The following is a 57,671-nucleotide window of genomic DNA, read 5'->3' as shown; positions in this document are numbered from 1 at the left end:
AGAATACATGTTGCTTACGTACAGAAATACGTATAAATCACTGGACGATTTAAACCAAGAAGAACTGCGCTTGGGTGGATTGCGGATTAATCCAATTACAAATATTTCCAGTACTGTTACATACGTGAACAACCTGAAATTACGCAAAATAAAAGACAAAAATGAAGTACAGGTTACAGGTTTGCCTACGAATCCTCGTATCAGTACTATCGGTTGGTCTCCAAATGATACAAAAATCTCATTTTCGCACACCACAGCTTCCGGAGTAGAACTTTGGGTTATCGATGTTACTTCGGCGAAAGCCACCAAATTAACGGAAGCAACAGTGAATGCTAATATTGGAAGTCCGTTCAGCTGGATGAATGACAACGAAACTATTTTGGTAAAAATGTTACCAAAAAACAGAGCAGCTCTTTTGGATGCCAAAAAAGATTTGCCAACCGGTCCGATAATTTCAAACGCCGATGGTGTAAAATCGCAGAACAGAACTTATCCGGATATGTTGAAAAACAAGAATGATGAAATCAATTTTGAGAATATCATGACTTCTGAATTGTACAAAGTAAACCTGAACGGAATAGCAACTTTATTCAAAAATGCAGCTATGTATGCGGGAGAAAGTTTTTCCCCTGACGGCAATTATCTAATGCTGACTACGATTCAAAAACCATTTTCATACATTGTCCCGTTGAGTCGTTTTCCTTCAAAATCAGTAATCTATGACAAAGCTGGAAACGAAGTAAAAGTAGTCAATGAAGTGCCGCTGACGGAGATTATTCCTAAAGGATTTATGGCCGTTCGAAAAGGAAAAAGAAACATGAGCTGGAGAACCGACAAACCCGCAACATTAGCTTATGCTGAAGCTTTAGACGGTGGCGATCCTGCAAACAAAGTGGAATTCAGAGATGAAGTTTTTCTTTGGAACGCACCTTTTAATCTTTCCGCTACTTCATTGGTAAAAACACCACAACGCTACGACCGAATAATTTGGGGAAATGATACCGTGGCTATAATTACAGATGAATGGTACGATACCCGTAATACCAAAACGTATGCAATAAATCCCTCGAATCCAAGTCAGGCTCCAAAAGTAATTTTCGACAGAAATTCACAGGATGTATATTCTGATCCTGGAAATTTTGAAACCAGAAAAAACCAATACAACAGGTATGTTTTGGCTATCGAAAATGACAATGCATATCTTATTGGTAATGGATTTACTAAAAACGGGCAATTCCCGTTTATAAGTGAATTTAATCTGAAAACGTTGCAAGCAAAACGGTTGTATACTTCGACTTACACCGATAAAAAAGAAGACGTTTTGGAGATTGAAGACTTCAAAAAAGGAACGGTTTTAGTCCAAATCCAGTCTAAAAATGAATACCCTAATTATTACCTTAGAAATATTAAACAAAAAAACAAACTAACACCAATTACCGCATTCAAAAATCCTTTTGAAAGTATCAAAAACGTGAGTAAAGAAGTGATTAAATACAAGCGTAAAGATGGTGTTGAATTATCCGGAACGTTATATTTACCTGTTGGTTATGACAAAATCAAAAAAGAGAAAATGCCATTGTTGATTTGGGCTTATCCAGCTGAATATAAAGACAAAAATTCAGCAGGACAAAGCACACAAAACCCGAACGAATTTACATTTCCTAGTTATGGATCGTTCGTATATTGGGTAACCAAAGGCTATGTAGTTCTTGATGACGCAGCTTTCCCCATAATTGGCGAAGGAACAACGGAGCCCAATGATAATTTCATGACGCAATTAGTTGACAATGCTGAAGCGGCCATCAATGCCGTGGATGCTTTAGGATACATCAACAGAAAAAAAGTAGCTGTGGGCGGTCATTCCTATGGTGCTTTTATGACCGCTAATTTACTAACGCATTCTAATCTTTTTGCGTGTGGAATCGCTCGAAGTGGTGCTTACAACAGAACGCTAACACCTTTTGGTTTCCAGACCGAACAACGCAACTACTGGGAAACTCCTGAAGTGTATAACACGATGTCACCATTTATGAATGCTGATAAAATGAAAACGCCCATGCTTTTGGTACACGGTGAAGCAGATAATAATCCGGGTACTTTCACTTTGCAAACCGAACGTTATTTTCAAGCTTTGAAAGGGTTAGGTGCTCCGGCAAGAATGGTAATTCTGCCAAAAGAAGCACACGGTTATGTAGCCAAAGAAAATATTTTGCATTTGCTTTGGGAACAAGACCAGTTTTTAGAAAAGTATTTAAAGAATTAATTCTAAAAAGGGTTCAGTGATCAGTTATTGAGTGATCAGTAAGTTGTACAAAAAAATTAACATAGTACAAAACCCCAAATTCACTTTGACTTTGGGGTTTTTGTTTATTACTACTTTTATAAAAGTTGAAAACGACTTCTACTTTCGATAGTTATCAGAACTGAAAATCACTGAATACTGAGCACTGTTTACTGAATACTAATCATCAGGATAACATCAAATATACTTCCTGATTTAATGCTAATTCCGAATCATGTTCAAAAAAAATCGCTCTTCTTTCAAAAGCTGCTTTGACTAAATAATGACTTCCTTTAAAATAACATTGTTTTACGACTACTTTCATAATGGCGTTGTCCACCACTTTTAATTGATGCGGATACAATAAAAGCGGCTGATCCGCTTCATCCACAAGTTCAATTAATTGAGACAATTTTAACTCATTGACTTCTCCAAAAAGAGAAGCAATATATTTGTTAGCGGGGTTTTCATACAAGGATTTAGAATCTCCTTTTGCCACTACTTTTCCGTTTTGAACCACAATTGTTTCATCAGAGAAAGACAACGCATCAGTACTGTCATGTGTGGCAATAATACAGGTAATCTCTTTGTCTTTTAAATACCTAAATAAATTTCGACGCAACGAATTTTTCCGAAAAGAATCAATTTGACTAAACGGTTCATCGAGCAAAATAATTTCGGGTTCTAATGCTAAAACTCTTGCCAAGGCTACTCGCTGCTGCTGTCCACCGCTTAGGAACTTCGCTTTTACTTTTGCGAAAGCAGTCATTTCGACCATTTCTAACAGCTCTTGGACTCGAGCTTGCTTTTGTTCCGGATGCATATTTGACAAGAACTTGCCTACATTTTCTTCAACAGTGGTGTAAGGCATCAAGTCAAAATCCTGCGCTAAATATTTTATGTAATCCTCACCCGGGACAAGATTGTGCTTAGGTCCCAGAATTGGTTTTTCATCATTTAAAATGATACCGTGATCAAGATCGTATAAACCGTAAATGAGTTTTAGTAACGTACTTTTACCGCAGCCGCTTTCGCCAATAACGGCTATATTTTGCCCTTTGGCAATCGTAAAACTAACATTCTTTATAACCGGATTTTCAATATAAGTAAAAGAAATGTTTTTAATTTCAAGCATCATCGTGATTTAATAGCGCAAATTTACACTGTTTAATTTAAATAAAAAGCCAAAAAAAAAGCTGTTTCATTACGAAACAGCTTTTCTTTTTTGTATATTATAACGTTAGTTTTTCACCTCCGATTTTGCTTCTTGAATCATTTTTTCATTTGCGGTAATAGCAAACTCCACACGACGGTTTTGACTTCTACCATCAACTGTCTCATTTGATGCAATTGGGTCAGCAATTCCTAAACCAGTTGTTTGAAATCTAGCAGAAGAAACTCCTTTGCTAGCTAAATAACTTTTAACTGATGCCGCTCTTGAAGCAGAAAGTTTTAAATTATAAGCAGCGGCACCCGTATTATCAGTATATCCGTAAATAATTATATCAGTATCAGGATACTCTTTAAAAACTGGAACTATTTTATCTAAATTAGCTTTTGCTACAGCAGTCAAGGTCGCTTTGTTTGTATCAAAACGCACTGCATTCTCATTCAAAACTAATTTGATCCCTTCTCCTACACGAACCACTTCAGCTCCAGGAAGCGCAGCATCGATTTCTCTTGCTTGTTTGTCCATTTTATTACCAATAACACTACCTGCAACTCCACCAACAACACCACCTAAAACAGCACCGAGTGCTCCTTTCCCACCTTTCCCAAGGTTATTTCCTAAAATTCCTCCTATAACCGCTCCACCAACAGCCCCTATTCCAGCTCCTTTTTGTGCGTTATTCGTGTTTTTTAATGCTTCACAACTTGTAAACATTGAACCCATTATCATTAATGTTGCTAGTGCAACTATCGAAATCTTTTTCATATCTATCTTTTTAATTAATTAGTTTTTTTGAAATTGGTAAACTACATCAGTCATTTTACCAGCCACATCAATTTTATCAATTAATTGAAATGATGTTGAAGTTTGGTTTGCTAACATAAGAATGTATCCTTCTTTAACTTTTTTTGCTTTCAAACCTGCATTTAAAACTTTTAATACAAATTGTTTATCTTTATTTACAAACCAAGTTATTGGTGAACTAAATGAAGTACAACCTGCCTTTGTCAAAGCCATCGTACCTTTATTATTGTTTGAAACAAACTTCCAAGTACTCCCAACAAAACATTCAGAATCAGCAATTTGAAATGAATTCACTTTTACATATTGAGAACCAGGATAGCTAACTGAACCGATTACCCAATTTCCTTTCATACCAATTTGTGCTTTCGAATCTATATTTGTACTTGTTGCTGATGTTGACTTGCAAGCGAACATCAAAACAGACAAAGCATATAATAAAATAATTTTTTTCATCTTTTTAAATATTTGATATTAATATTACTACAAAGATACAAAGGATAAAAAATAAAATAGTTTCAAAATTAAATCATTTTGTATCAAAATTAACAGTTGCGCCAATTTGTCACATCATTTACAATTGGTATTCTATTTGAAAGAATAAATCAATCAGATTAAACTTAAATATTTACAAATATGACAACAGGTAAAATTAATGTTTCAGTAGAAAACATCTTTCCTTTAATCAAGAAATTCTTATACAGCGATCACGAAATTTTCTTGCGAGAATTAATTTCTAACGGAACAGATGCAACACTTAAATTAAAGCATTTAACCAGCATTGGCGAAGCCAAAGTAGAATATGGCAATCCTATTATCGAGATCAAAATTGATAAAGAAGGAAAAAAATTATACATTATCGACCAAGGTTTAGGGATGACGGCTGATGAAGTGGAGAAATACATCAACCAAGTTGCTTTCTCTGGTGCGGAAGAATTTCTAGACAAATACAAGGATTCTGCTAAAGATTCTGGAATTATTGGTCATTTTGGTCTTGGTTTCTATTCTGCTTTTATGGTTGCTGAAAAAGTGGAAATCATCACTAAATCTTTTAAAGATGAACCTGCTGCACACTGGACTTGTGATGGTAGTCCGGAATTTACTTTAGAGCCTGCTGACAAAACTACGCGCGGAACAGAAATTATCTTGCATATTGCTGAAGATTCTCTGGAATTCTTAGAAGATTCAAAAATCAATCAGCTTCTTAATAAGTACAATAAGTTCATGCCTATTCCAATTAAATTTGGAACCAAAACGGAGAAAATTGAACAAAAAAAGGGTGAAGAAGTTGCTGCGGAAGATAAAGACAAAACTTTTACTGAAGTAGAAATTGATAACATCATCAACAACCCAAACCCGGCTTGGACGAAACAACCAACGGAGTTGTCAGATGAGGACTATAAAAATTTCTACAGAGAAGTATATCCAATGCAATTTGAAGAACCGTTATTCCACATTCATTTAAATGTAGATTATCCGTTTAATTTAACCGGTATTTTATATTTCCCAAAATTAGGTTCTGATTTACAAATTCAGAAAGACAAAATCCAATTGTACCAAAATCAGGTATACGTTACGGATAATGTAGAAGGAATTGTTCCTGAATTTTTAACGATGCTTAAAGGGGTTATCGACTCACCGGATATTCCTTTAAATGTATCTCGTTCTGGATTGCAAGCAGATGCCGCGGTGAAGAAAATCTCCAATTACATCACCCGTAAAGTAGCCGATAAATTAAAATCCTTATTTACTGAAAACCGTGAAGATTTTGAGCAAAAATGGAACGACATCAAAATAGTTTTAGAATACGGAATGCTTTCTGAAGATAAATTCTACGAAAAAGCAGGAGCATTTGTATTGTATCCAACAGTTGATGGAAAATATTACACGCTGGAAGAATTAAAAGAAAACCTTGCGGCAAATCAAACGGATAAAGATGGGAAATTAGTGGTTTTATATGCTGGAAATAAAGAAGCACAACACTCTTATATCGAAATTGCAAAAGAGAAAGGGTATGAAGTATTAGTGCTTGATTCTCCAATTATCTCGCATTTAATTCAAAAAATTGAAGGCGACAACAGCAACATGACTTTTGTACGTGTGGATTCAGATCATATTGATAATATAATCAAGAAAGAGGAAACTACTATTTCTAAATTATCGGAAGAAGAACAAACCAACTTAAAAACTGTTCTGGAAGCTATTGTTCCTAAGCAAACGTATTCGGTACAACTGGAAGCAATGGACAGTCAAGCGGCTCCATTCATTATTACGCAACCAGAATTCATGCGTAGAATGAAAGAAATGAGTCAGTCTGGCGGCGGTGGCGGAATGTTCGGAATGGGAAATATGCCGGAAATGTACAATTTAGTGGTCAACACCAATTCTGAATTGGCAACAAGCATTCTTAACAACAAAGACAAATCAGCTCAGGAAAGTTTGGTAAAACAAGCCTTAGACTTAGCTAAATTATCACAAAACCTATTAAAAGGCGAAGCATTAACGGCTTTCGTGAAAAGAAGTTTTGAGATGATAAAATAAGCAGAGAACCCATTTTATGAAGTAAAATGGTGTGAATCGCTTATTCCGAACTTGTTTCGGAATATCCAAAATAGTAAAGCTGTCCAATCGGGCAGCTTTTTTTTGTTTAGAACCAGAATGATTGGTTTTCATAAGAACGCCTCGTCCTGCTGTCCATTACAATCCACGCAGATTGCTTCGTCCCTCGCAAAGGCGCGGGATTTTCATTGCCATCAGGGCGATTTAGGATGTTTTTATTTTCAAAATAATGTTTCTCAAAACCGCTCAAACCAGTTCTTTCGTTAAATAATCCTTTTAACTATTTGTAAAGAATTATTTATATATTTGAATTATATCAAAGCATGACGTTTGTCATAAATATCTACCCAGAAAGGGCGGGTTTGTATGATTTGGTCATACATATAAACGAGTTACCTGCAAGCACAGAACTACATGCCGTAAACAAAGAACTGACACGATTATGAAATTTATATTAACAGTAATGACTTTTTCTCTACTTTCATTTGGTTGTATTGGACAGAAAGTAAATAATCTAAAAATTGAAAAGGCTTACCTTGACAATGCTGACACAACAAAAAACCATTATACTATAATTTATCCACCCAATTTACCATGGAAAGGATATATGTTTTTAATCCCAGGACTTGGACAAACAGCCGAAAATGTTTTACAACAAACTGAACTGCCGAAAAAATTAGCTTTGAATGGAATTTTGACAATTATACCAACTTTTCAGGATGGAGAATTATCTTTTGGCGTGGATAGTTTAAGTCAACAATCTTTTAATAGAATTTTAATAGACGTGACTTCTAAACATAAACTTATTGACCAAAGATTTTATGTTGGTGGATTTTCAATTGGTGGAAGTTGTGCGATTAAATATGCAGAAAACCCAACTATAAAACCAACCGCAATTTTTGCGATTGATCCACCACTTGATTTTGAACGAGTTTATAATTCAAGTAAAAGAGAGATACGATTATCCGTAAACAAAAGTCCAGATGAAGAGAGAGTTTATACGATTGAGAAACTAGAAAAAGAAATGGGAGGTTCACCAAAAACTGCATTAAAAAATTATTATAGAATATCACCTTATTCATTTAACGACACAACTCAAACAGCTATTAAAAATATAATAAAACTTCCTTTGAGAATTTACTCTGAACCTGATATTAATTGGTGGTTGAAAGAAAATTCAGAGGATTTCACAGGGATGAATGTTACGGAATGTTCGGCAATGATTAATGAATTGAATAGACTCGGAAATACTAAAGCAGAATTGATAATTACGCAAAATAAAGGGTATAGAAAACCTGACAATAGTAAGCATCCGCATTCTTGGAGCATTGTGGACAATAATGAATTAATCGAATGGTTGTTAAAACAGAAATAAAGCCAGCAGGTAACAGCTACACCTATGTAAAGCCCCAGCTAGAGCGAGCGTCTCGCTCGTGAACATTCTCAAGAGTAAATAAATATAAATTACAATAGGCTCCTACAGGAATTAACCATATTATACTAAAAACAAATAAATTATGTCAAGAATTGTAATGGTAGTAGGTTTAGTAATCGTTTTTATAGGTTGGATTTTATACCGACTAATAATTAAAAAAGACTTAAATAAAAATTTAAATAATGTATACCTTGGACTATTTTTTATTATAATATGGGCAGTGTTTTATTTTTTTATTGTTGAATATTTTTAAAAATCGTGTACAAATGGCTATGCAACCTCAGAAGCCCGATAGCGCGGATATCCTTTTTTTCAGACAACGATCACGCGGATTTGTAACTCGTGCACACATAGTAAAGCGACAAAAGAAATCCGCAATTTAAAAATTTCAATAAGAATCGTAAAACATATTTGATTGACCATTGGAATATCCACGGATTGCAAATCCGCACTAACGGGGGAATGAAAATAAAACGATATTAAAATGAGAAAAATAATTTTATTTCTATTTATTGCAACATTTATCGCTTGTAACTCTTTTTTTGAGTTAAGCTTTGATGAAGTTTTAACTTCTAAAATAAATTTACAATATTTAAAACAAAAAAAGCCAATTGATTTAACTAAAATAACTGATTTTGAATGGGATAATTACATTATTATTGGTCCTTATTCTGTTCCAGAAGAAGTTGGAAAAGAATATAATATAGATTTGTCAAATATATCTGAATATGTTACTGCAGATGATTCCAAATCTCTTTTAGTTTTTATTAAGAATAAAAAATCAATTAAAATTTGTCAAATAAAAGGTCAAGTAGAAATTAGAGAAAACAAACTATTAAAAATTGAATAAAACCCGATCGCGCCGATATACCACAATCGTTAGCGCAGTTTTGCAAACTGTGCCCACAATAGTGAGCAAACAATACAAATAACACAAAAAATGTCTACAAAGTATAAAGCCACAACGACCGAAGATGCTTATTTTATTACGATAACTACAATGGGTTGGGTAGATATTTTTACACGATTAAATCAAAAACAAATTATTATACAAGCGTTACACTATTGTCAAGATCAAAAGGGCTTAGAAATTTATGGATATTGTACTATGCACAGCCATATTCATCTGCTTTGCAAAGCAACAAACGGTTTTATATTATCCGTTGTGATGCGTGATTTTAAAAAATATACATTTAAAAAAATTATTCAGACTATTATTGAAGAACCGGAAAGCAGGAGAGAATGGATGTTGGATTATTTTAAAAAAGCTTGTCAGCATTTAAAACAAGAACAACAATACAAAGTTTGGCAAAACGGCTATCATGCAGAACATATTTACAGCAATAAATTTATAAAACAAAAAATGGAATACATACACAACAATCCTGTAAACGAAAAAATTGTAACGATGCCGGAAGATTATTATTTTAGTTCTGCAAGAAATTATGCTGCATTAGAAAATGAATTAGAGGTAGTTTTATTAGATTTATTTTAGTTGCCAATTGTAGTGGGCACAGTTTGCAAAACTGCGCTAACGATTATCGGTAAATAAACGATCTGACAAAGAAAATTCGCAATTTAAAAATTTCAAAAAAAAGGATCGTAAAACATATTTGATTGATCACTGGAATCAGGTATTGCGTCTCCGATTTAACGAAAGTTTCGATATGGTTAGATAAAATTTCACCTTAAACTCTGGGAAGAAAATTGAAACCTGCAGGCGCAAACTTACAGGTTTTTTTGTTTAAAAATCATCTATGGTTTGCAGTCTTTTTTAAGACTCAAAATTAAGTGGTACTATTGGATAAAACATCTCATCAAATGTGGCACAACACAATTGAAAAATAAATAGGCATCCCAAAAGTAATGTTAAAAGGAAACGTTACTGCCAAAGCCATCGGTAAAAATATTCCGGGGTTCGCCTTTGGAACTGCAATTTTCATAGCTGCCGGAACTGCTATATAAGAAGCGCTCGCCGCCAAGACTGCAAAAATAAAACGATTCCCAATATCTTCGGTAACGAATTGACTTAAAAAAGCAACAATACACCCGTTGATCAATGGGAAAACAATTGCAAAAAAGACGCTAAACCAGCCACTTTTGAAAAAATCATTTAATTTTCGTCCGCTAACAATTCCCATATCCAATAAAAATAAAGCCAAGAACCCTTTGAAAATATCAGTAGTAAATGGCTTAATTCCTAAAGCCTGTTGCTCACTGGCTAAAAACCCAATAACCAAACTTCCAAGAATTAAGAGTACGCTTCCGTTAGTAAAAGAGTGCTTAACAATTGTACTCATTTTAGTTTTCTGAACTTTTTCCTTACTAAATAATCGGATTAAAATCACTCCAATAATGATTGCAGGAGCTTCCATCAGCGCCATTACAGCAACCATGTGGCCGCTGAAAGTATAGTTTTGAATTTCTAAAAAAGAGATGGCTGTTACAAAGGTTACTGCACTCACGGACCCATAAGCCGCAGCAATAGCACCCGAATTCTCGATGCTAAACTTTTTCTTTAAAATAAAAAAGGTATAGAATGGAATTAATACTGCAATCAATACCCCAAAAACGATTGACCAAAGTATGTCTACAGTAAAGTGACTGTGAGCTAATTCCTGTCCGCCTTTAAAACCAATTGAAAAAAGAAGGTACAGCGATATGAATTTAGAGGTATTCTCCGGAATTTCTAAATCACTTTTTACGTAAACTGCTATAATTCCCAACACAAAAAACAACAAGGCCGGATTCGTTAAATTATCCAATAATAAACTAAGATTCATATTTTAATTATTTTAAAATTATTTTACACATTTTGATTATCTTATCTTTTCAAATCGCAATCTTTTTCCTTTTATATCTGTCTTTACAAGTCCTTTTTCATACACCAAATTTCCATTTACAAAAGTTGAATTGATGCTACTTGTAAAAACCTGCCCTAAAAAAGGAGACCACTTGCATTTATATAAAAGAGAATCTGTAGTTACTTCCTGTTTTTTATTTAAATCGACTAAAACTAAATCGGCAAAATAGCCCTCCCTTATATAGCCTCGTTCTTTTATTCTGTAAATTTCGGCTACGTTATGGCTCATTTTTTCCACTACTTTCTCCAAAGGAATTTCGCCACCATGAAATAATTCTAACATTGCTAAAAGAGCATGTTGCACTAATGGTCCGCCTGAAAGTGCCTGAAAATAATTTCCTGCTTTTTCGGCAATAGTATGGGGAGCATGATCCGTTGCAATAATATCTATTGAGTTATTGAGCAAATACTGCAGTAAACCTTTTCTATCTTGCTCTGTTTTTATGGAGGGATTCCATTTGATCTTGGAGCCCAATCTATCATAATCGGCGTCTGAAAACCAAAGATGATGGATACAAGCCTCGGCGGTGATTCGTTTATCTCGAATGGGTATTGTATTATCAAATAATTTGGCTTCCGCCAAAGTTGAGATATGAAATAAATGTAAGCGAGTGTGGTATTTTTCAGCAATAGAAAGTACTCTTTTGGTAGCTTTTAGGCAAACTTCCTCATCCCGAATAAAGGAATGATAAAAAAAAGGAATTTCAGTTCCGTAAAGTCGTTTATAATCCTTCGTATTCTTTTTTATCAGTGAATCATCTTCGCTGTGCAAAGCTACCAAGGTGTCGGTTCTTGAAAAAAGTTGCTCCAAAAATTCTGGATAATTGGCTAAAATCCCCTCATCATTATTAAAATAAAGACCATCATCCGTGATCCCACATACATTTTCAGTATTTGTTTTTAAAGCTTCTTCCAAGTTATTTTTTGAAATACCCATAAAAAACGAATAATTAGCAATTGATTTCTCGGCCGCCATCGTGTATTTTTCTTCTAATAACTCTTGAGTCAGCGTATTGGGAATAGTATTTGGCATATCCATAAAGGAGGTGATGCCGCCAGCGACAGAGGCAACTGACTCTGAAAAAATAGTGCCTTTATGAGTTAATCCGGGATCTCTGAAATGAACTTGATCGTCAATTACTCCCGGAAGCAGATAAAGTCGTGTTGCGTCAATTTCGATGATTTTTTTAGCTGGATTTACGACAATCGATGGAGCTATCTTTTCAATTCTTTCACCTGATATCAACACATCTAAATTAAGTATTTGTCCTTCATTGACCACTTTTGCATTTCTTATGATGGTATCCATATTTTATTTTTTAGTGGCTCTTTCTAATCGATCATTTATCGTTTTGCCTAAACCCACATCTGGAAAACGTTCTGCTATAATCAAGTCAAGTGTACACTCATCTAATCGATGCAAAGCAGCATACAATTGCGATGCGGCTTCTGCTAAATTGCCTGTAGGTGATAAAATTTCCTGTTGTACAATTTTTGGATCATCAATTCCTTTTTGGAATACTAAAACTCCAATTTTTTGATCCGGAAACATTTTTAGCTTCTCCGTCACATCAGCTGTCAAAAAAGTCGTCGTCGAAGGAGCATAGTGCTTAGAAAACATGCCTGGTGCCGCTGGAGCAATATCATCATGGGTAATCATTTTTACCGGCCCAACAATTGCTTCAATATCCTCTACAGCCAAAGAACCCAAGCGATATAAAATAGGCTCCCCATTTTCAAATCCGATGATCGTTGACTCTATTCCCCTTTGACAAGCTCCACCATCCAAAACCATTGGTAACACCTCTTCAAAATAGTCGGCAACATGTATTGCTGTAGTAGGACTAAGAGAGCCAAACGGATTAGCACTTGGAGCCGCTAGCGGATAGGCTAACTGATTCAGCAGGGCTAAGGCTACTGGGTGATTTGGAACTCTGATCGCTACGGTATCTTTACCACCGGTAACCAAATCCGGAATGGAAATTTGCTTTTTTAAAACCAAAGTTAAAGGTCCCGGCCAGAAAGCTTTTGCTAACAAGTTCGCTTTTTCAGGAATGTCTCTCGCTATTTCAGAAAGGACAGTTGCCGATTTGATATGAACAATTAACGGATTAAAAAACGGACGTTTTTTAATCAAAAATATACGCTCTACCGCCTTTGAACTGTAAATATTGGCGGCTAAACCATAAACCGTTTCAGTAGGAATTCCTATGATTTGCTCCTGATTTAAAAGCGCAACAGCTTTTGGAATCGAACTACTGATTATACTCATATCTTATGGATTACAGGAATCGCAGAATCCTGGTTCTTCGGTTATTTTTTGATGGGGATACATTTTTTCAGAACTAAAAAAGCACTTTTTACAACTGTAAATAAAACTCAAGGTAGATCGTGTGGGCGCTGAACACCATGAACAAGGCAAGCCCTGTTTCGCATCTATCACACAAAAACCCGGTGCTTTACAGCTTGGACATTCCGTTTTTATAGTTTCCAATAATTTTTGCGCCGCTACTTTTATCACACCCATACGAGTGGGGTTGTACAGCGCACGCATATCAGTTTCAGCATAAACACTCCCATATTTGTTCACAAGGTGTTGAAAAGTATCTTCCAATTCACTTTTTGTGGTAATCCCTTTAACTAGTGTTGTTAGATCATCAGGCTTGCTTCGCAAAATTATGGCATGGGCAGGAAATTGAATCTTATTTGCAAAATCCAAAAGCATTTCTTTACTAGAAATATTTTCTCCATGAAAATTAGTTTTCAAACTGAGTTCTCTGGCAATGATTTCTAAGTCGTTTTTTTTATCGATAAAAATTAAAAACTCATCATCGGACTGAGCAAAAAAGATGGAAGGATGTGAACCAAAAGAGCCTTCGCTGGCAATAGCCAAATCGCAGTCAAATTCTTCCATTGCCGCCAAACATTTAGCTCTGACGGTTTCAACTGCCGTGTTTTTCCGCTCCACTTCACCTGAAAAAGTGCCGAAAATATCCGAATCATAACTTTCAGGAACAAAACAGTGAACACCTAATCCTTTTTCAAAAATTGGAGCAATCACTTTTTCTTTGTGATGCTTGGTGGCAATGAGTAATTGTCTACCCTCAAACATTCAATTCAGTTTTTACTTTAGGACACAGTACAATTTGAATTACACTGTCAATTTTCAGTTCCAAATCCTTTGACGACGCTTCTTTGATGAGTTCCTTGATGTATTCAGAGGCGTCTAAAAGAGTCTTAACCCTTATTTTTGAATGCGGATTCTCTTCATCAAAACGGATCTGATTACTAAATATTTCCAAATTATGGTAATTTATCTTACTATTTATCAAAGAAAACAGTACTTTTCCTGCTTCTGATGGTGCAAACTGACCTTCAACTAACTTAAACTGATATTCTTTTTCCATAATACTTTATAATGAAATTTTATTTTTTTGTAATGTGTAGATCGTGAAAAATATTCCCAAACCTAGAAACAGTGTGAAAAATAAGTTATTAGGTGCTACGATTGTCAATAGTATTCCACCAATCAACCAAACTATTCCAAAGACCAAACTAATTTTTTTATTTTTATTTTTCATAGGGACTAATTTTTTTACTACTTACTGGAGCGTGTTAGGAATGACTCACCTTATTAAATTCTTTAAAGGAAACAGCACATTTAGCGAAAGAGTACCAATTAAATAAAGGAGAAGTTAACGCATTTCTTACTGTCCTTGACCCAATGAAAAAGCCATTTTCCCGTCAAATTTATATAAATTTTCAGTTTTGATGCTATCGATATTATGGTCGATGCATTGCTGCAATAATCCAATGATCTCCTCTTTGTTAACTAGTACTCCATCCTCAGCTTTGAAACGGCATCTCCAGTGATCCGTACAAAAGGTTTGTTTAAATCCTTCGGGCCAAACTTTGATTCCTCTATTGGAAATCATATTCAGTTTTAGATTTTCAGTCCCTATATTTTTTAGAATTTCGGCTAGCGAATTAGGATCGGTTCCATTCCAATGCACAAATACATCGTGACCTACCAATTCTTTTTTTGCAGCTGGTCTTCTCTTATATTTCGGGAGATCTAAGGCTTGAACATTTTTATAATCTACAGCAGGAAGCTGTTTTGGTTTTTGCCCTAAATTTAGGATTACTGCGTCGGCAAATTCTGAAGTCCCTACTTTTGCAGTGCTTACGCCTTCTTTGAATATATCATAGGTATGTATTCCGTCTTCAAGCGTTTTCAGCCATGCATTTTGTACTTTACTAGCCACTTCGTTTTGCCCAATATGATTCAGCATCATTACTGCTCCTTGTAATAATCCCGACGGATTCGCAACATTTTGTCCGGCTCTTCTGGGTGCAGATCCGTGAATTGCTTCAAACATTGCACATTCTTCTCCAATATTTGCTGAGCCTGCCAGCCCCACAGAACCGGCAATTTGTGCAGCGATATCAGAAATCACGTCACCGTATAAATTTAAGGTTACAATAACATCAAAATTCTCTGGTGTATCGCTCATTTTTGCAGCACCAATATCTATAATCCAGTGCTCGTTTTCAATTTCAGGATACTCTCTCGCTAACTCATCAAACACTTCATGGAATAATCCGTCCGTCTGCTTCATGATGTTGTCTTTTGTGAAACAAGTTACCTTCTTTCTTCCATACTGTTTGGCATATTCAAAAGCATAGCGGACAATTTTTTCACAGCCGGGACGACTGATGATTTTCAAACACTGCACAACTTCATCCGTTTGCTGATGTTCTATTCCCGCATATAAATCTTCTTCATTTTCACGAACAATGACAATATCCATTTTTGGATGTTTTGTTTCCACGAAAGGGTGCAAACTCATACATGGTCTAACATTAGAATATAATCCTAAGAATTTTCTAGTGGTGACATTCAAGCTTTTATAACCACCACCTTGCGGAGTAGTAATTGGAGCTTTGAGAAATATTCTATTGTTTATTATAGAATCCCAAGATGACTTTTCAATTCCGGAAGTATTGCCTTTTAAATACACTTTTTCACCTACTTCAATTTCATCGAATTCGATTTGTGCGCCCGCTGCCTTAATAATTTTCAAAGTAGCATCCATTATTTCAGGTCCTATTCCGTCTCCTTTTGCTATTGTTATTCTTTGCATATCTTTTTGTTTATTTTTTTTTACAAAAGTAAAACCGGCTATCCATATATTTTTATTTATATTTGTAATACAAAACATAAAAATTATTTATGAATTATACACTACACCAGCTGCATGTCTTTTTAAAAATTACCCAAAATAAAAGCATCACTAAAGCCGCAATGGAACTGCACCTTACACAACCCGCAGTATCCATTCAATTAAAAAATTTTCAAGATCAATTTGATGTACCGTTAACAGAAGTAATCGGAAGAAAGCTGTTTGTTACTGATTTTGGCAAAGAAATCGCCATGGCTGCAGAAAAAATTCTAAATGAAGTGCATGCAATCAATTATAAAACAATGGCATTCAAGGGACAACTGACAGGACGATTAAAAATTTCTGTCGTATCAACCGGGAAATATGTAATTCCCTATTTTTTATCTGATTTTTTGAAACAAAATCAAGGTGTCGAATTGATTCTGGATGTGACCAATAAAACTAAAGTGTTGAAAAACTTAGAAAGAAATGAAGTAGATTTTTCTCTGGTTTCCGTGTTACCAGAAACCCTGCAAATCGAGAAAGTGGAGCTTATGCCTAATTCCCTTTTCCTTGTTGCTAATAGTGATCAAAAAATGGGAAAAGGAATTCAGGAAAAAAAAATCATAGAAACCTTACCCATCATCTATCGCGAGCAAGGATCAGGAACAAGATATGTGATGGAAAAATTTATAGAACAGAATCAATTAACAGTTTCAAAAAAAATGGTGCTGACCGGAAATGAAGCGGTAAAACAAGCCGTACTGGCTGGACTTGGATGCTCGATCATGCCTTTAATTGGTATAAAAAACGAGCTTAATAATGGAGACCTACAAATTATTCCGGTAAAAGGCTTGCCTATTCAATCCAACTGGAATTTAATTTGGTTAAAAGGCAAAAAGTTTTCACCTGTAGCCGATGCCTATTTAAAATTTATTCAAAAAGAAAAAACTAGAATCATCGAACAAACCTTTAACTGGATTACACTTTAAAAATTTAAGTCAGTAAAGGAAAACTCCTCTTATTCATTGCAATACTAAAATGCATCAAAAGATTAGCAATATTTGCCTTTACAATGATTCTATTAAATTATGATTTTACAAATAGAAACTCCAGCATTACTTTTTAGCGCAACTTCGTTGATTTTATTGGCGTATCCCAACCGGTTTTTGGCTAATGGTACAATCATAAGAGGATTAAAAAAAACCTTCCACGAAAAGCAAAATGATGTAATTTAATTGGAAATCAAAAACCTGAATTTATGGTTGACTCTGATATTATCTACCAATTTACACCTTATAACTAGGAACAAAACCCTATCTTTGCCCGCTTTTTAAAATTAAAAAAATGATAAAAAATAGTGTCTTAAAAGGAGTTTTCTTAGTTGGTCTCGGCGCAACGAGTTACGGAATGCTGGCTACCTTTGTAAAGATAGCCTACGGTCAAGGCTACACTACACCAGAAGTTACCGTTGCCCAATTTGTATATGGAATCATGGGAATGCTGCTGATCAATATGTTTCAAAAAGCTAAGAAAGGAAAAACTGTTATAAAAGCATCCCAAAAAAACATCACTCAGCTGATGCTTGCCGGAACTTCTTTAGGATTTACGAGTATCTTTTATTATTTGGCAGTAAAATACATTCCTGTTTCTATTGCGATTGTTTTATTGATGCAAACCGTCTGGATGGGTGTATTATTCGAAATGATTTTAGAAAAAAAAATTCCTTCTACTCAAAAAATAGTTTCCGTATTTATTGTCTTAACCGGAACTATCCTTGCTACCAATGTCTTCGAGAATAGTATCGTTTTAGACTGGCGCGGTATTGCTTTAGGGCTTTTAGCAGCAGCTTCTTTTACTACAACAATGTTTACCGCTAATCGTGTGGCAACTCATATTTCCTCGGCACAACGCAGTTTATTCATGTTGTTGGGAGGTGCTGTCATCGTGACCTTTTTTGCAATTTCGACACAAAACACTCCTTTTAACTTTGAAATTTTTATAAAATGGGGAATCATTTTAGCCCTTTTCGGAACCATAATTCCACCTTTATTATTGAATGCCGGTTTCCCGCTGACTGGAATCGGACTGGGAAGTATTGTTTCGGCACTGGAACTTCCCGTATCGGTACTTATGGCATATCTATTATTGAATGAGCAGGTAAACCTGATCCAATGGCTTGGCATTATTTTAATTATTTTAGCAATTATCATAATGAATGTAAACCTGAAGCGAACCTCCTAATTGCAGTTTCAATCCATTTGTATTGATTTTAATAAAAATTTTATAAATTCGTACTAAATAACTTTACTATGAATTTACCTTGGCATTTATATGTAATGGCTTTCGTCTACTTTATCGCAGGATTAAACCATTTCAGGAATCCCAGACTGTACTTAAAAATCATTCCTTCGTACTTTCCAAATCCAAAATTATTAAATTACATCAGTGGTTTAGCAGAAATATTTCTGGGAATTTCGCTTTGTATTCCGTTACTCTCCAACTACGCCGCTTGGGGGGTGATCACTTTGTTGATTGCTATTTTCCCAACACATTTGTATATGTATTTTGATGAAAAAGCAAGAATGGGTCTGCCAAAATGGGCCTTACTATTGCGAATGCCACTACAATTATTTTTAATTTACTGGGCGTACCAATATACTTAATCTCGTGAAATCACTTTTCGAATCCACATCAGAACCCGTATTTATTGACTTGCCAGATGCGGAGATCATCTACTATCCTCAATTTTTTGACCAAGAACAAGCCGATATTATTTTTGCCGAATTAATGCAAGATATTCCTTGGCAACAAGACGATATTCGTGTATACGGGAAAATTCATCCGCAGCCTCGTTTGACGGCTTTATTTGGAAACGAAGGAAAACCTTACTCGTATTCGAATATAACGATGCAGCCACATCCTTGGAATTTGCTTTTGCAAAAGCTAAAATCTCAAGTCGAAAAAAGTGCTGATACTACTTTTACAACCGTCTTACTAAACCAATATCGCGACGGAAAAGACAGCAACGGCTGGCATGCTGACAACGAAAAAGAATTAGGAATCAATCCCATAATTGCATCATTGAGTTTTGGAGCCCAACGAACCTTTCAACTCAAACATAATTTAGATAAAGACCTAAAAAAAAGCATCCTATTGGAACATGGAAGTTTGTTGCTGATGAAAGGAACGACACAACATTTCTGGAAACACCAGATTCCAAAAACCACAAAACCTATTGGCCCCAGAATAAATGGCACTTTCCGGGTAATAAAATAATTACTTTCATAAAAAATTATTAAATTTGGAATAAATATCTGAATTATGAATGATATCATTACTTATTTTTCTACCATTCCATCGTCACACCGAAGTTTAATTCTTGTGGGCGGAATCACTTTTTTCTGGCTGATCGAAAATGCTTTTCCGCTTTTTAACTTCACCTATAAAAGATGGCATCACGCCGGCATCAATATTTTTATGACCTTCACGACTATTGCTGTCAATTTTTGCCTGGCTTTTATTTTATTAAAAGCGGCTGACTGGACAATTGCTATAAATTTTGGAATTTTACAATGGCTTCCTGAAATGCCGCTATGGCTTTACGCCCTTATTGGATTGCTTTTATTGGATTTAATAGGCGCTTATCTGGTGCATCTAGTCGAACATAAAACCAAGTTCCTGTGGCGTTTTCATTTGATTCATCATACAGACACCTGGATTGACACCACAACCGCCAATAGACACCATCCGGGAGAAAGTGTGATCCGATTTACATTTACCGCTTTTGGTGTTTTAATCATTGGAAGCCCCATGTGGATGGTTTTTCTATACCAAACCTTATCTGTTGTAGCCACGCAATTCAATCATGCTAACATTTCACTTCCTAAAAAAATAGATACTATTATGAGCTATTTTATAGTATCGCCAGACATGCACAAAGTACACCACCATCATGTTTTGCCTTATACGGATAGTAATTATGGCAATATATTTTCAATCTGGGATCGGCTATTTGGCACGTTTATGACACTTCCAAAAGAAGAAATTATTTACGGAATTGATACCCATCCCAATCCTGAGGAACACAATGCATTAAAGAATTTATTGAAAATACCGTTTCAAAAACAGCCAGTAAAGAAAAAAAATTAAAAAAATTAAAAAAAATCATCTTTTGAGAAAAAGTAATTATAATTTTCCTTAATATTGAATGAAATTAAAAAATTTAATTTAATAATCATTAACACCTATTTGAATTAATTTTCACGTGATGAAAAAGAGTAACCGCAAAGAATTGAACTGGGAGCAAACAGAAAAACTTGTTACAATGGCTTTAGAAGAAAAAAATCCTTTTGAAATCATTAAAAAAGAATTTGGTCTGGCCGAAAAAGAGATCCTGGAGATAATGAAGAAGAAGTTGCCGGCAGAAAAATTTGAAATGTGGAAAAAGAAAGCTACCGCAAATAAACCAAAACCAAAACCCATAAAAGTGGATGATTTTGACGAAGACTTAGACGGTAAATATTACATAAAAAACAAACTAGATTAAAATAAAACTCCTGATATTCGGGAGTTTTTGTTTTTAAAATAGCAGTCTCAACTCATACATTTATGGTTTCAGTAACATCAAACGAAAACGAATTTATTTTTGACATTCTTGGAAGTCATAAATTCCGGGCTTTTGAAAATAAGATTCGTGTACCGAAAGATAAAATAATCCGAGCGTATCAAAGCAACGATGAATTTACATTTTGGATCGGCTGGAAAATGCCAGGCACCCAATTACCATGGGTCATAACTGCTGGCACTTATATCAAAAAAGGAAAACGCAACTTTTGGGACGTTTGCAATAAAAAAAATGCAATTATTGTTGAACTCAAAGATTCCTATTACAATAAACTAATTATTGAAGTCGAAAATCCGGAAGAAACAATAAACGAATTAAATGCGAAATAAAATGAAAAAATCACTACTTGTACTCCTGTCCTTGTGTTCAATACTCTGCCATTCACAAACAGAAACAGCAATTCAATCTTTTAATAAGGATGAAGTTACTATAAATCCATTGTTAAATGGGTCGTTGTACTCTCCTTTAAAACAAAACAAAAAGACGAATCTTGTCATCCTTATTGCAGGTTCAGGCCCTACAGACAGGGACGGCAATCAAAAAGGACTCCCCAATAATTCCCTGAAATATTTATCCGAAGAATTAACTAAAAATGATATTGCCGTCTTTAGCTATGATAAAAGAATCCTTGCTCAAATGAAGAATGGAACGGTAAATGAAGCTACCCTTACTTTTGATGATTTCATCACTGACGCAACCACCGTTTTGCTATTTTTTAAAAATCAAAAAAAGTACAACAAAATAATAATTGCAGGACACAGCGAAGGTTCCTTAATAGGAATGATTGCTGCCAATGGCAAAGCGGATGCTTTTATTTCATTGGCTGGAGCCGGAAGAACGATTGATGCCGTTCTGGTGGAACAAATAGCAAAGCAAGCCCCTTACCTCAAAGAGGAAGTTCAGAAAAACCTGAACATTCTTAAAAATGGGGAAACTTTCGAGTTAAGAAACCCCATGTTAGCCGCCCTTTTTAGAGCAAGCATTCAGCCGTACATGATTTCATGGATAAAATACAATCCGCAAAGTGAAATTGTAAAGTTAAAAATACCTGTACTACTGCTCAACGGAACTGCTGATTTACAGGTGTCAGTTGCTGAAGCAGAACTGTTAAAAAAAGCCAAACCGGAAGCAGACCTAGTTCTGATCGAGAAAATGAATCATATTTTCAAAGAGATAAATGGAGATGATTCTGTAAATATGAAATCCTATTCTAATCCGGACTTACCCATTGCTCCAAAAGTGGTGACAGCAATAACTGGCTTTATAAAATCGTTATAAGGGGTAACAATTCCCACTTGTAAAAGACCTATACAATAAACAAAAACAATACAAATGAAAAAAATATTTTTTGCAATAGCATTTGCTACTCTTCTTTGGAGCTGTAAAACTGTTGGCACTTCAGCAAATGTTTCAAAATCAATAACCGAAGTAGTACACGTAGCAATCAACTTAAATGACGTTAAAGAGGACAAAGTAATGGTTACGATTACCGCACCAAAAATTAGCACTGATGAAGTCACTTACAGTATTCCTAAAATTGTCCCTGGCACCTACTCTATTGATGATTATGGAAAATACATTGAAGATCTAAAAGCTTTTGACAGTAAGGGCAATATACTTCCGGTTAACAAAACGGATGACAACACCTGGAATATCAAGAATGCCAAAACTGTCACTAAAATAACCTATTGGGTTAACGACACATTTGATACTGAAAAGGGAAGCGGCTTTGGCAAGAATGATGTTTTCTCTCCTGCCGGAACAAATATAGACGCAGGAGTCAATTTCATGCTAAACATGCATGGCTTTGTGGGCTATTTTCAAGACAAAAAAGACCTTGCTTATACGGTAAATATAGCCCATCCGGAAACACTTTGGGGAGCAACTTCCATGACAGATCAAGACGCAAGTACTACAAATGATGTATTTACAACAGCTCGTTATGCTCAATTAGTTGAAAATCCAATTATGTATGCTAAACCGGACTACACTACTTTTACTGTAGACGGTATGGAAATATTGATCAGTGTTTTTTCGCCTACCGGAAAAGTAACTGCTGAAAGTATTACTCCACAGATGAAAACCATGATGACTGCTCAAAAAACATTTTTAGGAAAAATAAACGCTACCAAAAAATATACCGTCTTGTTGTATTTATCAAGCATGAAAGATACTGATGCAAAGGGATTTGGAGCCTTAGAACACCCTACAGCCACTACAGTGGTTTTACCGGAAATGATGCCAAAAGAAGAATTGGTACAATCAATGAAAGATGTAGTTTCGCATGAATTTTTTCATATCGTAACTCCTTTAACCATTCATTCTAAAGAAATTCACTATTTTGATTACAACACGCCTAAAATGTCAGAACATTTATGGCTGTACGAAGGGGTGACGGAATATTTTGCCAATCTTTTTCAGATTAATCAAGGATTAATTACAGAAGAGGAATTTTATACGCGTATGTCTGAAAAAATTGCACATGCAAATGCAATGAATGACACGATGCCTTTCACAACGATGAGCGCAAATGTGTTGACTGAACCTTACAAAGCCCAATACTTGAACGTATATGAAAAAGGAGCTCTTATTGGAATGTGTCTGGATATCATTATCAGAGAAAAAAGCAACGGAGAAAGAGGAATTCTCGATTTAATGCAAAAGTTATCAAATGAATATGGCGCTTCAAAACCGTTTAATGACAAGGAAATTTTCGCAAAAATAACTTCATTTACCTATCCTGAAGTGGGGACTTTTTTAACCACGTATGTTTCAGGACCAACACCCATACCTTATGAAACGTACTTAGCTAAAGTAGGCATCACTAAAGTTATGTCAAAAGTACCCGGTAATGTGTTCTTAAAAGGACAATCTCCGTACATTACCGTGAACCAACAAACAAAGGAAATTATCGTGATTCCAACTATAGAGCTAAACGATTTCTATACCAATTTAGAACTAAAAGGAGGCGACATCATCGTCTCCATAAATGAAAAACCTTATTCATTAGACAATATTTATGAAATGATTTCCGAAAGTCAAAACTGGAAAGAGAATGATACAATCACTGTTAAGATAAAACGAGACGGAAAAGAACAAATAATCAAAGGAAAAGTAAAACTTCCTTACGAAGAAAAAGAAGGTCTTAAAGCCACTGATGCATCCAAAACCACTTTAAAAGAAGCCTGGTTAAAAGCTTAAATTCATAATTTAATGAGGAACATCTCAATTTAGAAATAAATTGGGATTTTTTTTGATAAATTTGAATGTGTTAGCAAAATCATTCCAACAATTTTCTTTATTTTGCGCCAAAATCTAAACACTAATCAAATCGCCAAGATTCTATCCCGAGATATCAGGATAAATCATAAAAAATGACGATGCCATGTCCTAAAAAACAAATTTTAACTTCACATGAAAAAAACTATTCTAGCATTTATCACTTTAATCCTTTTATCGTCCTGTAATAAGGAGGAACCTGGGGGGAATGTACACATTACCGGAAATATTAAAGGATTAAAAAAAGGAACTTTATACATCCAAAGAGTCGTTGATACGATGCTGGTTGCAATTGACACGATTCATATTGATGGAAGCGCCGTTTTTGAAAGTCACTTAGATCTAAAATCACCTGAAATGCTGTACTTGTTTCTAGACAGAGGCGTCAGTAATTCCATGGACAACAACCTGCCTTTCTTTGCTGAGCCGGGAAAAATAACTATTGAAACCAGTTTAGATCGCTACTTATCTGATGCTACAATTACAGGTTCTAAAAACAATGAAATATTTGAAGAATTTAAAAAAATAAATAGCCGCTTCACCGATGAAAGTCTTACTTTAATAGAAAAAAAATTCAATGCAGTAAAAAGTCAAAACATAAAAACCATTGATAGCATAGGAGCAAAACAAGATTCTAACTTGAAAAGAAAATACTTATTTGCCACAAATTTCGCTCTAAACAACAGAGACTACGAAGTGGCGCCTTATATAGCCTTATCCCAGATTTACGACATCAACATAAAATACTTAGATACGATTCAAAAATCAATGTCTCCCAAAGTGGCAAAATCTCTTTATGGAAAGCAATTAACAGAGTATGTAGCAACAATCAAAAAACAGCAATAATCATACAAATTAAGAGAAGTACTTAAAACAGGAATCAATTGTCATGTTCTATAAAACAAAAAACCATCCCGCTTAAGACGGGATGGTTTTGTCAAAGAGCCGGCGGAGGGACTCGAACCCACGACCTGCTGATTACAAATCAGCTGCTCTAGCCAACTGAGCTACGCTGGCGACTCATTACGGATGCAAATATAAGTCTGAATTTCTGTTTTCCAAAACAAATTCAAACTTTTTTTGCTTTTTTTTTGACTACAATTCGTTGATTTTAGCAATCAATTGATTAGCAGTTTGTTCCAATTCAACATTAATTTGTTTGAAGTGTGCTTTTTTATTTTCTACTTTTTTAACATTTACTTTTGTGATTAAAGTGTCAAAAGCAGCAATCGCTTCGTCAATTAAAGCATTTGTTTCTGTCGTTGGTTTTCCTGTTGTAGAAATTTCGAACAAGTAAACTGCTTCAATAATATCTCCTAAAACGTAGTTGATGTCTTTTTTTAAATTCTTAATGTTTGCCATTTTTATTTTTTTAAAATTTGAATTTTAATTTGCGTCTGCAAAAGTACACATAATCTTTCTATTACCGACTATGAAATGTAAATTTCTAAAATTGAAGCTTTTCCATTGATAATGAATGCATGCATGGCAGCAGGAATCAAAACAGTGTCTCCCTTTTTATATTCTAGTTTTGAATTGTCAAATTCTATTTCAAATGCTCCTTCGACACACATATATACGGTAAAGCTTTCTCCAGATTTAGAAACTGCAATAGCTCCATCTAGGAGGATAATGTTAGTGGTAAAGTAAGGGCAATCAACCACTGGATTAGACTCATTGCTATTCTTAGAGTATTCTTTTTTGGTTTCAACTGTATTGTAATTGATCGCTTCCAATGCCAAATCCACATGCAATTCTCTGGTATCCCCATTCGTGTCTACTCGGTCAAAATCATACAATCGATACGTAATATCCGAAGTTTGTTGAATCTCGGCCACCATTAACCCAGCGCCAATAGCGTGAACAGTACCGGTTTCTAGGAAGAAAACATCTCCTGCTTGTACTTTTATATCGTCCAGAACAGAGAGCAGGGTTTTATTTTTTAGGTTTTCTAAATAGGCTTCGGGATTCGACTTTTCTTTGAAACCTACAATAATTCGGGCGTCATCATCTGCTTGCATGACATACCACATCTCTGTTTTACCAAAAGAATTGTGGCGTTTTTTTGCTAAGGCATCATTAGGATGTACTTGAATAGACAAATCTTGACGGGCATCTAAATATTTAAAAAGCAACGGAAATTGCTTTCCAAAGCGATTATAAACTGCTGTTCCTAGGATTTCCTCAGGAAACTCATTAATAATATCTGTCAATGCACTGCCTCTCCAATCTCCGTGAGCCACAACACTAACGTCTCCTACTACAGTTGATAACTCCCAACTTTCGCCAATATGCGTTGAGGCAATGGGTTTGTTAAGTATTGTTTTTAATTTTTCACCACCCCAGATTCTTTCTTTCAAAATGGGTTTAAACTGTAAGGGATAAAATGTCATGTAACTATTTTTTTTGAATCCCAAATGTAAACAAATCAATATTGTTTTACACAAAAATAGGTTTCCATTTACAGGAGTCCGTTAAACTACCGAAAAAAGTATAAATTAATTCCAATCAGAAAAGTAACAAATCACATTTTGTAATTGATTATACTAATTTTTTAATAGCAGCAAGTGCTTTAGGAATATGTTTCGTTGCTAGAACACTGTCAAAAATCATTTGTATTACTCCCTTTTTATCCGTTACGTAAGTTACTCGTCCCGGAAGCAACCCGAACATACCAGAGGGAACCCCAAAAAGTTTTCTTATTTTTTTATCAGTATCGGACAAGAGAATAAAAGGCAGTTTGAATTGTTTGCTGAATTTTTGATGTGAGGCAACGCTATCGCTGCTAATCCCTATCACTTCTGCACCCAAATCCTTAAAATCTTCGTATTGATCCCTAAAACTACAGGCTTGCGCAGTACATCCAGGCGAATTATCTTTAGGATAAAAATAAATTACAAGTGGTTTTCTGCCTACTACGTTTGCACTGTCAAAATCAGTTCCATTGGTGTCTTTCGCCATGAAATGGGGAATAGTATCTCCTACTTTTAGCTCCATTATTCTCCTTTATAAGTTACAAAATTCCGAGGTGTTTCGTATAAAACCACTTCTAATTCAAACTCTGCCTTGATTCTTTTTCTAATTTTATTCCAAATGACTACTACAATATTTTCAGCTGTTGGATTCAAATCCTGAAACTCCGGTACATCCAAGTTCAAATTTTTATGATCAAACTGATGCTCAACATCCTCTTTAATGATATCACTTAGAAATTTTACATCCATTACATAACCTGTTTCCGGATCAATTTCCCCAGTCACACTTACTATCAGTTCATAGTTATGCCCGTGGAAATTTGGATTGTTGCACTTGCCAAAAACGGCATCATTTTGTTCAAAAGTCCAATCTTTCCTGTGCAATCTGTGAGCCGCATTGAAATGGGCTTTTCGTGAAATAGTCACTTTCATAAAACGTATAAATTAAGGGTTATCTGTGCTCGAGTTCAGAGACAAAGGGCTTTTATGTTCTTCCAGAAAATAATAAAACTCGTCAAAAATTATTTTGAACCAAACGGTATACAAGGCCGGCTGCAATTCCATATCCATTTTTACATCCTCAATTTTCATCCATTTCCAGTCTTCCACTTCCTCCGGATTGATGACCGGTGCGTCGTTATAATAGCCAATCATCACATGATCGAGTTCATGCTCCGTCAAGCCATTATCAAACGGTGCTTTGTAAATAAAATGAAAAAGTTCTTTAAGTTCTGTTTTAAAACCCATCTCCTCAAATAACCGTCGGTTTCCCGCCTGAATATTTGTTTCTCCATCGCGTTGATGACTGCAACATGTATTAGTCCACAATAACGGGGAATGGTATTTTTGACCTGCCCGCTGCTGCAGCATAATTTCATTCGTACTGTTTAGAACAAAAACTGAAAAGGCACGATGCAGAACTGCTTTTTCATGCGCTTCAAGCTTAGGCATCAGCCCTAACTGCTCATCATTTTCATTAACTAAGATTACATTTTCTTCTAACATGTGTCTTTATAATTAGGTCAAAAATACAAAAAAAGAACGGGTATCTGTGCCGTTTTTGAATTTGTGAAAAGTTTAACGAGTGTTGAATACCCTAATATTCTAATTTTATATTTTAAGTATTAATCTTCTAATTTACACTTTAGTCTGGGTAATATCCGCAAAACTAAAAGGCTATTTTTTTCGTAAATACAGAGGAATCAAAAATATAAATAAAAAAAATTCAATTACAAAGTAACCGACATTTTAAAACAAAAGCCGCTTTACATTTGTAATGTAAATAAAAAAAAGATGAAAACAAAAAACAAATTCTTAAGTGTATTATTTTTAATCTCTTTATTCACCTTCACTGTTTCTGCGCAAACAACAAAGAAACAAGATCCTATAAAAAAAACTGTCCCAATGAAAAACACAATTGAAAAACCTGGAAACCCATATTACTCTAACACGAATACTGCAAAACTCGAAATAAGTGATGCCGAATGGAAAAAAGTTTTACCCAAAGATGTCTATGAAGTAACTCGTAATGCGGATACGGAAAGACCTTTCACAGGAAAATTCTGGAATACAGATGACAAGGGCACCTATTATTGTGCCGCCTGTGGCAACAAATTATTTCGTTCCGGCGCCAAATTTTCCAGCACTTGCGGCTGGCCAAGCTTTTTCGAACAAGACAATAAAAACAGTGTGGTTTATAAAACCGATAATTCACTAGGAATGGAAAGAACTGAAGCGCTCTGCGGAAGATGTGATGGTCATTTAGGTCATCTTTTTGATGACGGGCCGGAACCAACCAAAAAAAGATACTGCATGAATTCAATCGCACTTGACTTTATACCTGATACCAAATAACATGAAAAAATTATTTTTAGTGTGTGTTTTAACGACCAGTAGCTTGTTTGCGCAAGGTCAAACACCAAAGCAATCCAATCTTGAATCCATTACTTTAGCTGGTGGATGTTACTGGTGTGTTGAGGCCGTTTATGAGAATCTCATTGGAGTACAATCGGTAATCTCAGGATATGCAGGCGGCAAAAATACCAATCCTACCTATGAAGATGTGTCAACTGGAAGATCGGGTTATGCAGAAGTGGTGAAAATTACCTATGATAAAAACGTAACGAATCTAGATGAGATTTTCAAAGTCTTTTTTACGGTACATGACCCAACGACACTTAACCGGCAAGGTGCCGATGTAGGAACACAATACCGTTCCGCCATTTTTTATAAAAATGAAGCACAAAAAAAATCAGCGCAAACGATAATCAACGCAATGAAAAAGACCAAGATTTATGATAGTCCGATAGTAACAACACTAGAACCGTTGACTAAATTTTACAAAGCAGAAGATTACCATCAAAATTACTACGCCAACAATAAGAACCAACCCTATTGTCAAATGGTAATTCAACCTAAAATGGAGAAATTCGAAAAGCTTTTTAAAAACCGATTGAAGAAACAAAAATAAAAGAGTAAGAATACCGTCTTGTTTGAAATAACAAGACGGTTTTTTTATATCCTACTCAAAAAAAAGACACTTTAAACCCCTATTTAAAATTAATGCCAGACGAAATAATTTTGCTATATTTGTTTCTAACTGACCTTCTTTAGAATCGAAACAGCTGTGTTTTTAACTAAAATAAAGGCTGTTTAGCAACCAAATTTTACACTACCAACTAATGAAAAAAATTATTCTTTTTGCTGGCTTATGCTCCTTCTCCTTTTTTGCTACTGCACAAAATTCCGTTCTTAAAGCCACGGTTGCCAAAAAAGCAGCCTCCTTAGAATCTAAAGTCAGTGCCTGGCGGAGAGACTTTCACCAAAACCCTGAATTAGGCAATAGAGAATTTAAAACTGCCGAAAAAATAGCAATACATTTGCGTTCTTTGGGCATGGAAGTACAAACTGGTGTGGCAAAAACTGGCGTGGTGGGAATTTTAAAAGGCGGAAAACCCGGTCCGGTTGTAGCACTTAGGGCAGATATGGATGCCTTGCCAGTAACAGAAAGAGTCGCCATTCCTTTTGCATCAAAAGCAATGGGAGAATACAACGGTCAGGAAGTAGGTGTCATGCATGCTTGCGGACATGATTCGCATATAGCCATGCTGATGGGAACTGCTGAAATTCTGGCCGCTATCAAAAGTGAATTAAAAGGAACGGTTAAATTCATTTTCCAACCTGCTGAGGAAGGCGCTCCCGATGGTGAAGAAGGTGGAGCTGCACTAATGGTAAAAGAAGGTGTTCTGGAAAATCCAAAAGTAGATGTGATTTTTGGCTTACATATCAGCGCAGACACCGAAGTCGGCAAAATCAATTACCGTCCAAAAGGAGCGATGGCTTCCTCAGACTGGTTCAAGATAAAAATAAAAGGAAAACAATCACACGGAGCCAGCCCATGGCAATCCGTAGATCCTATTGTTACGGCGTCCCAAATAATATTGGGATTACAAACTATTGTGAGTCGCAATGTAGATTTAACGGAGTCCGCGGCTGTGGTTAGTGTTGGAAAAATTACATCTGGCGTAAGAAGTAATATTATTCCGGAAGAACTTGAAATGGCAGGAACGATTCGGACCCTAGACAAACAAGTTCAGGAAATGATCCACAACAGATTGAAACAAATTACCACCAATATTGCAGAAAGTGCTGGAGCTACTGCCGAGGTAAGCATCACTAAACAAACCCTGATTACCTATAACGATCCTATATTGACTGAAAAAATGCTCCCTACATTAGAAACTGTAGCGGGAAAAAACAATGTAGTATTGACTCCTGCAGCAACTGGAGCCGAAGATTTTTCGTACTATCAAGATAAAGTTCCCGGACTTTTCTTTTTCCTGGGTGGAATGCCAAAAGGCAAAAATCCTGCCGAAACAGCCTCACATCATACTCCCGATTTTTATATCGATGAGGGTAGTTTTGTATTAGGAATGAAAGCGATGTCCGACCTAACTATAGATTATATGGAAATGAATGCTGAAAAATAAATCAGTACTTGAATAGACATTTAAAAAGTTTTTAAAACTACAACCGAAAAGAGATTTTCGGTTTTTTTACACCTTTGTATGATTCAAAAAAATAATATTCAAAATATTGAATTAAAGCAATTTAATCCATGTTTTTAACGATTTTTAGTAAATTTACGTCTATATCTTAAAAGTTGATTTTATCAAGGACACTAAATATATTCAAAAGAAATCTCTAGGAAAATTGCCAACTCAAAGCTGCTGAATGAAAGCACTTGAAACCTATTTTAGAAATCAAAAAAGGCCTAGAAACTCATCTTGAAAAAACGCCTGACTCCTACACTGTTAAAACTTTCCACGAGTTGCGAGTTGAAATCAAGAAACGGAGATCTTTATTTGAATTGGTTGCCTTTTGTAAAAAAAAATTAAGCCAAACAATTTCATCCTATGAGCCGAATACATATAAAAAAACCATCTTAAAAGCATAAAAATCATAGTATCTTCGAAAAAGAGAATTAGTGTTCCATAAAATAAATGCAACTTTACCGTACAGGACTCTTTCATACCTATTGGAAACAAAAAATACTAAATAACGCTAGGAATCATAATTTGCTTCAAAAATACTTAAAACCATATTTATATAACCATTATGAAACTAACCATCATGCTCATATTCGCATTTATCCTACTGAGTTGCGGCGGTAATTCTATCTATAAATCACAAAGTAAAAGTAAGGATTGGGCGATGCTCGACTTTGTAAAAGTAGATAGCCTAAACCCTATTTTAGAACCACAGTTACATCCTGTTTTTCAATCTCCAATAAGCAACAAAAAAGTCCACTGGGAAGAACGAAATGTTCTTAATCCATCCGCTATTGTCAAAGACGGAAAAGTATACCTCATCTACAGAGCGCAAGACAAAGACATGACATCAAGATTAGGCCTAGCTATCAGCGATGATGGACTGCACTTTAAAAAACAACCCACACCAATATTCTATCCGGACAACGACACGATGAAACAATACGAATGGAAAGGAGGTGTTGAAGATCCTAGAATTATAGAAAGCGAGAATGGGACTTACATTATGACTTACACATCCTATGATGGTAAAACTGCGCGTCTTTGTTTAGCCAGTTCAAAAGATTTAAAAACATGGACAAAACACGGTTTAGTATTAAGGGAAGAAAAATACAAAGACTTGTGGTCAAAATCCGGAGCTATAGTTTGCAAATTATACAAAGATAAAATCATAGCTACAAAAATTAAAGGCAAATACTGGATGTATTTTGGGGATACTGATTTGTATATAGCAACCTCTGAAGATCTCATCCATTGGGAAGTAGCCGAAAATAATGAAAACAAAAAAATGATTACTGTTTTACATCCCAGAATGGGATATTTTGATAGTCGTTTAGTAGAACCCGGTCCTTTTGCATTACTTCAAAAGCAAGGTATCGTGCTGATTTACAACGGAAGTAATGCCGAAAATTATAATGATTCAAGTTTACCTAAATTCACTTATGCAGCAAACCAGGCGCTATTTGACAAAGAAAAGCCCTATAAATTAATAGACCGTATGGAGAATCATTTTCTGCATCCGGACAAGCCCTATGAAAAGACAGGTGAAGTAAATGAAGTTTGTTTTGTTGAAGGACTGGTCTATTTTCAAAACAAATGGTTCTTGTATTATGGAACAGCAGATTCAAAAATTGCAGTAGCAGTAAAAAACAAATAACACCTAACCTGAAAAAGAAGATTAATCAACGACCAAACTTTCTAAATAAGCTAAAAACCTAGATAAAATACCTCTTTTATTTTGTGTGATAACCTCTTTTTTTTTTACTTTTTCAAATTCATTAAAAGTAGAAATAAAGAACGCTACAAAACACAAAATAACTACTATTGTTAATACAATTAATTCTATATTTTCCATATTATTTTTTGAGTTTTAAATTTAGGAATATTAAAAAACCAAGAATTGTAGGAGGCCATAATCCAATAAAAATTGCCCGTTGAGGATCTTTTAAAACAATATAAAAATATTCCGAAGTAAATATCAAGGCCAAAACCAATACTAAAATTAAAATTTCAGATTTTTTAAATTTTTCAAACATATTTATAATTTTTATCTTTTTTTAATACATCTAACGCTATAAAAAAATAATTAATTTGTAAAATTAAGACATTTGCTATTAAAACAATATTTTTTTTAACAAAAAAATACTAAATTGTAACAGCTATAAATAAAGAAAGTTTGAAATAAAAATTAGGATAACAATATAAAATAATAGTTTGCCTATACGACGAGACTATTTAGTAGGAATCATTCTCCTTCTAAAATAATATTTGATTCTAATTTAGAGGTATAACAAGCTGTTTACAAAGTATATTAACTTATAAAATTCTTTATAGTCTGTCGATTAAAAAAACTAAAAAATAAAGGACTAAGTGCCAATTTAGACCAACGTAAAAAGTATAAAAAAATACTGGTCCACAACTTAACCCTCTAACCTTTTTTTAAAAATATAAACTACTATAACTAAATAGAAACAGAGCGAATCTATGTCCATTGTTTCCGGAAAACAAGTATTTCTCGACAAAATTAGAAATCAAAAGCACGACTAAAAAATAAAAAAATTATTTTTTAATTAAGTAATAATGGTCAATACAACCCTGTTAAATTTTTTATCCGATTATTTTTGGTTTAAAATTGCTCCAATCATAAAAGCACATTTTTCGCCATCTATTGCAGCTGAAATAATTCCGCCCGCATAACCGGCGCCTTCTCCACAAGGATACAGCCCTTTTATTTGAACATGTTCATAGGTTAAAGGATCTCTGGGAATACGCACCGGAGATGACGTTCTGGATTCTGGCGCATGAAGTACGGCTTCATTAGTCAAATAACCACGCATTGATTGTCCAAATTCAGTAAATCCCTCCCGTAATATCTGCGTTAAAAAATCGGGAAAAACCTGCCCCATTTCTACCGAAGTTGTTCCAGGCACATACGATGTTTTTGGGATATCCGATGAAACTCGGTTTTGTGTAAAATCAATCATGCGTTGTGCCGGGACTTTTTGGCTTTCGCCAGCTAAATGCCAAGCGCGTTGCTCGATACTTTTTTGGAATTCCATTCCAGCCAAAGCACCAAATTTAGCCCAAGGTTTAAAATCCTCCAGTTGCAATTCAATTACAATTCCGGAATTGGCAGTAGCCTGATCCCTTTTGGATGGAGACCAACCGTTAGTAACCACTTCGCCGGGACTCGTAGCGCAAGGAGCAATCACCCCGCCAGGACACATACAAAAGGAATATATTCCCCGGCCTCCTACTTGCTTCACAATAGAATACGGAGCGGGAGGTAAAAACTCCCCACGATAATCACAATTGTACTGAATGCTGTCAATCAAAGATTGCGGATGTTCTGCCCGCACGCCCAAGGCAAAAGGTTTCGCCTCGATAAAAATCTTTTTTCGGTCTAACAATTCGAAAATATCACGAGCTGAATGTCCCGTAGCCAAAATGAGTTTATTGGCAAGAATGGTGTCACCGTTTTGAGTAACAACACCCTGAACTTCATTATTTTTTAATAAAATATCGGTCAATCGGGTTTCAAATAAAACCTGTCCACCACATTCGATGATTTTCTCTCGAATGTCCTGAATAATCTGAGGTAATTTATTTGTTCCAATATGCGGATGCGCCTCAATCAGAATATCTTCAGAGGCTCCAAAAGCGACAAACAATTCCAAGACACGCGTTACATCACCTCTTTTTTTAGAACGCGTATACAACTTCCCGTCCGAATAGGTTCCGGCACCGCCTTCGCCAAAACAATAATTGGAATCTTCATTGACGACATGATCGAGATTGATGGCTTTTAAATCTCTTCGTCTGCCCCTAACGTCTTTTCCACGCTCGACAACTATAGGTTTCAGCCCTAATTCGATCAATTGCAAAGCAGCAAAAAGACCGGCGGGTCCAGCGCCAACAACAATTACTTCTTGAGCTGAGGAAACATTTTTATACTCCGGAAGTTGTATTTTTTGCTCTTGAAAAAGCTCTCCTTTTAAATAAATCATAACTTTAAGATTTATTTTTATCGCTTTTTGGCGGGCATCAATCGATCTTTTTAAAATAGAAATATGTTGAATTTCAGTTACAGAAACGGTTATTTGTTTTGACAAATGATTTTTTAGCAGCACATCATTTGCTGCAATTTCCGGGGATACTTGTAATAAGAGTTCTTGAGGCATTTTTTTAGATTATTCGATTTTCAGATTATTTGACTTTTAAAATCTCAAAAATAATCCACGTACAAAAGTAGTATTTTGTACTGACTTCTTCTTGTAGAAAACAGAATCCGTTTTCAATTTTTAAAATTAACCAATTTTAAAATTAGAGTTTGTAACTTTGTATGTTAAAGTAATTATCCAACTAAACCATTAACCGATTAATCTTAGGGAAAAATGTCCAGAAAAATAAAGTTGATATGGGATTTCCGTGGGCCAGCTTCCGCAAAAACCGCCGAACACCATGAAATCCACTTAAAAGAATACATTGCTATTGAAAAATTATCGTTGAATATCACTGGGTTCGAAATCCAAAGCGAAATGCTGGCCATTGCTTTTATGGTGGTCACCGATGAAAACATGATTCAAGTACGAGATGCTTTGAAACCGCATCGTGGAGAAGTTTATGAACACAAAATTTAGGTTGATTGACTACAAACTAAGAATTGTCTTCACCAATAATTTACTTAATTTTTCATCCGCCATTCCTGCTACTGCAATAATCTCTGGAATATCAACAGGTTTTAGATTGTCTGGATCACATTCATCCGTAATCACGCTAATCGCAGCACAAGGTAATTTTAATTGATTAGCAACAATAACCTCTGGAGTAGTACTCATTCCTACCATATCTGCTCCAATAATTCCTAAATATCTGTATTCTGCTCGTGTTTCTAACTGAGGTCCAACAACAGAAGCATAAACCCCTTTTTTCAGATTAATATTTAATTCCTTAGTGGCTTCTAATAATTTTTTATTTAAAATTCTATCATAAGGCGCACTCATATCGGGGAAAATACCGCCATATTCAAATGAATTCAATCCAGACAACGGACTTCCGCCTTGTAAATTAATATGGTCATCTAGTAAAACCAAATCTCCTTTTTTTAAATTTCTATTAATTCCTCCAGCTGCATTGCTCAAAAATAATTGTTGAATTCCCAGTTGTTGCAATACACGAATAGGAAAAGTAATTTCCTGTAAACTATATCCTTCATACAAATGAAAACGCCCTTGCATAGCAATTACTGAAACTGAACCAATAGTTCCAAATATTAGTTTACCTTTATGAAATTCAATTGTGGATTGTACAAAATTAGGTATGTCAGTATAATTAATAGTAAATTTAATTTCCAAATGATCTAAAAACTTACCTAAACCAGTTCCTAAAACGACTCCAACCTGTGGATCAACAATTCCTTTTTCTCTTAAAAAAAAAGCAGTTTGATTGATTTGTTCTAAATAGTCCATATTTTAAAAACTTTTATTTTGTAATTACGTACATACTATAAATATACTTAAAAATGAGAAAATATTTCTTGCTAATATTACTATTTTCTATGCAATTGGTTCCGGCACAAGAAATAGATTATATCAAAATGTCACAAAAATTCATTGAATCGGCAAAGTTTCAAGATGATAGCACCGCATATTTTATTGAAAAATTCGCGACAGCTGATGAAAATATTCTCAAAAAACAATTAATTAATGATAATTCAAAGAAAGCCTTTTTTATTAATCTTTACAATGGTTTTACAAATAATGCATTAAAAAAAAATCCAGAGAAATATAAAAATAGAAACAAATTTTTTAAAAGCAAGCAATTTGTTCTTGCTGGTCACAAAATAAGCTTGGATATCATAGAACACGGTTTTTTGAGAAGATCAAGTATTAAATGGAGTTTGGGAAAAATGAATAAGATTTTCCCTTCTAAACTAGAAAAAGATTTCCGAGTTGAAAAAGTAGATTACCGAATTCATTTTAGTTTAAATTGCGGTGCAAAAAGTTGCCCAATGATCGCTTTTTATGATCCAGCAAAAATTGATGCTCAACTGGATACTGCAACAAAAAGTTATTTAACAGGAGACGCTAGTTATGATGCTACAAAAAATATACTTTCGTTGCCAGTTTTAATGAGTTGGTTCAGAGGAGATTTTGGAAATAAAAAAGGGATATTGAAAATCTGTGAAAATCTAAAAATTATACCAGAAAATACAAACCCAAAATTAAAATACAATAAATACGACTGGACTTTATATTTAGAAAACTTCAAATATTAAAAAAAATGGATACTAATTATTACAATGCAAACGATTTAGCAAAATTTGGAAATATCGTAGAATTCCAAAAAGAAATGGGTGAAAAATTCTTTGGTTATTATGGTGAAGTTTTTAAAGAAGGTGAATTAACAGCAAAAGAAAAATCATTGATTGCTCTTGCGGTTGCTCATGCGGTTCAATGTCCTTATTGCATTGATGCCTATAGTACCGACGCTTATGAAAAAGGATATAGCGAAGGTCAGATGATGGAAGCAGTTCACGTTGCTGCCGCTATTCGTGGCGGAGCAAGCCTCGTTCACGGCGTACAAATGATGAATAAAGTTAAGAAAATTGCTCTATGAGCGAGTTTAAAAAAGTAATTCTAAAATCATTAAAGTCAAAAGATAGTTCCTTATCTAATGCACAAAATCAAATATTAACCTTACAACAGAATCCAGAAAAATTCAAACCTTTTAGTGCTAGTTTAAGAGCAATAGGTGTCAATAGTTTAAAACCTACACAGCTTGAAATTTTTCAGGTTAATCTCGGAAAAATGTGCAACCAGGTTTGTACACATTGTCACGTTGATGCTGGTCCGGATCGTAAAGAAATTATGACTAAGGAAACCATGCAATTGTGTTTGGATGTATTGAAAGCAAATCCGTCTTTCAAAATTGTAGATATGACTGGTGGTGCTCCCGAAATGAATCCTAATTTCCGATGGTTTGTTGAAGAAATTAGTAAATTAAATATTCAAATGTATGTTCGTTGTAATTTAACCATTATTCGTGCAAACAAAAAGTATTATGATTTACCAGAATTTTTCAAATTACATAAAATCGAAGTGATTTCTTCCCTTCCATTCTATTCTCAGTCAAGAACCGATAAACAACGTGGCGATGGTGTTTTCAAAAGCTCTATTACCGCTTTACAAATGCTGAATGAAGTAGGTTATGGTAAAGAAAATAGTGGTTTAACACTCAATTTAGTCTACAATCCTGCTGGAGCTTTTCTTCCGCCAGATCAAAAAGCATTAGAAAATGAGTTTAAAACTAATCTGAAAAAGGATTTTGATATAGAATTCAATAGTTTATTTGCAATTACTAATTTACCAATAAGTCGTTATCTGGATTATTTAGTTGTTTCGGACAATTATGAAGATTACATGACCAAATTAATTAACGCATTTAATCCATCAGCAGCACTTAATGTGATGTGTAGAAATACAATTTCTGTAGGTTGGGATGGATTTTTATATGATTGTGATTTTAATCAAATGTTAGAATTAAAAGTGGCAGCACCAGGCTCTCAACATCTATCAACTTTTCAAAGTGAAGCATTATTAAAACGTACAATTATAGTCAACAACCATTGTTATGGCTGTACCGCTGGTGCAGGAAGTAGCTGTGGCGGTGCCGTAGCATAATTTTAAAATATTATAAACAACAAAAAATAAGAATATAAAAATGGAAAATTATTTAGACGCAACAACAGATTTATACAGAGAAGCAGCCTTAACTCCTGATGTAGGATTGTGTTGTACAACTACCCCAATTTGGAAATTTCCTGGTTTGGAAATTCCAAAAATCATGCAGGAAATGAATTATGGCTGCGGAAGCACAATTAGCGCACAAGATTTAATAAATAACCCAAAAATACTTTATGTTGGTGTCGGTGGAGGAATGGAATTACTCCAATTTTCTTATTTTTCACGTCAAAAAGGTGGTGTCGTTGGTGTCGATGTCGTAGACGAGATGCTCGAAGCTTCAAGACAAAATTTTATAGTAGCCGAAAAAGAAAATGACTGGTTCAAAAGCGAATTCGTAGAACTGAAAAAAGGAGATGCACTAAATCTTCCTATCGAAGATGAAACTATTGATATTGCTGCTCAAAATTGCTTATTCAACATTTTTAAAACCGATGATTTAAGAAAAGCATTACAAGAAATGTACCGTGTTTTAAAACCTTACGGACGTTTAGTAATGAGTGATCCTACTTGTGAGCAACAAATGAATGACACTTTAAGAAACGATGCACACCTTAGAGCATTGTGTTTAAGCGGAAGTATTCCAATTGCAGAGTATATTAAAATGTTGACCGATGTAGGTTTTGGAACTATCGAAATCAGAGGCAGAAGACCTTACCGAATCTTAGATACAAAAAATTATCCTACCGATGAATTAATCTATATTGAAAGTATCGAAGTTTGTGCTATAAAAGATCCAATGCCAGCAGATGGCCCTTGTGTTTTTACTGGAAAAGCAGCAATATATTATGGTACTGAAAATCATTTTGATGATAAAAAAGGTCACATTCTAACGAAAAACCAACCTTTAGCAGTTTGTGATAAAACTGCGGCGGCAATTGCAGCATTAAATAGAGATGATATTTTTATTAGTGAATCCACTTTTCATTATAACGGTGGCGGTTGTTGCTAAATAACTATAAAATGTCTTCAAAACAAGCAATAATTTTGTTTACAAAAAATCCCGAACTTGGCAAAGTCAAAACCAGACTTGCCACGACTATAGGCGATGAAAAAGCATTAGCTATTTATAAAAAATTGCTACAGCACACCAGAGAAATTGTTACTCCGCTGGAAGTGGATAAAATTTTATTTTATTCGGACACCATTATTCAAAACGATAATTGGTCTACTGCTATTTTTATGAAAAAAGTTCAGGTAGGAAATGATTTAGGCGAGAGAATGAATCATGCTTTTCAAATGGTTTTCAATCTGGGTTATGAAAGTGCCTGCATTATTGGAAGCGATTGTTATGAACTAAACACAACTATCATTGCTGAGGCTTTTGAAAGCGTAAAACGCAAAAACATGGTTATCGGACCAACATTCGATGGGGGTTATTATCTGTTGGGAATGAATAAACTACATTCAAGTATTTTTAAAAATATAGAATGGAGTACAGAAACTGTTTTTGATGATACGATGAAAGAGGTTGAAAATTTGAATCTTTCCAGTCATATCCTAACCAAATTAACAGATATAGACGAAGAAAAAAATTTACCTCAACATTGGAAATAAAAGAATTTGTATAATTTTTTTAAAATATGGGCGCGATTGGCACTGTTTTTTTATTCTAGAAAAACTGTTGCAAATTTTGCATTAATTTTAAATTTAAATCAACCCAAAATTCTCGCTTCCAATCATCCAAATTCTTTTTTTGATGCAATTGTAATAGCGGTTCATTATCCAAAACCCATTTATTTTCTAGCGCGTGGTGATGCTTTTAATAAGCCGTTAATTAAAAAATTTCTGAATGCTTTACATCTGATTCCAATTTACAGACTAAGTGAAGGAAAAGAAAATCTTTATAAAAACGACAGTACTTTTGAGCGTTGTTTGAAATTACTAAAAAGTAACGAACATATTTTGATTTTCCCTGAAGGCGTTTGTGTAAACGAATGGAATTTGCGGAGTTTAAAAAAAGGAACTGCACGCCTGACATTTATGGCTTTGCATCAAAAAATAAATAATCTTATTGTTCAGCCCATAAATTTGAATTATTCCTCTTTTTATAAAGTTCCGAAAGAAATCATTATTAATTTTAACGAACCAATAACAGTATCAAATTTATCAAATCATGCAGAAAATGTATTTTATAGAATTTTTAATCAAGAATTAAAAGAAGGAATTACACGAAAAATGCTGATTAAATCTGATTTACAATACTTCGATTTATTCCCAAAAAAAGAAAATTATTTAAGAAAAATACTATTATTTATTCCTGCTATTTTAGGATTTATAAGTCAATATTGGATTTATTTCTTTTTGAAAAAATGGGTCATAAAAAAAACCAAAAATTCCGTGTTTTATGATTCGGTGCTTTTTGGTTTATTAATGTTCTCTTATCCCGTAATAATTATTGTAATGGCAACATTCGTAGGAATCTTTTTTAATTTCAAACTCGGACTTTCAATGTTGATTTTACTTCCATTTACCGCTTGGTGTTGCAAAGAAATAAAATAGACAACTATTTCACTTTGCTTAAAGCCAACATTTTTATCATCCAATTGGGTAATGGTTTTTCAAAATCACGCTTTCTTAAATCCAAAAACCAGCCAATTTTCTTAAAAATAGGCACTTTATGGGTTTCTACTAATTCAATTAATGTTCCGTCTGGATCTTCAATATAGCAAAATCGCCCTGAAGCACTATCCATTTCGAATGTATTATTGCTGTCAACAGTGAAATTATAGTTGTTTTTATCGGAATGTAATTTTAAAGATTTCATATCTAAAACATCTAGGCACAAGTGTATAAAACCACAATCACCCCAATATTTATTCTCGTATATTTTCTTTGGTGTTTTGTTTAAAATTTGAATTAATTCAATTTCAACCGAACCCAACAGCTTATTAAAAGCACCTTTACCAGTGGCTTTTTTAAACAATCCTACTTTTCTATATAAATTTCCGTCAGCTTCAGTACTTTCATTATCATATAAAATTTCATTGACACCTAAAATTTCTTTATAAAAATGCAATGATCTTTCCATGTCACTCACACCAATAACGGCACCACAAACACCACCAGTATCATGTTTACCGTTTTGAAACCACTCAGAAGAAAAAACAATATTAAAGTTATTTCCGTATTGATCTTTTACCCAAAATTGAGATGAATTACCGTTTTTAGTTATCGCTGACACTTGAATTCCAGAAACATTAGAAAGCCTATTGTATGATTTTTTTATATCTAATGATTTGATTTTAGGACTATAAATCCCAAGATCACCAAGATTAACTTCATTAGTAGCAATAGGAGTTCTGTCAAGAAATTGCCAAATCTCAAAACCGCCTCCTCCTTGCAGATTCATGGTCAGAATAGCTCTTCGTTCGTGAATTTTATTACCTGTGTATTGCGACATTAATTTGGCCTGCGCTACGTCATCAAAAATTAACACATCAAGACCAAATATGCTTTTATAAACATTCATAGCTTCTTGAGCATTTTTTACTCCAATCCCAATTTGTTGAATTCCAGATAAATAATTATGCATTTAAGATGTCTTGTTTTTAATACCTTTTAGGTAAGCTATTTTATAATATATCGAAGGCAAGAACCACCAAAACCAAAATAATAAGCGTTCTGCTTTTGCAATAATAATGTTTTTTTTGTTCGATTGGATTCCCGAAATAATTTTTTTTGCACAAATTCTTACATCAATTCCTACTTCATTAATATCATCCGTTTTGCCATATTGATTTCCGTTTCCTAGCAAAGCATTTTTCGAAATATCAGTATCAATTCTTCCTGGATATACGATAGAAATACTAATATTGGTTTTATATAATTCGCATTGCATAGTTTCAAAATAACCTTTCAATGCATGTTTTGAAGCTGCGTAACCTGATCGCAACGGAAAACCCATTAGTCCGGCAAGACTACTGATTACTGTTATATTCCCTGAATTTACTTTTTTAAAATGAGGTAAAATTGCCTGAGTCAATAATATAGGTGCAAAAAAATTGAGTTCCATCAACTTTCTGTTCACTTCAATCGATGTTTCATCAGATAATGCTCTTTGACTGATTCCTGCACATTGAATAATAACATCAATCTTACCTTCTAATGCTATCGCCTGATTAACGAGTTCCGGAATTGCATCAACATTCATTAAATCACAAGACAATATATGACAAACTGAATTGTGTTTTTTTAAGACTAAAGCCAATTCTTTTAATAGATTTTCATTAGATGAAGTAAGAATTAAGATCGCTTCTTGTTTAGATAATTGTACAGCCAATTCTCTGCCAATGCCAGAAGATGCGCCTGTTATCCAAACAACTTTGTTTTTAAAATGCATTCTTTCTGTAATTAAGCATTTGCTTATAAGTAGTAATCATGTCGCTTTGCGAAGCTCCTTTTTTGTACATATTTACCACTTTCAAATTGGCTAGCTGAACAGTTAACCAAGAATTCTCATCATACTTTCGTGCAGAAATAAGTGTTGTTTTTGAAATTAGTTTGAATTTCCCTGCGTTACAGATGCGTTCTAGGAAATCATAATCTTCCATAATTAGCATTTCTTCTTTGTAATTACCGACTTTTTTCCACAATGACTTAGTAATGAAAATAGTTTGGTCGCCACCACGAAAAAAAAGATAATTGAAACGTGTAAAAAAAGCATTGATTTTTAGAATAAATCTATTGCTGTCAAAACGAGTCAGGAAACTCCCGCAATCAAAACCGTTTTCAATGGCCTTTTGAATGTCATTTTGAAAAGTCGGTGTCGGTAAACTATCGGCGTGTACAAAATAAAACACACCGCCTTTTGCTTGTTTTACTGCATGATTCATTTGTCCTGCTCTACCTTTTACTGGAGAAACCAAAACCTTAACGCCTAACTCTATTGCAATTTGACAAGTATTATCGGAACTTACTGCATCGCTGACAATAATTTCGAAGGAATCTGATTTTAAATATTTTAGTAAATGAGAAATAGTAATCCCAATATTTGCTTCTTCATTATAAGTGGGCAGAATAATGCTTAAAAACATAGTGTTCGTTTTAGAATTTAATAACTTTGGAATATTTAATTCGCCACTTCGCTGATGAATTTTATACGCATCAGACGCAATTCACAAAGATCATATTCGCCGTCAAATTCCTTGAGTGCTGCTTCAATATTATCCGATTCGGATTCCATGAAATACTCGTGAATTTCTTCTTGTTGTTCATCGTCAAGCATGTCGTCAATCCAGTATTTTATATTCAGCTTGGTACCAGAATACACAATTTGTTCCATTTCTTTTATTAAAACATCCATTTTAATTCCTTTAGCGGAAGCAATATCATCGAGCGATAATTTTCTGTCAATATTCTGAATGATATAGAGTTTGTTTACTGAATTGACTCCTGTTGATTTTACGACAAGATCTTCCGGACGCGTAATGTCATTTTCTGCAACATAGCGGCTGATTAATTCTAGAAATTCTTTTCCATATTTTTTGGCTTTTCCTTCCCCAACCCCATGAATATTAATCAGTTCCTCTTGAGAAACTGGATATTTCAAAGCCATATCTTCTAGTGATGGATCCTGAAAAACTACAAATGGGGGAACGCCAACTTTTTTAGCTACTTTTTTACGCAAATCTCGCAACATTCCCATCAAAATTTCATCTGCAACTCCGGTAGATTTTGATGCGGTTACAATAGCCTCATCGAATGATTCGTTGTATTGATGATCTTCCGACATCATAAAGGATTTTGGTTTTTTTATAAAATCCAGTCCTTTATCGGTAATTTTGACAATGCCATAGGTTTCTATATCTTTTGATAAATAGCCCGCTACCAAAACTTGTCGCAACAAGGCCATCCAATATTTTTCATCCTGTTTTGAACCACATCCAAAAAAAGACTGCGCATCCGTTCTATGTGCCTTGATCACTGCGTTGACGCGACCGATCAAGGTAAAAACAACTTCTTTTGATTTGTATAAATGTTTGGTATCTCGTACCACTTCCAGCAGCTGCACTACTTCAGCTTTGGCCTCTGTTTTTGTTTTTGGGTTTCTGACATTGTCATCCATATCCGCTCCTTCGCCTGTGACATCGTCAAATTCTTCTCCAAAGTAATGCAACAGAAACTTTCTTCTGGACATCGAAGTTTCGGCGTAAGCCACAACCTCCTGTAATAAAGCAGATCCAATTTCCTGTTCTGCAACGGGTTTACCAGACATGAATTTTTCTAATTTCTCGACGTCTTTATAAGAGTAATACGCCAAGCAGTGCCCTTCACCGCCATCTCGACCGGCACGTCCTGTTTCCTGATAGTAGCTTTCTAATGATTTAGGAATATCATGGTGAATTACAAAACGCACATCTGGCTTGTCTATTCCCATCCCAAAAGCGATGGTGGCCACTACGACATCTACATCCTCCATAAGGAACATGTCCTGATGTTTGGCACGGGTTTTAGCATCTAATCCCGCATGATATGGCACGGCACTTATCCCGTTGACTTGCAACACCTCGGCAATAGCCTCTACTTTTTTACGGCTCAGGCAATAAATAATACCCGATTTGCCTTTATGTTGTTTGATGAACCGAATAATATCCGATTCAATATTTTTTGTTTTAGTACGTACTTCATAATACAAATTGGGTCTATTGAAGGATGCCTTAAAAGTGGTAGCATCACACATATCCAAGTTTTTGAGGATGTCTTCCTGTACTTTAGGAGTAGCAGTAGCAGTTAGTCCTATAATAGATAAATCACCCAGTTGTTTTATGATGTGTTTCAGGTTCCGATATTCCGGTCTAAAATCATGTCCCCACTCTGAGATACAATGAGCCTCATCTATGGCTACGAAAGAAATGCGAACGGTTTTTAGAAAATTGACATATTCTTCCTTTGTCAACGATTCCGGCGCAACGTACAAAAGCTTAGTCAATCCAGAGGTAATATCCTTTTTTACTTGCGCAATTTCAGTTTTGGTCAGGGAGGAATTTAAAACATGAGCAATCCCGTTTTCTGAGGATAAACTTCGAATGGCATCAACTTGATTTTTCATCAAAGCGATTAAAGGCGATACTACTATTGCAGTTCCTTCCTGAATTAAAGCGGGCAGCTGGTAGCATAGTGATTTACCCCCACCAGTTGGCATTATCACAAAAGTGTTCTGCTTATTCAACAGACTTTTTATGACTTGTTCTTGCAATCCCTTAAATTGGCTGAAGCCAAAATATTTCTTTAATTCTTTGTGTATTTCAATTTCGTTTGAATTCATTCTTTATTATGTGGTATTTTGTATAAATTTGCATCATCTAAAGGTACAAATTTCTTTTACACACACAAATTTTAATTATTCAGTTTTGATAACTACAGAAAATATATTGGCAAGTGCCAGAAAAACTATTTTATCGGAAAGCCAATCCATTGCAAAACTCGCTGATTTTCTGGATGAAAACTTTATTAGTGCCACACAAAGCATCTATAATACTGCCGGAAGACTAGTAGTAACAGGGATAGGAAAAAGCGCTATTATTGCCCAAAAAATGGTGGCTACTTTTAACTCTACCGGAACTCCGTCGTTGTTTCTTCATGCCTCCGAGGCTATTCATGGTGACTTAGGAATGATTAAAAACGATGATGTAATCATTTGCATTTCTAAAAGCGGCAACAGTCCGGAGATAAAAGTACTGGTTCCGCTATTGAAACGTTTTGGCAATACGCTGATCGCCATTACGGGAAACACAAACTCTTTTCTAGCCAAAGGTTCTGATTTTGTCTTGAATACCACCGTCACCTCCGAAGCTTGTCCAAACAATCTTGCCCCTACAAACAGCACTACCGCACAACTTGTCATGGGAGATGCACTTGCGGTTTGCCTGATGGAAATGCGCGATTTCAAACCGGAAGATTTTGCGGTCTACCATCCTGGGGGCGCATTAGGAAAAAAATTATTGCTCAAAGTGAAAGATATGTTAGAGCACAGTCTAAAACCAATGGTTACTCCGGATGCTTCAATCAAAAAAGTTATTTTCGAAATTTCAGAAAAGCGCCTTGGTGTCACTGCAGTTGTAGATCAGCATAAGGTAATCGGAATCATTACGGACGGAGATATAAGAAGAATGCTCAATGAACGAGATAATTTCACTGATTTAACCGCAAAAGATATTATGACAAAAAACCCAAAAATGACTTCTTCGGAAGCGATGGTAGTTGAGGCATTCAACATAATGGAAGATTTTTCTATCACCCAATTAGTGGTGGTTGATCATGGCGAATACAAAGGAGTCTTACATATACACGACATTTTAAAAGAAGGAATACTATAATGGCAAAGAAAAATTTAAACGAAATGTCCTTTTTAGATCATCTTGAAGAATTAAGATGGTTATTAGTTCGAAGCACTGTAGCTATATTAATCCTGGCCACTGTTACGTTTTTTATCAGTGACTATATTTTTGACGTTATCATCTTTGGACCAACCAATCCAAATTTTATTACCTACCGTGCTTTTTGTGATTTATCACATTATTTGGGTTTTGCTGATAGTATTTGCGTAACCGAAATGGCTTTTATCATTCAAAACACCAATATGGAAGGGCAGATCAATGTATTGATCTGGACCTGTATCACTGCCGGTTTTATATTGGGATTTCCTTTTGTATTATGGGAAATCTGGAAATTTATAAGCCCAGCATTGTATGAAACCGAAAAAAAACACGCAAAGCTTTTTGTGATCACCTCCTCCTTGCTCTTTTTCATGGGTGTCCTTTTTGGTTATTTCGTAATTGTCCCCATGTCGATGAACTTTTTTGCTACATTTACCATAAGCGATGTAGTAAAAAATCAGTTTAGCGTTGATTCCTACATTGGGATGGTAAAAACCAGTGTTATCGCTTGCGGATTATTTTTTGAATTACCAATAATTATCTATTTCCTGACTAAATTAGGCTTGGTAACCCCTGAATTTTTAAGGAAATATTGGAAATATGCCGTAGTCATCATCCTTATAGTAGCGGCAATTGTAACACCTCCGGATGTGGTGAGTCAAATAATTGTAACCATCCCGATGTTGTTAATCTATGAAGCAAGTATCTTAATATCGAAAATAGTTGTAAAAAATCAAAAAAAAGTAAATGGCTGATATCATAAATGAATTCAACGAATACCGTTCGAAAATGAACGAAAAATTATTGGCAGACAATAATAAAATTGTAAAGCGAATTTTTAATTTGGATACCAATGCGTATGCTCCAGGCGCTTTGGATGTAAAAACAAAAGAGCTTTTAGGCCTTGTTGCTTCGGCTGTTTTACGCTGCGATGATTGCGTAAAATACCATTTGGAGACGAGCTTCAAAGAAGGTGTCACCAAAGAAGAAATGATGGAGGCGATGGGAATTGCTACACTTGTTGGCGGAACTATTGTTGTGCCTCATTTGCGCAGAGCCTATGAGTTCTGGGAAGCACTGGAGGAAACCGCAACAAAATAATTTGTTAAGAAGTTCTATCGTTTAATTGTTTATTCGTTTATTTGACGATTAAACAATTAAACTATTGATGCGTTAAACGATTAAACCAAAAAAAATGAAATTACGAGCCGAAAATCTAATCAAAACCTACAAAGGACGCAGTGTTGTCAAAGGCATTTCGGTAGAGGTAAATCAAGGCGAAATCGTGGGACTCTTGGGGCCTAACGGTGCCGGAAAGACAACTTCATTTTACATGATTGTGGGATTAGTAAAACCCAATTCCGGAAATATATTCCTAGATGATTTGAACATCACAGATTACCCGATGTATAAAAGAGCACAGCAGGGAATTGGTTATTTAGCTCAAGAAGCTTCCGTTTTTAGAAAATTAAGCATCGAAGACAATATATTAAGTGTTTTGCAATTGACAAAATTATCCAAAGCGGAACAAGAAGCAAAAATGGAAAGTTTAATTGATGAGTTTAGTTTAGAACACATTAGAACCAATCGTGGGGATTTACTTTCCGGCGGTGAACGCCGCAGAACTGAAATAGCCCGTTGTCTGGCTACAGATCCAAAATTCATTTTATTAGATGAACCATTTGCCGGTGTCGATCCTGTAGCCGTTGAAGACATTCAGCGAATTGTGGCGCAATTAAAAAATAAAAATATCGGAATTCTTATTACAGATCACAACGTTCAGGAAACCTTAGCCATCACTGATAAAACCTACCTGATGTTTGAAGGTGGCATCCTTAAAGCCGGAATTCCAGAAGAATTAGTTGAGGATGAAATGGTACGTCGTGTGTATCTGGGGCAAAATTTCGAACTGCGAAAAAGAAAGTTGGAGTTTTAGAAAAATCGCCTTTTTTTAATATTCAGTTAAAAAATGGAAAATGGAAACTAAGATAAAATCATCATTTTTCATATACTTACAATGCAAAAAACTTATATCTTTGTTATATGATTTTAATAAACCAAAATAAAGAAATGATAAAAAGATTATGTAAAACACATAATGTTGAAAAATTATATCTTTTTGGTTCTGCTACTACAACCAAATTTAATGAAGAAAGTGACATTGATTTCTTAGTGAAATTTAAATCTTTTGACCTTAAATTATACTTCTTAAACTACATTGATCTTAAAACTAAACTTAAACATTTACTGCAAAGAGAAATTGATTTAGTAGAAGAACAAACTTTAAAAAACCCCTACTTAATTAGTTCTATTGAAGAAAACAAACAATTAATTTATGGATAAAAAAATCCTTAAGTGGCTTTATGATGTTAAAGTATCCATTGATGAGATAAACAGTTATTTTATTGATGAAAAGATGGATTTTTTTGAATACAGAAAAAATTTAATGAGAAAAAGAGCCGTTGAACGGAATCTTGAAATCATTGGAGAAGCCATAAATAGAATATTAAAAAGTGATCATTCTAATACATTAAAAATTACCGATGCTACTGCAATTGTTGGATTAAGAAACCAAGTAATTCATGCCTACGATAACATATCGGATGAGACTATTTTGGGCAATACTTACCAATCATCTTCCAAAGTTAAAAATTGAAATAGATACAGTATTGAAAAATAACTAAAGTAAAAATTCAATAACTTATTTTACTCTAAAATCGTAAGAGTTGCAAATCAGAAGCTAAAACCTTTCACTAATTTATTTTTCACTATTCACTGAACACTGCTTATTAACTACTGCTCACTGACTACTGAATACTGATCACTGAATACTGAACACTGCTCACTTCTCACTGACCACTTCTCATTAAAAAAAAACTACTCCACGGTAATATACCGCAACTGCTCCAAATCTCCATTGTAAATATTGACATCTACATTGCCATTTATTCCTGGAACAGAAGCTTTCTCCGTAAATTGCCAAAACAACCAGTCTTTGGCTATTTCCTCCCTGTAAAAATTATAATTGGCTATCCAAAAAAGATAATCGCCGAATTCCTCTTTCAAAAAATCATCGTAATAGCGCTCGCCGGTATAGATAATAGGCCTCACCCCGTAATGGGATTCTACAGTATTTAACCACCTTTTCAAGCCTAATTTAAGATTTTCAATCGACTGGTTTTTAGGTAATTTTTCAATATCCAAAACAGGCGGTAAATCTCCCTTTTGAAGGGTGACGGTTTTGATAAAAAGTTGGGCTTGTTCAATTGAATTTTCGTTAGGACGATAATAATGATAGGCACCTCTAATCATTTTATTTTCTTTGGCACCCAGCCAGTTTCGCTCAAAATTTCGGTCTTTCCGGTCTTTCCCAACCGTAGCGCGAATAAACACAAAATGTAGTGGATATTTATTTTCTAAAGTATCCACATAAGTCCATCTGATTTTACCTTGGTATTCTGAAACATCTAAACCGACACTTTTTCCTTCGTGCTTTTCTAAAACCTGAAAATTTCGAACATCAGAAATGCGCTTGGCTTCAGTTTCTTCTTGTAGAATTTTATCCGATTTAAAACTAAAATAGTACGCTAAACCATCTCTATAATGATATCCAACAGCAGTCATCAGTGCTACTAAAAGAGTACCAATAGAATAGCGTAAAACCTTTCCGGAGAAAACAGTTGCTTTCTTCTTATGTTTACGGACAAGGGTAGTTTTTCTTCGTGCGGTTTGTTTTCTCATTCAAAAATTACTTTTTGACTACTTTATTATTCAAAACCGAAAGTAAAACATAAAACAGTATCAGTAATGGAATTCCTAAATAGCAAAAGAAAACCAACAACAGAACAGCACAGATCAAAAAGACAATTTGAAGTGTGTTTTCTTTGAAACTGAATTTCTTGATTTTCAGAGAAAATAACGGAATTTCCGCATTTAGCATAAAGGCGCTCAATACGGTTAGCACTAATAAAAACCATGGGTTGGTCAATAGTTCAACAATAAATATAGAATCGGTATATTTCAAAACCAACGGCAGACTCAGAATAAACAGTGCATTGGCAGGCGTTGGCAAACCAATAAAAGAATCTGTTTGACGGGTATCGATATTAAAATTAGCCAAACGATAACAAGATCCCAACGCAATTATAAAACCCAAATAAGGGAAAAACTGCAAATGACCTGCTGGTGCTGTTGTTGCATGACTAATCATCATTTGATACATCACTAAACCAGGGACAACTCCGCTGGTTACCATATCTGCCAAAGAATCCAACTGCAAGCCGAGCGGACTTGACACCCTGAATAATCGAGCAAAAAAACCATCAAAAAAGTCCAGAAATATACCCAGACAAACAAAATAAAAGACCATTTCAAAATCTTGATTAAAAGCAAATACCAGCGCAATGCACCCACAAAAAAGATTCAGTAACGTAATTAAATTCGGTGTATGCTTTTTAATAGTCATCATAATAAAGTTTAAATAAACAAAGATGGCAAATTTAACATAATAAGTGAATGAAAAGTACGTTTTGTGATAGAGATTTAAACCGCTACAGCCAAGTAGCTTTTTAAGGACTCAAAACTCTAAAAGGGCCATTTCTAAATTATGTGCAAATAATTCAAACAACAGCTGTAAAAAAGGTATTCTTCCTCTTGTAATTTACTATAATTCTAAAAAAATGAATAAAAACAAACTTTTTAAGTACTATCCGCCTGTTATTTTAATTCTTTACGACCATTATTAGCTATAATTTTTCTAGCTCAGGTAACTAGAAGAACCAACAAATTCAGGACTAATCCACACTAAATTGATCCGCAATACTAAATTCAACAGCAAAATGAAATAACCTCAGTAAAAAATTATATTTTTGATAAAAATTAAACAGACTTTTAGTTCGTAAAAATGATGCCCTTAAAAAAAAGCTTTTTAGTAGCAATCCTCTTGGCAAGTACCCTCACGTATGGCCAAGCGGTTAGAAAATACTCCAATGAATTCATGAATATCGGGGTTGATGCGGCTGCATTGGGTATGTCAAATACTGTCGTGGCTTCAACCAGAGATGTCAATTCAGGATATTGGAATCCCGCTGGCCTGATTCATCTGGAAGACCATCAGGTTTCAGTAATGCATGCGAATTATTTTGCAAATATTGCCCAATACGATTACTTGGCCTACGCCAGTCCGATTGATGATCGCAGTGCTTGGGGCATTTCATTAATACGTTTTGGAGTTGATGATATATTAAATACCACTGAATTAATCGATAGTCAGGGTAATATTGACTACAACCGAATCAGTCTTTTCTCTACGGCTGATTATGGATTTACCTTTTCCTATGCCAGAAAACTACCCGTTCCCGGATTTCAATATGGTATAAGCGCTAAAGTGATTCGCCGAATCATCGGGAAATTTGCTAATTCTTGGGGATTTGGTTTTGATGCCGGAATCCAATTCGAAAAAAACAACTGGCAATTTGGGCTAATGCTCCGCGACATTACAACGACGTATAACGTGTGGAATATTGACGAAGACGAGTATAAAAAAATTGCTGGTGCCATTCCTGAAGAAAATCAAGAATTACCGGAAAGCACTGAAATTACTGCCCCAAAAGCACAATTGGGTATTGCTAAAAGGTTCATCATTCGGTATGATTACAGCATTCAGGCTGCAGCCAATGTGAATATGCGCTTTGCCAGAACCAATGATTTAATTGCAACTAATTTTATAAGTATTGATCCCGCTTTAGGACTGGAATTTGGCTACACTGATTTGGTCTTCGTTCGTGCCGGCGTGGGTAATTTTCAGAATGTACAGCAATTAGACCAGACGGAAAGAGTAGGTTTCCAACCTAATATTGGCTTGGGATTTAAATACAAAGGCATTCAGATTGACTATGCATTGACCGATTTAGGCAATCAAAGTGCCGCTTTATACTCAAATATTTTTTCGGTAAAAGTAGATTTGGGAATGTTCAGAAATTAATTTAACAGAACCTTTATAATCAAATAATGCTGTGGATTATGATTACGTTTTTTAAAAGTTCACGATACGTTACAAAACATGAATTCTGATTTTAACCACCAAACTTTCTGCTTCATTTTTGTTTCTTTGAGTATCTTTGGAAAACAAATACAATCAGTGCGGACGCAAATTTATTTTTTAAATACAAACGCGTCCTTTTACCCTCTAAAAGCTAACGAATGCAAACCTCTTCTTTCAAGAAAATAATTTTCTTCCTGTTTTTATTTTTAATGGCACCGCGTAGTTTTGGACAAAACATCCAATTATCAAAAAACACGAAGGTTAGTGTACTAACTTGTGGAACAGGCAATGAATCGTATTCTCTTTTTGGCCACACGGCAATTCGCGTTCAGGATACAATAAATGCAATTGATGTGGTATATAATTACGGAGCTTTTGATTTTAACACCCCGAATTTCGTGATGAAATTTATAAAAGGAGACCTACAGTATTTTGCTGTAGCAAATTCCTATCCAGATTTCATCAATCAATATCAGTACGAAAGAAGATCTGTTTATGAGCAGGAGCTGAATATTCCTAAACATTTAAAACAAAAACTGTTTGACAACCTCAATACATCCTTAGCATCAGGAGAAAGTTATTACACCTATAAGTTTATCGATAAAAACTGCACCTCGATGGTTGTTGCCATTATCAACAAAACACTAGACACAACCGCTATTGTAAAAAATGCTGATACTGACCTCACCTACAGAACTATTTTATATCCGTATTTTGACGGTCACTTTTATGAGAAACTAGGGACAAGTATCATTTTTGGAAAAAAAGTAGATCAATTAGGCACGCAATTATTTCTTCCCTTCGAATTGCAAAAAAGCCTGAAAAAAGTTTTTTTCCAAAACCGTCCGCTGGCACCGGAAAACAAAACCATAATCGAATTCAAAAATGAAGTTCCCTTTTCTTGGTGGAACAATCCGTATACCTATTTTTTACTGCTTGCTCTGATCGTTTTTATAAACAAAATGGGTATCAATTTGTTGTACCTTATCCTGATGGCAACAATAGGGCTATTCTTTACGTTTGTTGGGTTTTATTCAGATCATCTTGAGCTGGGTTACAACTACAATATTTTGTTGTTTAACCCAACCTTATTAGGATTATTGTATTTTTATTGGAAAAAGAGCCAAAGAGGGATCTATAATTTGGTTTTATTTAATCTGCTCTCGGTTGTACTCTATTTCTTTTTGATAATCAACAAAGCACATTTGATAGTAGTTTTACCCTTAATGTTAACCAGTGGAATTATCTTAGTGCGACTGGCCATTCAAAATAAAAAAAGAATCCCTACACTTCTGTAATACTCTCATTTACGGATACTTGAATTACTCTAAACAAACGTTAAATAATTTTTAACTGCCAATTTAATAGGTTTTTTTCTAATTTTAAAAAAACATGTGCTCGTCACTGAAATAAACGTCAAAAAAGTACCTTGAAAGAATAGTTTAGGCTCAATGCGCCTTTGACGTTACTATTTTGGCTACTAACAGAAAATAGAGTTAGTGAACTCAGCTGTTCAGTTGATGCAATATTCGTTCAAATATTTTTATAAATATTCCTTTTTGACAAAAAACGAATCCTTTATTGTCATTTGTACCGAATGCCTGATCGTTTGTCTTTCTTGGAAGTTCCCAAAGGAATGCTTTTGTCTTGGATAATTGTATGGGTTTTATTTGCATATCCAAGCACCTACTTTTCAGTGGTCTACTTTACTATTTGCATCCATAATTATAGCGGATACTACAAAATATATTCACATTTGATAGGAATCGAATTAGGCAATTACAACCAATTACAGATTTTCAAAAGATATGCTGTAAAAACATCATATACAAAAAAGCTGTCCTCTTGGGACAGCCTTTTAAACAAATTACAGTATCAATTATTAATACCCAGGATTTTGTGTTAGGTTAGGATTATTATCTAATTCTCTTTGCGGGATAGGAAATAAAACTTTGTTAGCATTGGGCTGAGCTCTATCAAAATCAACCATTGTAGCTGATCTAAGAGGAAGATTATTTCTTAGTAAATCCATTCTTCTTAAACCTTCAAAACAGAATTCTTTTCTTCTTTCAACCAATATATCATTTATTGATGTTATGGTTATTAAAGGTAATAAATTTGCTCTAACTCTTGTGCGGTTAAGATCATTAACGGGTGTATCACCAATAGCACTATTATCTCTAAAGTTAGATTCAGCTCTGATCAGATACATTTCTGAAACACGTAATACATTAGGATCATCCGTATTCGCTTGGCCGTTAGGATATTTAGTCGTAAACAAAGATGTTCTGTTACTAGCATCAACACCACTTCTTGATAGTGCGAATCTTAAATCAGCTGGCGTAGCTTCAAATGCGCTTATTAAATTGGCAGAAAATGGAGCATCACCTCTACCTCCGAAAGCGGTAGGACTGTACAATTTAGAAAAAGATTCAGCAAATCCTGCATCCCCAGGTATATTTTGAACCTGAAAAATATGCTCCGTACTTGCATTGTTATAGAACGCATAATCTGTTGCTAATGAAATACCGGACGTATTAATGACTGCGGTAGCACTATTAGCAGCCTCACTCCAGCGCTCTTGGTACAAATACAATCTTGCTAACAATGCAGTTGCCGATGCCGATGTAGCTCTACTTTTAAGTGTATTTGTAATTGCCCCTTGAGCAAATAATAAATCCTCTTCAATCGAAGTGTAAACTTCACTCAAAGTAGCTCTAGCAGGCACATTAACGGTACCCTGATATGGTTCAGTAACCAAAGGAACAGATAAACTATTTCCCGTAGGATCTTGTTTTAACTGCTTTCCAAACATTTGAGAAAGTTTAAAATACATCAAAGCTCTCACAAATCTAGCTTGTCCTACCAAGTCATTTTTACTTGCATCAGAGAATTCTGGATCAGCTACTGTTGGAACATTCAATATAATCATATTAGACTGATTAATGGAGAAGTAAGTAGAATTCCAAATGTTCAAAATTGAAACGTTGTCTGATAATGTATTATACATATATACTTCAGAAAATGTAGGAAAAGATCCTACGAATTCAACATTGTCAGCTTGCCACTCCGTCATTGTATCTGGTATACCTGATAATACATTTGAGCTTTGTAAAGTACTGTACATACCTGTTACAGCATTTCTTGATAGTGCTTCAGTGGAGAAAATTATATCTGGAGTTAATGAATCCTCGGGACCTAAATCTAATGTATTATCACAACTTGATAGTACAAGTACAGATAAAGCAAAAAGGATATTTTTTATATTTTTCATAATAATTTTATTTTAGAAAGTTAATCGTATACCTAATAAATAATTTTTAGATTGTGGTGGCGTAAAGAAAGTTTCGCCTTGTCCTAAATTACCCACAGTACCTGATGTTTCAGGATCTACTCCAGCCATCTCTTTATTTTTTAAAGTATACAGGTTTGTTGTAGTCGCGTACACTCTAGCTGAAGTAAAGAAACGCGAATTCTCAAAAATGCTTGAACTTAAATTATATCCTAAAGTCACATTATTGATCCTTAAGTAAGAACCGTCCAATAACTGACTAGTTGAGCTACGAGCAAATATTGCTCTTGTTGAACTTGTTAAAGCCGGTGCATAAGCATTTTGACCAGGAGTTGTCCAATAGTCTAAAACGTTAGTTGTTTTATTAAAATCATTCACTAAGTTATCAGTAAACTGTTTTCCTTGTACAAAAACTTGATTACCATAACTGAAATTTGCCAAGATATTTAAATCAAAATTCTTATAAGTGAACGTATTAGTGATACCACCTACAAAATCAGGGTTAGCATCACCAACTATTACTCTATCGCTATCTGTTGGACTAGTGGTTGGGTTCCCATCTATATCAAGCCATTCAGCATCTCCGGTTTGAGGATTGACTCCTGAATATCTTACTAAGAAGAAAGTATTAATAGAATAACCTTCAATAGCTCTCTGAGCAGCACCACCACTAATAAATCTATTTCCATCTGGTCCAACTGATGCACCGGGCAAATCAAGAACTCTATTTACATTAGTTGCTATATTAAAAGAAGTTCTCCATTGGAAATCTTCACCATCAATATTAAGCGTAGATAAGTCAAACTCTAAACCTTTGTTTTCCATTGATCCTGCATTAGCAGATATGAATGTAAACCCATTACTTCCAGCTGTTGGAATATTCAAAATCATATCTGTAGTTTTTTTATAATATGCTTGTCCGTATTAACACCTAATTATTTTGTATCTTTAAAATCTAAACAGATTTGATATGAATATTTTAGATTTTTATAAAGAGTATCCAGATGAATTGAG

The 57,671-nt window shown here is 34.7% G+C and carries 60 protein-coding genes and 1 tRNA gene (1 of these 61 running past the window's edge); 35 read left to right on the top strand and 26 right to left on the bottom strand.

Features of this window, described 5'->3' with window-relative positions:
* Positions 1–2,263, top strand: the 3' portion of a protein-coding gene (locus EKM02_RS06860; protein ID WP_126453559.1) for an alpha/beta hydrolase family protein. 149 nt of this gene lie to the left of the window's left edge; 2,263 of the gene's 2,412 nt are visible here — the last part of the coding sequence; its start codon lies off the left edge, out of view; the stop codon is at positions 2,261–2,263.
* 205 nt (positions 2,264–2,468) lie between these two features.
* On the opposite strand, the gene EKM02_RS06855 is transcribed toward EKM02_RS06860, so the two are convergent.
* From EKM02_RS06855 to EKM02_RS06845, 3 genes are all read right to left on the bottom strand, one after another.
* The gene (locus EKM02_RS06855; protein ID WP_126453657.1) at positions 2,469–3,416 is read right to left on the bottom strand and encodes an ABC transporter ATP-binding protein; all 948 of its coding nucleotides are present in this window, start codon (positions 3,414–3,416) and stop codon (positions 2,469–2,471) included.
* A 105-nt stretch (positions 3,417–3,521) separates the two neighbouring features.
* On the bottom strand, positions 3,522–4,217 hold the full coding sequence (locus EKM02_RS06850; protein WP_126453557.1) for an OmpA family protein: 696 nt from the start codon (positions 4,215–4,217) through the stop codon (positions 3,522–3,524).
* An 18-nt stretch (positions 4,218–4,235) separates the two neighbouring features.
* Complete coding sequence (locus EKM02_RS06845; RefSeq protein ID WP_126453555.1) at positions 4,236–4,709, bottom strand: lipocalin family protein; 474 nt, start codon at positions 4,707–4,709, stop codon at positions 4,236–4,238.
* A gap of 180 nt (positions 4,710–4,889) precedes the next feature.
* On the opposite strand from EKM02_RS06845, the gene htpG reads away from it, so the two are divergent.
* From htpG to EKM02_RS06825, 4 genes are all read left to right on the top strand, one after another.
* A complete protein-coding gene (gene htpG / locus EKM02_RS06840) occupies positions 4,890–6,794 on the top strand; it encodes a molecular chaperone HtpG (RefSeq protein WP_126453553.1) in 1,905 nt (634 codons plus the stop codon).
* Positions 6,795–7,254: 460 nt separating this feature from the next.
* Entirely contained in the window at positions 7,255–8,187 is a 933-nt protein-coding gene (locus EKM02_RS06835; RefSeq protein ID WP_126453551.1) for an alpha/beta hydrolase, read from the top strand.
* A gap of 544 nt (positions 8,188–8,731) precedes the next feature.
* Positions 8,732–9,097, top strand: a complete 366-nt coding sequence (locus EKM02_RS06830) for a hypothetical protein (RefSeq protein ID WP_126453549.1) — start codon at positions 8,732–8,734, stop codon at positions 9,095–9,097.
* Between the two features lie 90 nt (positions 9,098–9,187).
* Positions 9,188–9,742, top strand: a complete 555-nt coding sequence (locus EKM02_RS06825; protein ID WP_126453547.1) for an REP-associated tyrosine transposase — start codon at positions 9,188–9,190, stop codon at positions 9,740–9,742.
* 322 nt (positions 9,743–10,064) lie between these two features.
* Here EKM02_RS06825 and EKM02_RS06820 read toward each other — a convergent pair whose 3' ends face one another.
* The 6 genes from EKM02_RS06820 to EKM02_RS06795 form a co-directional block, all read right to left on the bottom strand.
* A complete protein-coding gene (locus EKM02_RS06820; RefSeq protein ID WP_126453545.1) occupies positions 10,065–11,030 on the bottom strand; it encodes a sodium-dependent bicarbonate transport family permease in 966 nt (321 codons plus the stop codon).
* Positions 11,031–11,066: 36 nt separating this feature from the next.
* Positions 11,067–12,419, bottom strand: a complete 1,353-nt coding sequence (locus tag EKM02_RS06815) for a dihydroorotase (protein ID WP_126453543.1) — start codon at positions 12,417–12,419, stop codon at positions 11,067–11,069.
* A 3-nt stretch (positions 12,420–12,422) separates the two neighbouring features.
* Positions 12,423–13,382 (bottom strand): L-threonylcarbamoyladenylate synthase, encoded by a 960-nt coding sequence (locus EKM02_RS06810; protein WP_126453541.1) that lies wholly within the window; start codon positions 13,380–13,382, stop codon positions 12,423–12,425.
* 3 nt (positions 13,383–13,385) lie between these two features.
* Positions 13,386–14,222 (bottom strand): DUF6671 family protein, encoded by an 837-nt coding sequence (locus EKM02_RS06805; protein WP_126453539.1) that lies wholly within the window; start codon positions 14,220–14,222, stop codon positions 13,386–13,388.
* Complete coding sequence (locus EKM02_RS06800) at positions 14,215–14,517, bottom strand: hypothetical protein (protein WP_126453537.1); 303 nt, start codon at positions 14,515–14,517, stop codon at positions 14,215–14,217. Before EKM02_RS06800 ends, EKM02_RS06805 begins: the two co-directional genes overlap by 8 nt.
* Before the next feature lie 300 nt (positions 14,518–14,817).
* Entirely contained in the window at positions 14,818–16,254 is a 1,437-nt protein-coding gene (locus EKM02_RS06795; RefSeq protein ID WP_126453535.1) for an NADP-dependent isocitrate dehydrogenase, read from the bottom strand.
* 89 nt (positions 16,255–16,343) lie between these two features.
* On the opposite strand from EKM02_RS06795, the gene EKM02_RS06790 reads away from it, so the two are divergent.
* From EKM02_RS06790 to EKM02_RS06740, 11 genes are all read left to right on the top strand, one after another.
* Positions 16,344–17,264, top strand: a complete 921-nt coding sequence (locus tag EKM02_RS06790; RefSeq protein ID WP_126453533.1) for a LysR family transcriptional regulator — start codon at positions 16,344–16,346, stop codon at positions 17,262–17,264.
* Between the two features lie 99 nt (positions 17,265–17,363).
* Positions 17,364–17,510: a DUF2721 domain-containing protein gene (locus EKM02_RS06785; RefSeq protein WP_126453531.1), complete on the top strand. Its 147-nt coding sequence runs from the start codon at positions 17,364–17,366 to the stop codon at positions 17,508–17,510.
* Positions 17,511–17,619: 109 nt separating this feature from the next.
* Positions 17,620–18,516, top strand: coding sequence for a DMT family transporter (locus EKM02_RS06780; RefSeq protein ID WP_126453529.1), 897 nt, complete (start codon positions 17,620–17,622; stop codon positions 18,514–18,516).
* Positions 18,517–18,584: 68 nt separating this feature from the next.
* On the top strand, positions 18,585–18,938 hold the full coding sequence (locus EKM02_RS06775; RefSeq protein ID WP_126453527.1) for a DoxX family membrane protein: 354 nt from the start codon (positions 18,585–18,587) through the stop codon (positions 18,936–18,938).
* 4 nt (positions 18,939–18,942) lie between these two features.
* Positions 18,943–19,551 (top strand): alpha-ketoglutarate-dependent dioxygenase AlkB family protein, encoded by a 609-nt coding sequence (locus EKM02_RS06770; RefSeq protein WP_126453525.1) that lies wholly within the window; start codon positions 18,943–18,945, stop codon positions 19,549–19,551.
* 45 nt (positions 19,552–19,596) lie between these two features.
* Positions 19,597–20,424 (top strand): sterol desaturase family protein, encoded by an 828-nt coding sequence (locus EKM02_RS06765; protein ID WP_126453523.1) that lies wholly within the window; start codon positions 19,597–19,599, stop codon positions 20,422–20,424.
* Between the two features lie 118 nt (positions 20,425–20,542).
* Positions 20,543–20,821, top strand: coding sequence for a DUF2805 domain-containing protein (locus EKM02_RS06760; RefSeq protein WP_126453521.1), 279 nt, complete (start codon positions 20,543–20,545; stop codon positions 20,819–20,821).
* A 62-nt stretch (positions 20,822–20,883) separates the two neighbouring features.
* Complete coding sequence (locus EKM02_RS06755; protein ID WP_126453519.1) at positions 20,884–21,228, top strand: hypothetical protein; 345 nt, start codon at positions 20,884–20,886, stop codon at positions 21,226–21,228.
* Position 21,229: 1 nt separating this feature from the next.
* Entirely contained in the window at positions 21,230–22,177 is a 948-nt protein-coding gene (locus tag EKM02_RS06750) for an alpha/beta hydrolase (RefSeq protein ID WP_126453517.1), read from the top strand.
* A gap of 54 nt (positions 22,178–22,231) precedes the next feature.
* On the top strand, positions 22,232–24,100 hold the full coding sequence (locus tag EKM02_RS06745) for a peptidase M61 (protein WP_126453515.1): 1,869 nt from the start codon (positions 22,232–22,234) through the stop codon (positions 24,098–24,100).
* A gap of 213 nt (positions 24,101–24,313) precedes the next feature.
* Entirely contained in the window at positions 24,314–25,024 is a 711-nt protein-coding gene (locus tag EKM02_RS06740) for a DUF4369 domain-containing protein (RefSeq protein WP_126453513.1), read from the top strand.
* A 97-nt stretch (positions 25,025–25,121) separates the two neighbouring features.
* Here the strand turns inward: EKM02_RS06740 and EKM02_RS06735 are convergent.
* The 6 genes from EKM02_RS06735 to idi form a co-directional block, all read right to left on the bottom strand.
* Positions 25,122–25,195 (bottom strand) — tRNA-Thr (locus tag EKM02_RS06735).
* A 78-nt stretch (positions 25,196–25,273) separates the two neighbouring features.
* Positions 25,274–25,540, bottom strand: a complete 267-nt coding sequence (locus EKM02_RS06730; RefSeq protein ID WP_126453511.1) for a hypothetical protein — start codon at positions 25,538–25,540, stop codon at positions 25,274–25,276.
* 68 nt (positions 25,541–25,608) lie between these two features.
* Entirely contained in the window at positions 25,609–26,571 is a 963-nt protein-coding gene (locus tag EKM02_RS06725) for a type I phosphomannose isomerase catalytic subunit (RefSeq protein ID WP_126453509.1), read from the bottom strand.
* A gap of 148 nt (positions 26,572–26,719) precedes the next feature.
* Positions 26,720–27,175 (bottom strand): peroxiredoxin, encoded by a 456-nt coding sequence (locus EKM02_RS06720; protein WP_126453507.1) that lies wholly within the window; start codon positions 27,173–27,175, stop codon positions 26,720–26,722.
* On the bottom strand, positions 27,175–27,585 hold the full coding sequence (locus EKM02_RS06715) for a 6-pyruvoyl trahydropterin synthase family protein (protein WP_126453505.1): 411 nt from the start codon (positions 27,583–27,585) through the stop codon (positions 27,175–27,177). The genes EKM02_RS06720 and EKM02_RS06715 overlap by 1 nt, the downstream gene beginning before the upstream one ends.
* A 12-nt stretch (positions 27,586–27,597) precedes the next feature.
* Positions 27,598–28,158, bottom strand: a complete 561-nt coding sequence (gene idi / locus EKM02_RS06710; protein WP_126453503.1) for an isopentenyl-diphosphate Delta-isomerase — start codon at positions 28,156–28,158, stop codon at positions 27,598–27,600.
* A 288-nt stretch (positions 28,159–28,446) separates the two neighbouring features.
* Here idi and msrB point away from each other — a divergent pair, with 288 nt between their 5' ends.
* The 4 genes from msrB (at position 28,447) to EKM02_RS06690 (ending at position 32,859) form a co-directional block, all read left to right on the top strand.
* A complete protein-coding gene (gene msrB / locus EKM02_RS06705) occupies positions 28,447–29,007 on the top strand; it encodes a peptide-methionine (R)-S-oxide reductase MsrB (protein ID WP_126453501.1) in 561 nt (186 codons plus the stop codon).
* A gap of 1 nt (position 29,008) precedes the next feature.
* A complete protein-coding gene (gene msrA / locus EKM02_RS06700) occupies positions 29,009–29,623 on the top strand; it encodes a peptide-methionine (S)-S-oxide reductase MsrA (RefSeq protein WP_126453499.1) in 615 nt (204 codons plus the stop codon).
* Between the two features lie 211 nt (positions 29,624–29,834).
* The gene (locus tag EKM02_RS06695) at positions 29,835–31,142 is read left to right on the top strand and encodes an amidohydrolase (protein WP_126453497.1); all 1,308 of its coding nucleotides are present in this window, start codon (positions 29,835–29,837) and stop codon (positions 31,140–31,142) included.
* A 643-nt stretch (positions 31,143–31,785) separates the two neighbouring features.
* Positions 31,786–32,859 carry a glycoside hydrolase family 130 protein gene (locus EKM02_RS06690; RefSeq protein ID WP_199878466.1) on the top strand — a complete coding sequence of 358 codons (1,074 nt, stop codon included), beginning with the start codon at positions 31,786–31,788 and terminating at the stop codon, positions 32,857–32,859.
* A gap of 21 nt (positions 32,860–32,880) precedes the next feature.
* Here EKM02_RS06690 and EKM02_RS14770 read toward each other — a convergent pair whose 3' ends face one another.
* Together EKM02_RS14770 and EKM02_RS06680 are read right to left on the bottom strand one after the other, a co-directional pair.
* On the bottom strand, positions 32,881–33,057 hold the full coding sequence (locus EKM02_RS14770; RefSeq protein WP_158614729.1) for a hypothetical protein: 177 nt from the start codon (positions 33,055–33,057) through the stop codon (positions 32,881–32,883).
* Between the two features lie 760 nt (positions 33,058–33,817).
* Positions 33,818–35,383: an NAD(P)/FAD-dependent oxidoreductase gene (locus EKM02_RS06680; protein WP_126453490.1), complete on the bottom strand. Its 1,566-nt coding sequence runs from the start codon at positions 35,381–35,383 to the stop codon at positions 33,818–33,820.
* 213 nt (positions 35,384–35,596) lie between these two features.
* Between EKM02_RS06680 and EKM02_RS06675 the strand changes: the two genes are divergently transcribed.
* On the top strand, positions 35,597–35,842 hold the full coding sequence (locus EKM02_RS06675; RefSeq protein ID WP_126453488.1) for a hypothetical protein: 246 nt from the start codon (positions 35,597–35,599) through the stop codon (positions 35,840–35,842).
* Positions 35,843–35,851: 9 nt separating this feature from the next.
* Here EKM02_RS06675 and EKM02_RS06670 read toward each other — a convergent pair whose 3' ends face one another.
* Positions 35,852–36,670, bottom strand: coding sequence for a purine-nucleoside phosphorylase (locus EKM02_RS06670; RefSeq protein WP_126453486.1), 819 nt, complete (start codon positions 36,668–36,670; stop codon positions 35,852–35,854).
* 53 nt (positions 36,671–36,723) lie between these two features.
* Between EKM02_RS06670 and EKM02_RS06665 the strand changes: the two genes are divergently transcribed.
* Genes EKM02_RS06665 through EKM02_RS06640 form a run of 6 tightly spaced genes read left to right on the top strand, consistent with a single transcriptional unit; the run spans position 36,724 to position 41,446 of the window.
* On the top strand, positions 36,724–37,479 hold the full coding sequence (locus tag EKM02_RS06665) for a DUF547 domain-containing protein (protein WP_126453485.1): 756 nt from the start codon (positions 36,724–36,726) through the stop codon (positions 37,477–37,479).
* Between the two features lie 5 nt (positions 37,480–37,484).
* The gene (locus EKM02_RS06660) at positions 37,485–37,820 is read left to right on the top strand and encodes an arsenosugar biosynthesis-associated peroxidase-like protein (protein WP_126453483.1); all 336 of its coding nucleotides are present in this window, start codon (positions 37,485–37,487) and stop codon (positions 37,818–37,820) included.
* The gene (gene arsS, locus EKM02_RS06655) at positions 37,817–38,884 is read left to right on the top strand and encodes an arsenosugar biosynthesis radical SAM (seleno)protein ArsS (RefSeq protein WP_126453481.1); all 1,068 of its coding nucleotides are present in this window, start codon (positions 37,817–37,819) and stop codon (positions 38,882–38,884) included. Before EKM02_RS06660 ends, arsS begins: the two co-directional genes overlap by 4 nt.
* Before the next feature lie 40 nt (positions 38,885–38,924).
* Positions 38,925–39,896: an arsenosugar biosynthesis arsenite methyltransferase ArsM gene (gene arsM, locus EKM02_RS06650; RefSeq protein WP_126453479.1), complete on the top strand. Its 972-nt coding sequence runs from the start codon at positions 38,925–38,927 to the stop codon at positions 39,894–39,896.
* Between the two features lie 11 nt (positions 39,897–39,907).
* Entirely contained in the window at positions 39,908–40,501 is a 594-nt protein-coding gene (locus tag EKM02_RS06645; protein ID WP_126453477.1) for a TIGR04282 family arsenosugar biosynthesis glycosyltransferase, read from the top strand.
* Between the two features lie 36 nt (positions 40,502–40,537).
* On the top strand, positions 40,538–41,446 hold the full coding sequence (locus tag EKM02_RS06640) for a 1-acyl-sn-glycerol-3-phosphate acyltransferase (protein WP_158614728.1): 909 nt from the start codon (positions 40,538–40,540) through the stop codon (positions 41,444–41,446).
* Between the two features lie 4 nt (positions 41,447–41,450).
* Here EKM02_RS06640 and EKM02_RS06635 read toward each other — a convergent pair whose 3' ends face one another.
* From EKM02_RS06635 to EKM02_RS06620, 4 genes are read right to left on the bottom strand one after another with little or no spacing between them, the layout of a single operon-like run.
* Positions 41,451–42,479, bottom strand: a complete 1,029-nt coding sequence (locus EKM02_RS06635) for a VOC family protein (RefSeq protein ID WP_126453473.1) — start codon at positions 42,477–42,479, stop codon at positions 41,451–41,453.
* Positions 42,480–43,286 (bottom strand): SDR family oxidoreductase, encoded by an 807-nt coding sequence (locus tag EKM02_RS06630; protein ID WP_126453471.1) that lies wholly within the window; start codon positions 43,284–43,286, stop codon positions 42,480–42,482.
* Positions 43,276–43,980 (bottom strand): TIGR04283 family arsenosugar biosynthesis glycosyltransferase, encoded by a 705-nt coding sequence (locus EKM02_RS06625; RefSeq protein WP_126453469.1) that lies wholly within the window; start codon positions 43,978–43,980, stop codon positions 43,276–43,278. Before EKM02_RS06625 ends, EKM02_RS06630 begins: the two co-directional genes overlap by 11 nt.
* Positions 43,981–44,015: 35 nt before the next feature.
* A complete protein-coding gene (locus tag EKM02_RS06620) occupies positions 44,016–46,211 on the bottom strand; it encodes a RecQ family ATP-dependent DNA helicase (RefSeq protein ID WP_126453466.1) in 2,196 nt (731 codons plus the stop codon).
* An 85-nt stretch (positions 46,212–46,296) separates the two neighbouring features.
* Here EKM02_RS06620 and EKM02_RS06615 point away from each other — a divergent pair, with 85 nt between their 5' ends.
* From EKM02_RS06615 to EKM02_RS06590, 6 genes are all read left to right on the top strand, one after another.
* Positions 46,297–47,262 (top strand): SIS domain-containing protein, encoded by a 966-nt coding sequence (locus EKM02_RS06615; RefSeq protein ID WP_199878465.1) that lies wholly within the window; start codon positions 46,297–46,299, stop codon positions 47,260–47,262.
* Positions 47,262–48,077, top strand: coding sequence for a twin-arginine translocase subunit TatC (gene tatC, locus EKM02_RS06610; protein WP_126453463.1), 816 nt, complete (start codon positions 47,262–47,264; stop codon positions 48,075–48,077). The genes EKM02_RS06615 and tatC overlap by 1 nt, the downstream gene beginning before the upstream one ends.
* Positions 48,070–48,423 carry a carboxymuconolactone decarboxylase family protein gene (locus tag EKM02_RS06605; protein WP_126453460.1) on the top strand — a complete coding sequence of 118 codons (354 nt, stop codon included), beginning with the start codon at positions 48,070–48,072 and terminating at the stop codon, positions 48,421–48,423. The genes tatC and EKM02_RS06605 overlap by 8 nt, the downstream gene beginning before the upstream one ends.
* Positions 48,424–48,517: 94 nt before the next feature.
* Entirely contained in the window at positions 48,518–49,258 is a 741-nt protein-coding gene (gene lptB, locus EKM02_RS06600) for an LPS export ABC transporter ATP-binding protein (RefSeq protein ID WP_126453458.1), read from the top strand.
* Between the two features lie 107 nt (positions 49,259–49,365).
* Positions 49,366–49,665 carry a nucleotidyltransferase family protein gene (locus EKM02_RS06595; RefSeq protein ID WP_126453455.1) on the top strand — a complete coding sequence of 100 codons (300 nt, stop codon included), beginning with the start codon at positions 49,366–49,368 and terminating at the stop codon, positions 49,663–49,665.
* Entirely contained in the window at positions 49,658–49,978 is a 321-nt protein-coding gene (locus tag EKM02_RS06590) for a DUF86 domain-containing protein (RefSeq protein ID WP_317124976.1), read from the top strand. Before EKM02_RS06595 ends, EKM02_RS06590 begins: the two co-directional genes overlap by 8 nt.
* A 221-nt stretch (positions 49,979–50,199) precedes the next feature.
* Here the strand turns inward: EKM02_RS06590 and EKM02_RS06585 are convergent, their stop codons facing one another.
* Together EKM02_RS06585 and EKM02_RS06580 are read right to left on the bottom strand one after the other, a co-directional pair.
* Positions 50,200–51,063: a glycoside hydrolase family 25 protein gene (locus EKM02_RS06585; RefSeq protein WP_126453450.1), complete on the bottom strand. Its 864-nt coding sequence runs from the start codon at positions 51,061–51,063 to the stop codon at positions 50,200–50,202.
* 7 nt (positions 51,064–51,070) lie between these two features.
* Positions 51,071–51,787, bottom strand: a complete 717-nt coding sequence (locus EKM02_RS06580) for a CDP-alcohol phosphatidyltransferase family protein (RefSeq protein ID WP_126453653.1) — start codon at positions 51,785–51,787, stop codon at positions 51,071–51,073.
* Between the two features lie 531 nt (positions 51,788–52,318).
* Here EKM02_RS06580 and EKM02_RS06575 point away from each other — a divergent pair.
* Positions 52,319–53,305, top strand: coding sequence for a PorV/PorQ family protein (locus EKM02_RS06575; protein WP_126453651.1), 987 nt, complete (start codon positions 52,319–52,321; stop codon positions 53,303–53,305).
* Between the two features lie 218 nt (positions 53,306–53,523).
* A complete protein-coding gene (locus EKM02_RS06570; protein ID WP_126453447.1) occupies positions 53,524–54,663 on the top strand; it encodes a DUF4105 domain-containing protein in 1,140 nt (379 codons plus the stop codon).
* A gap of 584 nt (positions 54,664–55,247) precedes the next feature.
* Here EKM02_RS06570 and EKM02_RS06565 read toward each other — a convergent pair.
* Together EKM02_RS06565 and EKM02_RS06560 are read right to left on the bottom strand one after the other, a co-directional pair.
* Positions 55,248–56,639 carry a RagB/SusD family nutrient uptake outer membrane protein gene (locus tag EKM02_RS06565; RefSeq protein ID WP_126453444.1) on the bottom strand — a complete coding sequence of 464 codons (1,392 nt, stop codon included), beginning with the start codon at positions 56,637–56,639 and terminating at the stop codon, positions 55,248–55,250.
* A 12-nt stretch (positions 56,640–56,651) separates the two neighbouring features.
* Positions 56,652–57,548 (bottom strand): hypothetical protein, encoded by an 897-nt coding sequence (locus tag EKM02_RS06560; protein WP_126453441.1) that lies wholly within the window; start codon positions 57,546–57,548, stop codon positions 56,652–56,654.
* Positions 57,549–57,671: the final 123 nt, after the last annotated feature.

The sequence above is a fragment of the Flavobacterium sp. RSP49 genome (assembly GCF_003968735.1).
In the GTDB taxonomy this organism is placed as follows: Bacteria; Bacteroidota; Bacteroidia; order Flavobacteriales; family Flavobacteriaceae; genus Flavobacterium.
This window is presented reverse-complemented; position numbering and strand designations above follow the sequence as displayed.

Coding starts and splice junctions, on each gene's coding strand:
- EKM02_RS06855 (WP_126453657.1), bottom strand. CDS start 3,416: ATGCTTGAAATTAAAAACATTTCTTTTACTTATATTGAAAATCCGGTT.
- EKM02_RS06850 (WP_126453557.1), bottom strand. CDS start 4,217: ATGAAAAAGATTTCGATAGTTGCACTAGCAACATTAATGATAATGGGT.
- EKM02_RS06845 (WP_126453555.1), bottom strand. CDS start 4,709: ATGAAAAAAATTATTTTATTATATGCTTTGTCTGTTTTGATGTTCGCT.
- htpG (WP_126453553.1), top strand. CDS start 4,890: ATGACAACAGGTAAAATTAATGTTTCAGTAGAAAACATCTTTCCTTTA.
- EKM02_RS06835 (WP_126453551.1), top strand. CDS start 7,255: ATGAAATTTATATTAACAGTAATGACTTTTTCTCTACTTTCATTTGGT.
- EKM02_RS06830 (WP_126453549.1), top strand. CDS start 8,732: ATGAGAAAAATAATTTTATTTCTATTTATTGCAACATTTATCGCTTGT.
- EKM02_RS06825 (WP_126453547.1), top strand. CDS start 9,188: ATGTCTACAAAGTATAAAGCCACAACGACCGAAGATGCTTATTTTATT.
- EKM02_RS06820 (WP_126453545.1), bottom strand. CDS start 11,030: ATGAATCTTAGTTTATTATTGGATAATTTAACGAATCCGGCCTTGTTG.
- EKM02_RS06815 (WP_126453543.1), bottom strand. CDS start 12,419: ATGGATACCATCATAAGAAATGCAAAAGTGGTCAATGAAGGACAAATA.
- EKM02_RS06810 (WP_126453541.1), bottom strand. CDS start 13,382: ATGAGTATAATCAGTAGTTCGATTCCAAAAGCTGTTGCGCTTTTAAAT.
- EKM02_RS06805 (WP_126453539.1), bottom strand. CDS start 14,222: ATGTTTGAGGGTAGACAATTACTCATTGCCACCAAGCATCACAAAGAA.
- EKM02_RS06800 (WP_126453537.1), bottom strand. CDS start 14,517: ATGGAAAAAGAATATCAGTTTAAGTTAGTTGAAGGTCAGTTTGCACCA.
- EKM02_RS06795 (WP_126453535.1), bottom strand. CDS start 16,254: ATGCAAAGAATAACAATAGCAAAAGGAGACGGAATAGGACCTGAAATA.
- EKM02_RS06790 (WP_126453533.1), top strand. CDS start 16,344: ATGAATTATACACTACACCAGCTGCATGTCTTTTTAAAAATTACCCAA.
- EKM02_RS06785 (WP_126453531.1), top strand. CDS start 17,364: ATGATTTTACAAATAGAAACTCCAGCATTACTTTTTAGCGCAACTTCG.
- EKM02_RS06780 (WP_126453529.1), top strand. CDS start 17,620: ATGATAAAAAATAGTGTCTTAAAAGGAGTTTTCTTAGTTGGTCTCGGC.
- EKM02_RS06775 (WP_126453527.1), top strand. CDS start 18,585: ATGAATTTACCTTGGCATTTATATGTAATGGCTTTCGTCTACTTTATC.
- EKM02_RS06765 (WP_126453523.1), top strand. CDS start 19,597: ATGAATGATATCATTACTTATTTTTCTACCATTCCATCGTCACACCGA.
- EKM02_RS06760 (WP_126453521.1), top strand. CDS start 20,543: ATGAAAAAGAGTAACCGCAAAGAATTGAACTGGGAGCAAACAGAAAAA.
- EKM02_RS06755 (WP_126453519.1), top strand. CDS start 20,884: ATGGTTTCAGTAACATCAAACGAAAACGAATTTATTTTTGACATTCTT.
- EKM02_RS06750 (WP_126453517.1), top strand. CDS start 21,230: ATGAAAAAATCACTACTTGTACTCCTGTCCTTGTGTTCAATACTCTGC.
- EKM02_RS06745 (WP_126453515.1), top strand. CDS start 22,232: ATGAAAAAAATATTTTTTGCAATAGCATTTGCTACTCTTCTTTGGAGC.
- EKM02_RS06740 (WP_126453513.1), top strand. CDS start 24,314: ATGAAAAAAACTATTCTAGCATTTATCACTTTAATCCTTTTATCGTCC.
- EKM02_RS06730 (WP_126453511.1), bottom strand. CDS start 25,540: ATGGCAAACATTAAGAATTTAAAAAAAGACATCAACTACGTTTTAGGA.
- EKM02_RS06725 (WP_126453509.1), bottom strand. CDS start 26,571: ATGACATTTTATCCCTTACAGTTTAAACCCATTTTGAAAGAAAGAATC.
- EKM02_RS06720 (WP_126453507.1), bottom strand. CDS start 27,175: ATGGAGCTAAAAGTAGGAGATACTATTCCCCATTTCATGGCGAAAGAC.
- EKM02_RS06715 (WP_126453505.1), bottom strand. CDS start 27,585: ATGAAAGTGACTATTTCACGAAAAGCCCATTTCAATGCGGCTCACAGA.
- idi (WP_126453503.1), bottom strand. CDS start 28,158: ATGTTAGAAGAAAATGTAATCTTAGTTAATGAAAATGATGAGCAGTTA.
- msrB (WP_126453501.1), top strand. CDS start 28,447: ATGAAAACAAAAAACAAATTCTTAAGTGTATTATTTTTAATCTCTTTA.
- msrA (WP_126453499.1), top strand. CDS start 29,009: ATGAAAAAATTATTTTTAGTGTGTGTTTTAACGACCAGTAGCTTGTTT.
- EKM02_RS06695 (WP_126453497.1), top strand. CDS start 29,835: ATGAAAAAAATTATTCTTTTTGCTGGCTTATGCTCCTTCTCCTTTTTT.
- EKM02_RS06690 (WP_199878466.1), top strand. CDS start 31,786: ATGCTCATATTCGCATTTATCCTACTGAGTTGCGGCGGTAATTCTATC.
- EKM02_RS14770 (WP_158614729.1), bottom strand. CDS start 33,057: ATGGAAAATATAGAATTAATTGTATTAACAATAGTAGTTATTTTGTGT.
- EKM02_RS06680 (WP_126453490.1), bottom strand. CDS start 35,383: ATGCCTCAAGAACTCTTATTACAAGTATCCCCGGAAATTGCAGCAAAT.
- EKM02_RS06675 (WP_126453488.1), top strand. CDS start 35,597: ATGTCCAGAAAAATAAAGTTGATATGGGATTTCCGTGGGCCAGCTTCC.
- EKM02_RS06670 (WP_126453486.1), bottom strand. CDS start 36,670: ATGGACTATTTAGAACAAATCAATCAAACTGCTTTTTTTTTAAGAGAA.
- EKM02_RS06665 (WP_126453485.1), top strand. CDS start 36,724: ATGAGAAAATATTTCTTGCTAATATTACTATTTTCTATGCAATTGGTT.
- EKM02_RS06660 (WP_126453483.1), top strand. CDS start 37,485: ATGGATACTAATTATTACAATGCAAACGATTTAGCAAAATTTGGAAAT.
- arsS (WP_126453481.1), top strand. CDS start 37,817: ATGAGCGAGTTTAAAAAAGTAATTCTAAAATCATTAAAGTCAAAAGAT.
- arsM (WP_126453479.1), top strand. CDS start 38,925: ATGGAAAATTATTTAGACGCAACAACAGATTTATACAGAGAAGCAGCC.
- EKM02_RS06645 (WP_126453477.1), top strand. CDS start 39,908: ATGTCTTCAAAACAAGCAATAATTTTGTTTACAAAAAATCCCGAACTT.
- EKM02_RS06635 (WP_126453473.1), bottom strand. CDS start 42,479: ATGCATAATTATTTATCTGGAATTCAACAAATTGGGATTGGAGTAAAA.
- EKM02_RS06630 (WP_126453471.1), bottom strand. CDS start 43,286: ATGCATTTTAAAAACAAAGTTGTTTGGATAACAGGCGCATCTTCTGGC.
- EKM02_RS06625 (WP_126453469.1), bottom strand. CDS start 43,980: ATGTTTTTAAGCATTATTCTGCCCACTTATAATGAAGAAGCAAATATT.
- EKM02_RS06620 (WP_126453466.1), bottom strand. CDS start 46,211: ATGAATTCAAACGAAATTGAAATACACAAAGAATTAAAGAAATATTTT.
- tatC (WP_126453463.1), top strand. CDS start 47,262: ATGGCAAAGAAAAATTTAAACGAAATGTCCTTTTTAGATCATCTTGAA.
- EKM02_RS06605 (WP_126453460.1), top strand. CDS start 48,070: ATGGCTGATATCATAAATGAATTCAACGAATACCGTTCGAAAATGAAC.
- lptB (WP_126453458.1), top strand. CDS start 48,518: ATGAAATTACGAGCCGAAAATCTAATCAAAACCTACAAAGGACGCAGT.
- EKM02_RS06595 (WP_126453455.1), top strand. CDS start 49,366: ATGATTTTAATAAACCAAAATAAAGAAATGATAAAAAGATTATGTAAA.
- EKM02_RS06590 (WP_317124976.1), top strand. CDS start 49,658: ATGGATAAAAAAATCCTTAAGTGGCTTTATGATGTTAAAGTATCCATT.
- EKM02_RS06585 (WP_126453450.1), bottom strand. CDS start 51,063: ATGAGAAAACAAACCGCACGAAGAAAAACTACCCTTGTCCGTAAACAT.
- EKM02_RS06580 (WP_126453653.1), bottom strand. CDS start 51,787: ATGACTATTAAAAAGCATACACCGAATTTAATTACGTTACTGAATCTT.
- EKM02_RS06575 (WP_126453651.1), top strand. CDS start 52,319: ATGAATATCGGGGTTGATGCGGCTGCATTGGGTATGTCAAATACTGTC.
- EKM02_RS06570 (WP_126453447.1), top strand. CDS start 53,524: ATGCAAACCTCTTCTTTCAAGAAAATAATTTTCTTCCTGTTTTTATTT.
- EKM02_RS06565 (WP_126453444.1), bottom strand. CDS start 56,639: ATGAAAAATATAAAAAATATCCTTTTTGCTTTATCTGTACTTGTACTA.
- EKM02_RS06560 (WP_126453441.1), bottom strand. CDS start 57,548: ATGATTTTGAATATTCCAACAGCTGGAAGTAATGGGTTTACATTCATA.